Origin of the sequence: Anaerotruncus sp. G3(2012) (genome assembly GCF_000403395.2) — a bacterium.
Taxonomy (GTDB): domain Bacteria; phylum Bacillota; class Clostridia; order Oscillospirales; family Ruminococcaceae; genus Anaerotruncus.
Genome location: NZ_KE159679.1, coordinates 93,263 through 149,488, shown reverse-complemented (window position 1 = coordinate 149,488; position 56,226 = coordinate 93,263). Strand labels below are relative to the sequence as shown.

The following is a 56,226-nucleotide window of genomic DNA, read 5'->3' as shown; positions in this document are numbered from 1 at the left end:
TGGCGGGCAATGGACGAAAGACTGGCAGGGACCAAGAAAAAGACCTCCTTCTTTAATCTACACGAACAAGGCTTTCCCAGATCGGTGAAAAAGCCTCGTTCGTATCCAATAGCAATATCTATATTTATTGAGATAGATGTTGTTTTAGCGTTTATTTGTAGATGGTTCCCCAAACAACTTTATCCCGCCCGGTGCCGTCGCTGAAGTAGATCTGCCAGGGAAGAGAACGGGAAAAATCAGAGGTAACAAAAGAGAAGGTTGCAGAAGAAGAGTTTGTAGGGACGGCGGTTGTTCCGACAGTGGAACCGTTCACTTTGAGAGTTGCAAGGTTTGCCCCCTGCGGATTCACGAGAATCTCCACCAACCAACCATCCGCGTTGTGTTTGGAGAAAACGGCCTTGGTTTCGCTGTCAATAGTCACATTGCATAATTGGTCATGCTCAGGATAACCAACGCTGATTGCGTCCATGTAGCGGATTTTCTGTTTGGTATCCGCAGCATACACTCTTACCTGCTTGATGGCGCAGCGTCCCGGATAGCGCGGCTCGATCTGGCTTTCGGAAGCGTCCTCGCCAGCGGGCGCCGCGTTGGGTTCGACCGCCATCGCGGGAACAGCAAAAACAAAAATCATGCTCATGACCAAAATGAAGCGGAACATTTTTTCAGATTTTTCATTTTCTACACTTCCTCATTCTGTTAAAAATTGCTTTGAAAACACCTCTTTCTGCAACTCTGTTTTTATAATAATATATAATATATAATATCCCGATATGGCCGGAATGTCAACATCTTTATCTTGCTTTTTGCGCAATATTTTTGTCAGATATTTTTAAAAATATCCATAATGTTTTATTGACGGTGTAGTGTCAATATGCCGCAAAGTGTGCTATACTGGAAGCCGGCGAAAGGGGGCTTTCAGATGGCAAGACCGATGCTGCGGCGGGAGAATCCGCATCCCGAACAGATGCAGGCGTTCCGGATCTCCTGCGCGGACTGTTACGGCTACTGCTGTACTGCGCTCTGCTTCTTCAAGACTGACGGTTTCCCGATGGACAAGCCTGCGGAGACTCCCTGCCGCAATCTGGAGCCGGACTTCCGGTGCAGGGTGCATGACCAGCTTTCCAGCAGGGGATGGAAAGGCTGCCGGGCATATGACTGTCTGGGGGCGGGGCAGGCTGCGGCGCGGCTCTACAGGAAGGACTGGCGGGAGGCCCCCGGGACAGCCTCTGAACAGTTTACGGTTTTTCTGACCCTCTGCCGCCTGCGTCAGATCGGCTGGCATCTGGTCGAGGCGCTTCAACTGCTCCCAGCCAAGCCGCTTTGGGCGGCGCTGGAGGCGCAGTTGGCGGAGAATCAGCGGCTGGCGGGACAGCCTGCCGGGGCGCTCATTGGGTTGGACCTGTCCGCTCACCAGGCGCAGGTGAATCCGCTGTTAAAACAGGCCGCCGCACTGACCATGCAGGCCGCAGGGGGCGGAAAACGGTGTGCCGACGGGATCGGGAAGCGGTTCAGGGGGGAGCTGAGTGGAATGGACTTCAGCCTTGCGCTGTTGATCGCTGCCAATTTTAGCGGGTGCACCTTTTACGGGATCAATCTGCTCGGGGCGGACCTGCGGGAGGCTGACTTTTCGGATTCCGACCTGCGGGGAGCCTTTTTCCTGACACAGGGCCAGCTCAATGCCGCGAAAGGGAACCGGAATACACGGCTTCCAGAGGGGCTTTCCCACCCGTCCCACTGGGATTGACAGTGAACAGGGGTTGGGAATGGGTGCTTTTTCTCTTGCAAAAAGCACCCTCTTGCCGCCCTTCGGCGGCAATTCACCCGGAAAATGCGCTTCACAGGAGAAAGCGTTCCGCGCTCATCTCGCGCTAAGAGCCCGCCTTCGGCGGGTTGCGCTCGAAACGCTTCGCTGCGGCTCGCAGTGCGGAGCGCGCCGGGGGCTCTGCCCCTCGGCCCCGCCGCCTTTAAAAAGGCGGGCGAAACTTTTTGTTTAGAGAATGGAGGAAAAGGGATGAAGCTGTTATTTTTATCCTATCCAAAATGCACGACCTGCCAGAAAGCCAAGCGCTGGCTGGACGAAAATGGGATTTCCTATGAGGAACGCCACATCAAGGAGCAGAATCCGTCGGCTGAGGAACTGCGGGACTGGCATCGGCAGAGCGGACTGCCGCTCAAACGGTTTTTCAATACGAGCGGCCTGCTCTACAAGGAACAGGGACTGAAGGAAAAGCTTCCGCTTATGGATGAGGCGGAGCAGTATGCCCTGCTTGCCACCAACGGGATGTTGGTCAAGCGTCCGCTGGTGGTCGGGGACGGGCTGGTGCTGGTGGGATTCAAGCCTGCTGAATGGGAGCGGCTGAAAGGGTGAATTGTTGGGTTTATATCCTGCGGTGCGCTGATGGAACCCTCTACACCGGATGGACCTCTGATCTGCAAAAGCGCCTTCGGATGCATAACAGCGGTACAGCTTCCAAGTATACCAGGTCACGCCTGCCCGCAGAGATGGTTTACAGCGAGCCTTGCACAGAGCGCTCGGAGGCGCTCAGGCGGGAAGCGGCGATCAAACGGCTGTCCCGTACGGAAAAGCTCGCACTGATCCGCGGCGCTTTCCGGGGATAAGCGCGCTACTTTCGGTTTTGCTCCCCCCAGATACATAACTGGTCCAGAACCGACATTAGCGATTTCCCTCGATTAGTGAGGGAGTATTCCACCCTGGGCGGGATTTGCGGATACTCTTTGCGCTGAATCAGGTCGTCCGCTTCCAGTTCCTTGAGGTTCATGCTGAGCGTCTTGTCCGAGATGGTTTTCAGATAGCGGCGCAGCTCATTGAAACGCACCGGCTCAAATTCCATCAGGCAATAGAGAATGACCATCTTGTGCTTGCCGCTGATCAGTGACAGCGTATAACTGAATCCGGTATCCTCGAAGTTAGCGTTTGCAATATAGTTTTTAATCATACCAGTTACACTTTCTTTTAAGACAGTACTTGATTTTTTTCGTGCTTGCGTTACAATGATAGCACAGTCGAAAAATACTGTCAATTCTATTGGGAAAGGGGTATTGGTTTATGGGCAGAAACATACTTGTGCTGAATGGCAGTCCCCGCATGAATGGCAATACGGCTGCTCTGGTAGAGCAGTTTACAAAGGGGGCCGAGCAGGCCGGGCACAGGGTTGTCCGTTATGATCTTCAGAGGATGCAGATTCATCCTTGTCTTGGCTGTTGCCAGGGAGGGAAGGACCCGCAGAGCCCATGCGTGCAGAAGGATGACATGCTGAAAATCTATCCTGACTACAGGGAGGCCGATCTGGTGGTACTGGCAAGTCCGCTTTACTACTGGACGGTCAGCGGTCAGCTCAAATGCGCGTTTGACCGGCTGTTCGCAGTCGCCGAGTGCAACGCGGATTACGAGAATCCCAAAAAGGAAAGCGTTCTGCTGATGGCTGCGGAGGGCAGCGGGTTTGAAGAGTCACTGTACTGGTATGATCGCCTGATGGACCATCTCGGCTGGACCGACCGGGGAAAGGTCCTCTGCGGCGGGGTGTTCCACGCGGGGGACATCAGGGGGAATTCCAAGCTGGAGGATGCTTATCAGCTAGGACTCCGTATTTAGAAGCAAACGTTTTACCCGGTTTTTTGCTCCTGCTTAAGAGCCGGCGTTTCACACGACACGCGGGGAGGATGCGCCTTGCGGGTCAGGGGGCAGCGCCTCCTCTCCGCAGGCCCCTCCCCGGTAAGCTGGGAAGGCTGTTCTTTTTTCATTTGCGTATCCACTGTTAAATCTTGTTTTGAGGAATGGAGCTGGAGATTGTGACAATGACACAGATGATCCTGCTGGTCTGCCCGATGATCTTTCTGGCAAGCTTTATCGACAGCATTGCGGGCGGCGGCGGTCTGATTAGTCTGCCGGTCTATATGATGACCGGACTGCCGATTCATACCGCATTTGGCTGCAACAAGTTTTCCGCCAGCATGGGCAGCATCATTTCGGCAGTCCGCTACCAGAAAAGCGGCAAGATCAAGTGGAAACCGGCGACGGTTTCAGCGGTTTTTTCGCTCTGCGGCGCTTCTATCGGCGCACAGATCAATCTGCGGCTCGACCCGCTCTTCCTGAAAAAACTGGTTCTGGTGATCCTGCCGATTGCGGCAGTGGTGGTGCTGTTCGGCAACCATCACCGGCAGAATATGCGTCTGCTGGAAGGGCGCCGGCTCTACCTGGGCTGCGGGATGGCCGGCCTGCTGATCGGCCTCTATGACGGGGTCATCGGCCCCGGGACCGGGACCTTTATGATCCTCGCATACACCTCGTTCATTGGATATGACTATGTAACTGCGAGCGGCAATGCCAAGGTTGCAAACCTTGCTTCCAATCTGGCGAGCCTGATTGTTTATCTGCTGCATGGGAATGTGCTGTTCCTGTTGGCGGTCCCTGCCGGAATCTGCGGTATTCTGGGCGGCTGGATCGGAAGCAGCCTCGCGATCAGCAAAGGGACCAAATTCATTAAGGTGATCGTGGTGCTGGTGCTGATCGGGGTATTCGGCAAGCTGATCTGGGATGTTGTTTCGGCTGCGGGGGTGGTTTAAATGAACATTCAGATTTTTGGGAAGGGCAAATGCTTCGATACCAAAAAGGCGGAGCGATGGTTCAAGGAGCGGCGGATTCCCTATCAAAAGATCGACCTCGGGCGGATCGGGATGAGCAAGGGGGAACTGGAGTCGGTCAAGCGGTCGGTCGGCGGACTGAAGCCGCTGATTGATCCAGAGTCCAAGGATTACGACCGTTCTTTCGTGGCATATCTTGCTTCGGAAGAGAACATCGCGGACAAGCTGCTGGAATATCCGGGACTGCTCAAAACGCCGGTCGTCCGCAACGGCAAACAGGCGACGGTGGGTTACTGTCCCGAAGTCTGGGAGAGTTGGAAATAAGAACCTGTATTCATAATCAGGAGATACCGAATGGGCGGGGGATTTTGTTGCCCTGCAAGGCGGAAAAACGCAGACAATACTTTGTGTATTGCAAGGTTTTTCAGCGCGGCAGGCCGGCAAGAGCCTCGATCAGACGGTGTCGAATGGTTATGCATACGGGTTCTAACAATGCGAGGTGGCAGAGATGACTGAGAAATGGTATTACACCGACCCGTATCTGCGGCGGTTCACCGCGACGGTGACCGGATGTGAACCGGCCGGCACCGGCTGGCGGATCACTCTGGATCGTACAGCATTCTATCCCGAGGGCGGTGGCCAGCCGGGGGACAGCGGGCAGATCGGCGGGGTACGGGTGAGCGATACCCACGAAAAGGGCGGCGAGGTGTTCCATACGGCCGTCGGCCCGCTCGAGCCGGGCAGGAAGGTGGAGGCGGAGATCGACTGGGACCGCCGGTTCTCGCTGATGCAGAACCATAGCGGGGAGCATATCGTGTCCGGGATCATCCACCGGCTGTTCGGGCTGGATAATGTGGGGTTTCATATGGGGAGTGATGCGGTGACGATCGACCTGAGCGGGGAACTCAATGCGGAGCAGCTTGCGCAGGTCGAGCGGGAAGCGAACCATGCGGTCTGGGCGGATCGTGAAATCCAGATTGCATATCCCGGCCCCGAAGCGCTGGCGCGGCTCGACTACCGCAGCAAAAAGGAACTGACCGGTGCGGTGCGGATCGTAACCGTCCCGGGAAGCGATGTCTGCGCCTGCTGCGGCACCCATGTCCGGCGCACAGGGGAGATCGGTGCGATCAAGCTGCTGACCTCCCAGCGCAGCAAGGGGGGCGTGCGGGTGTGGATGCTCTGCGGAGCGCGGGCGCTCGCCGACTATGCCGCGAAAAATACCGATCTCTACGCAATCTCCGGGCTGCTCTCGGCAAAGATTCACGAGACAGTCCCGGCGGTCGAACGGCTGCTCGCTGAAAACGCCCATCTGGAACAACGGGCGGCACAGTTGGAAAAACAGTTATTCGCCATGAAAGCAGAGCGGTTTGCAGAGGGAACCGACCGGGCGGTCGTGTTCGAGGAGGGGCTGGATCATGCGGCGCTGCGGCGGTACTGTCAGGCGCTCTGCGCGCGCGCAGGGCTTGCGGCGGCTTTCTCCCCGGATGGGCAGGGCGGCTGGCGGTATGTGCTGGGCAGCACCAAACGGGACCCGCGCCCGCTCGGGAAGGCATTGAATCAGGCGTTTTCCGGGCGCGGGGGCGGGAACCGGGAGCTGGTGCAGGGGACCATTTTGGGCGGACAGCCCGAGATTGCCGCGTTCTGTGAGACGCTGGGATAAGGGCCGGCCCGTAGGGGGTTCTATGCAAAGGGGAAGCGTCCCCTGCCAGGGATAGGGTACAGGGTCCGGGGGCAAACGCTGAAAAACTGTATACACAACCCCCGTAGGATCGTTTGTGCATACAGTTTTTCATCAGCGTTATTCTACGGTGATGACCGAGACCGGGCATCCCTGCGCCGCACTGGACGCTTCATTTTCCATCTGGGGCGGGACCGGGCTGGCGTGGACCTCGGCGAGTCCGTCGTCCGCCATGCGAAAAACATCCGGGCAGGTTTCTGCGCAAAGTCCGCAGGAGATGCACCCGCTGCGGTCGATACTGGCTTCCATAAGTTGATTCCTCCAAAAACAAGATTTGCCATCGGCAGCTTTAGTATGGGCTGCCAGATGGGATTCTATACCGAAAGGGGTATCCGGATGAAATTGCAGCAGTCCCGTCTTCCCGAGCTGTTTGAGGAGGGCGGATCGTTTGCCGTTGAAGCACAGGCCAGTCTTGACAGTGAAGACAGGCTGGAAAACCGGCGGTTCACAGGGGACTTCCCCGGGACAGATGCGCGCGGCTTGGATCTGCGCGGCTGCCTGTTCGACGGGATACGTCTTGCGGGCGGCAGGTTGGAAAAGGGGTTTTTCATGGATGTGGCCTTTCGCAGGTGCGACCTCTCAAACCTCGACCTTTCCGGCGGGACGTTCCGCAGGGTAACGTTCGAGGATTGCAAGATGGTCGGCGTCCTGCTGCCCGAAAGCTCGCTGACCGATGTCCGGTTTGCCGGCTGCGCTGCCCGCTATATCAACTGTTACGAGGCAGCGGTGCACCGGGTCCAGTTCATCGGATGCGACCTCACCGGAGCGGTCCTGCAGTCGGTCAGCGTTCGGGAGCTGGCCTTCTCCGAAAGCCGTTTGACCGGCGCGGAGCTATTCGGGACTCCGCTCGCCGGGGTCGATTTTACCACCAGTGAGATTGATGGAATTGTCGTCGCTCCCCAGAATCTGCGCGGCGCGGTTGTCACTGCTCCACAGGCCTGCGAACTGGCCCGGCTGCTGGGGGTTATTATCCGATAGCATCATCACAGCTTTGAGCGCCGCAAGCTGCGGGAGCTTCCCGAGAATCTCGCAGAGCAGGTCGGAAAGCGCGCGGAGCTGTGCGGCCTCTTGGGCGGCGGCCTCCCCCAGCCCGCGCTCGAGCGCATCTGCAGAGTGTTCGAGCAGGGGAAGCATCTGCAGCAAGGAGCGGTCGAGCCGGTTGAGCAGCGTCATCGGCTTTTCCCCCCTCTCTGGATCTTTTCCATATAGTCGGCAAGAATCCCGATGAAGATTTCGGGGGTGGGCTTCTGTTCGTAGCAGAGGCCGGAGATCGCTTGAATCCGGTTCTTCCCGTCGTGTTCCCAGCACACCGCGATCACCTTACGCAGGTTTTTCTGGACGCAGACGGTGCTGGTTCCGTGTCGCCGCGCAATCTCCGGATAGAGCAGCTTGGTCACCCGCAGAAGGCGGTCCTCATCCTCCATTGCAAGCTCGACCGCGGTGACCAGAAGGGGGTAGCCGTCGTAGGCTTTGGAGATGTGAAGGATGCGAAGCAGCTCTTTCAGGCTGTAAATGGGTTGCAAAGGCGTTTCCGTCATTGTAATACCTCCATGAGAACCAAGTTTCACTTACAGGTTATTACAAGTTTCGACAAATTTCGGATTAAAAGACCTTTTACGACCTTTTTGAAGATGAGAAAAATTATTAAAAAAACTATATATTTTGTATAAATACTGAATAAAAAAGAAAAAAAGAGACCCTTTGACAACCTTGCAGTGTCATAGGGTCTTTGTTGTATGGTTGTGTTTTCAGGTTTTTACAGGGTTCAGCCGTTCGCCCAACCCGGCCTGTACCAGTGCTTTCCGGCAGGCAGGTGCGATCAGGACTGATGCGGCTACTGCCAATACTGCATTGATTCCGGAGGTGACCATTTTGACCGAACAGGCGGCGACCGCGGCGTCGAACGCGCTGCCCTCGAGCACCAGCTCGGTGACCGCCTTAATCAGATAGAAAGAGGTCGAAAAACCCGAGCCTGCGATGGCAGCAACGAGATTGAGCCGGTTATTCTCGCCGGAATGCTCCCCCCAATGGGCAATCAGGCCGCAGAGAAACGCCATCAGGAAGAACCGTATGAAGGTCCACGGGGCGTCATAGACAAAGACCGGGTTGGTGAGGTCGTAGAGTGCGGAACCGATCCCTGCGGCAAGCCCTCCGCGAAGTCCGCCGAACAGTAAACCTGCGAGCAGACAGAAGATGTTCCCAATCTTAAACATTGTCGGGCCTGCCGGGGTTGGTATCTGGATTTTCAGGAATGCAGTGGTTACAAAAACCATTGCCCCCATCAGCCCAACCACGACAACATCATAGGTGGAAAATTTTGATTTGTGTTCCATAAAGCACCCTCCCTGTTCAATTTTTTAATATCAGTATACTGGATTTCAGATGCCGCAGCAAACCGGATGATGCAGCAGGAAAAGAGGGTTCGGATTGTTATAAAATCATAATTTATTGGCGCTTATTGGCCTGGGATTTATAAAAAATAACGGTTCCGGAGAGGGGCAAACAAAAAGAAAAAGAATCAGCCGTAAAACTGCTGCATTTTACGGCTGAAAAGAAAGGCTATATTGTGCAGAAGGTAGAAAGATCAATCTCCTCCATAGGTCTCGATCAGTTGTTTGAGCTGTTCGATCAGCTTTTGGTTTTTCTCCCGCTCGGCCTCATAGAGCGCTTTGTAATCGTGGCCGTCCGCCGGCGGTTCCAGATGGTTATAGCCGCCCTCCCGGATCAATTTGGGGTAATCCCGATAGGCAACATTGAGGTCGATCAGCCCGGTGACCCCGGGGATCGTTCCCGAGCCGCTGTACTGCCAGATACCCGCTTCTCCGGAGTAGGTGAGCTTGCTCGCGTACTGTGCAACCCAATGGTCGTATTCGGCCAATTCTTTGTCGTATACCTTGGTTTCAAACCAGTCCTTCGAAGCATACATCATCGGGTAGTAACCGGCTTTGCGGATCTCCTGAAGGAACGCGATGCAGATATTGGTGCGCTCCCGGCGGGAGAGTGCGAGAATCTGCGGTTCATACTCCTGATCGAATGAAACCGGAAAGGTCAGCCGGTAAGGCTTGATTGCGTCGAGGCAGGTACGCGCTTCGATCCGCGCCTGATCGGTATTCAGCGCGTGGGAATACCAGTAGACACCGGTATCCAGTCCAGCGGCCTGCGCCTGTACAAGCTGGGGTACGAACGATTTGCTGACATATCCCTCGAATCCCCAGGTCCGCTGTATGCCATAGCCCACCCGGATCATTGCAAAGGTGCGCCCGCTCTGGCTAACCGCCGGAAAATCCACGATCCCGGTTCCGTTTTGATTGTTGGAGCTTGTGTCAATCCCCTGATACATGTGTCTCCATCTCCTCCATACGATCTCCCTCCATCCTACGGCATGGACCGGAAAAAGGTGCGGGAAAACCGGGCTTGCTTTTGGTGCGGAGAGGTGGTATGCTGAAACCCAGAGAGGGGAGATTTTGATGGCAACCGTCCGATATGACGGAGCGGACCTCTACTATGCATCCTGCGGGCAGGGGGAACCGCTTCTGCTCCTGCATGGGAATGGGGAGGACAGCAGTTACTTCTGCGGACAGATACCCAGTCTGAAAAAGCACTACCGGGTTATTGTGATGGATACCCGCGGGCATGGCAGGTCGGGCCGCGGAGAGGGGCAGCTCAATTTTACCCGGTTCGCCCGGGATGCGGCGGCAGTTCTGGATGCCCTCGGGCTGTCCTCCGCGCATGTCCTCGGCTATTCGGACGGCGGCAACACAGCGATCCGTCTCGCACTTGATGCCCCGGAGAGGGTGCGTTCGCTGATCCTCAACGGGGCGAACCTCGATCCGTCCGGGATCAAATGGACGGTACAGACCCCGATCGTGCTCGGCTACGGGCTTTGCAGGCTGATCGGCCTGTGTGACGCCGGCGCACGCGAAAAAGCCGGTATCCTCGGCCTGATGGTGCACCATCCGCACGTGAGACCGTCCGAACTATCGGCAATCCGTGTCCCCACGCTGGTGATCGCCGGGGAACATGATGCGGTGCGGCAGCGCCACACCGAACAGATTGCCGGGTCGATTCCCCATGCAAGGCTGCGGATTATCCCCGGCGGCTCCCATGCGGTCGCAGCCCAAAAGCCCGCCGCATTTAACCGGGAACTGTTGCAGTTTTTGCAGAGCCTGTGAGAACCTGTTCAGATTCCTTTCAGGATTGCGGCAAACAGAGGCGGATTGTTGGGGCGGTTGATAAAGTCGTGCAGCAGGACGGTACAGGTTTTGCTGTCCAGGGTGGGCAGATAGCCGAGCAGGGCGTCCCGCTCTTCGAATCCGCTGTCCCTGCCGTAGTAGATGCAAAGGCTCATCACCCCGTCGGGGGTCAGCAGCCGCAAGCCCGCTTCAATCGCGGGGATGCTCGTTTCCGCATGGGTGAAGATGCTGTGATCCCCGGCGGGGAGCCACCCAAAGTTGAAGGTGATACACCGCACAGTGCCCGGCTGCGCGTACCGCTCCATATTCACATGGCTGTCGAGGTGGACCTGCGCAATCCGGTCGAGGCCGCGTTTCCGGAGCAGGGCATTGGTGCTGTCGACCGCCTCCTGCTGGATATCGAACGCGAGCACCCTGCCGGTTTCACCGGTCAGCCCGGCGAGATAGGCGGTGTCATAGCCGCGTCCGGCGGTTGCGTCGATGCAGAGGTCGCCGGGACGGACATGCTCGGCAAGGAGTCGGTGGGAGAGCGAAAGGGCGTTAAAACGGTCGGTCATATGAAAACTCCTCACAGTTGTTTTGAAAGATACGGGATAGGCATTTATATTGCGGAGGGAAAGCCATGCGTTTTTACGATCAGGTCTATCAGATGGTGCGGCAGATTCCCAAAGGCAGGGTCGCTTCTTATGGGCAGATTGCGCTTTTATGCGGCAACCCGAAGGCGTCTCGTGCGGTTGGGTGGGCGCTGCACCTCAATCCCGAGCCGGGGGTGATCCCCTGCCATCGGGTGGTCAACGCTGCGGGGCGTCTTGCGCCGGGGTTCGCATTCGGCGGGCAGGACGAACAGCGCAGGCTGTTGGAATCTGAGGGGGTTGCTGTCAGCCCGGAAGGGTTCGTAGAAATGAAGCGGTATGCGTGGTATGGGCCGGAAGCGGGCGGGTGATTCCCGGCGCCCCTGCGGGCTTGCGTCGGGGGCGCCGCCCCTCGACCCCGCCACCTTTGAAAAGGTGGACGAAACTTTTGGTTTGATCATGCATCTTTATTGTAGCTGTGATAGCCTGAAAACGCAACCGGAGGCGCAGAAAATATTTTTAGAAATTGAACGAACAGGAGGTCAAAGATGGAACCGATTTTTTACACTGTGAAGCAGATCAACGGGGATTATGCAGTGCTGCTCTCGGACAGCGGCGTGGAGAATACCGTGGCAATGGCGTTGCTCCCGCCCGAAACCGACGAAGGGATGCGGCTGCTGTGGGAAAATTTCACCTATAGCGTCACAGGATAGGGCCAAAAATATAGCGAATCTACGAAAAGTCCGGGAAAGACCGGGCTTTTCCTTGCATTTTCAGTGGATTGTGATAAAATGGAGTAAATATGTCTACATTGGGAGGCGCAGCGATGTCGGAAACGATCCTATCCTTACAGAACATTCATAAAACATTTGGTACGGCCGAGGCCCTCTCCGGCGTGAGCCTTGAGGTGGAACGCGGGGAATTTCTGACCCTGCTCGGCCCGTCCGGATGCGGCAAGACCACCACGCTGCGGATCATCGCGGGGCTGGAAGCCCCGGACAGCGGGCAGGTACTGCTCCAGGGACAGGATGTCACCGGCTGGGAGCCCAACCGCCGCAATGTCAATACCGTGTTCCAGAGCTACGCACTTTTTCCACATATGAACGTGGCCAGGAACATCGGATATGGGCTGCGGCTGAAAAAGACCCCCAAACCGGAGATCGCCCGCCGGGTGGAGGAGATGCTCGCGCTGGTACAGCTTCCGGGCTATGGCGGGCGTCTGCCCAACCAGCTTTCGGGCGGGCAGCGGCAGCGGGTGGCGATCGCGCGGGCGATTGTCAACGATCCGGCGGTGCTCCTGCTCGACGAGCCGCTCGGGGCGCTCGACCTACAGCTCAGGCGGCAGATGCAGACCGAATTGAAGGCGCTCCAGAAGGACCTCGGGATCACCTTTATCTATATCACCCACGACCAGGAGGAGGCGCTCAACATGAGCGACCGGATCGGGATTATGAATGCAGGGAAAATCCTCCAGCTCGGCACGCCGGACGATGTTTATGAGCGTCCGCAGACCCGGTTTGCAGCCGAGTTCATCGGGCAGAGCAACATTCTGCACGCATCGGTAGAACAGGTATGTGCAGACGGGACGATGTTGCTGTCGTTTGCGGGCGGGACGGTCAAAGCAGCCGGGACCGGCCGTCCAGGCGAACGGCTGGTGCTTTCGGTGCGCACCGAACGGGTGCGGTTCGGCGCGGAAAGCCAATATGGGTTTGCCCTGCCCGGGACAGTAAAAGCCCACAGTTATACAGGCGGTATGCTCCGCACCACCCTGCTCCTTCCAGACGGACAGGAGCTGACTGTCAACGGGATGGGCGGCGGACACAGCCGCGCCGATGTGGGGGAGCCGGTGCAGGTCTACTGGAACCCGGCCTGCGCAATCGTGGTGGAACGGGAGGGAACGCCATGAACAAAAGACAGAACCGTTTCCCAGCTGCCGCAGTCCCGTTCCTGCTCTGGACGGTGGTATTTGTTGCGATCCCGCTGATCTATATCCTCTGCATGAGCTTCCTCAAGCGCGCACAGACCTGGGGTGTGGTCGCCGAATTTTCGTTTGACAGCTATGCCCGGATGGTTACCCCGACCTACCTCAAGGTCTACGCCCAAAGCATGTGGCTTGCGGTGCTTACCACCCTGTTCACCCTGCTGATCGGCTATCCGTTTTCCTACTTTGTTTCGCGGCTGTCGGAGCGGCGGCGTTCGCTTGTGCTGCTTCTGGTGGTGGTGCCGTTCTGGACCAACTCGCTTGTCCGGATCTACGGCTGGATGATCCTGCTGCGCAGTCAGGGAGTCATCAACACGCTGCTCATCGCGCTCGGCGTGATCGAAACCCCGCTCAAGCTGCTCTATAATTTCGGTGCAGTGCTCGTGGGGATGATCTATGCGCTGCTCCCGTTTATGATCCTTTCGACCTACAGCGCGATTGAAAAGCTCGATCCATCACTGGTGGAAGCGGCGCGTGACCTCGGTGCAGGCCGGTGGCGGGCGTTCTGGACGGTCACTGTGCCCATGACCCGCGCGGGCATCATGGCGGGATGTGTGCTGGTGTTTATCCCCTCGGTGGGGCTGTTCTTTATCTCCGACCTGCTCGGCGGCGCAAAAACCATGCTGCTCGGCAATCTCATTAAAAATGAGCTGCTCACCGCCCGTGACTGGCCGATGGGCGCCGCCCTTTCGGTGGTGATGATGGCTATGACCCTGCTGGTAATCGGCATCTATCAGAAGTGCTCGGGCGAACGCGGACTGGAGGGGATCCTGTGAAAAAACGCACCTTTCTTCCGGAATGCTATATTCTGTTTGTTCTGCTGCTGCTCTATCTGCCGATCGCAGTGGTGGTGGCCTATTCGTTCAATGACACCAAGCTGTTCCATTGGGCGGGCTTCACCTTCGACTGGTACAGCCGGCTGATGCGAAACCGCAGCATTATCGACGCCTTCTTCAACAGCCTGAAGCTGGCGGCTTTGAGCAGCCTTTCGGCCGCAGTGCTCGGAACGGTCGGGGCGGTTGGGGTCTCGCGGCGGCATTTCCGGGGGCGCGCTTCCCTCGAAAATCTCTCGCTCATCCCGATCATGGTCCCGGAAATCATCCTGGGGATGGCCTATCTCGCATTTTTCTCGTTTCTGCGCCTGCCGATGGGGATGCTCACCCTCACCCTTGCGCACACAACGTTCTGCGTCCCGTACATTTTTGTCAATGTCAAGGCCCGGCTGACCGGTCTGGACCCGTCGATCACCGAGGCTGCGCGTGATCTCGGTGCGGGCGGGTTCCGGGTATTCTTTGACATCACCCTCCCGCTGATTTTACCGTCGGTGCTCTCCGGCACCCTGCTCGCGTTTGCCATGAGCATGGACGACGTTATCATCAGCTTTTTTACGACCGGCGTTCAGACCAATACGCTGCCGCTCCAGGTTTACTCGATGCTGAAAACCGGCGTGACGCCCGAGGTCAACGCGCTTTGCACCGTCATGCTCGGGGCGGTGTTCCTGTTGGTCGCGGCCGGACGGCTGGCGGCATCTGTCCGCCGCAGGTTCAGGGGCGCTGCCCCCGAACCCCCGCATCTGGCCTAAGAACCCGTCTGGCATCTAAGAACCCGTATTCACAACCATTCGACACCGTCTGAGCGGGTCTTTTGCCGGCCTGCCGCGTTGAAAAATCTTGCAATACACAAAGTATTGTCTGCGTTTTTTCGCCTTGCAGGGCAGCAAAATCCCTCGCCCATCCGGCATCCTCTGATTATGAATACAGGTTCTAAAGCTTTACTCAATTTTTCTCGAAAAATTGCAGGGTCGAGGGGCAGAGCCCCCGCCGCCGTGTGCACACGGCGGAACGCTTTATCCTGAGAAGCGTATTTTTTTGGTTCTTTTTTTACAAGAGAAAAAAAGAACATTTTCCATATACCAATCCAACCGAACAAAGTAAAAAAGGAGAGAGCTATGAAACAGATCAAGCGCATTTTTACAGCCCTGCTGGCGGCGTGCACGCTGGCAGCGGCATCGGGTTGCAACGGGGATTCCGCTTCTTCCAGCCAGATCATCGGCGGTGCGGACGGTCCGACCAGCATCGTCCTCACCAATGATCCCAGGCCCGCAGAGGGAGGAGAGGAAAAGGTCCTCAATATCTTCACCTGGGCGACCTACTTCCCGGACGACATCCTCGCGGAATTCACCGAGCAGACCGGCATCAAAATCAATTACAGCAATTTCTCCAGCAATGAGGAGATGCTTATGAAACTCGAGGCAGGCGGTGAATATGACCTTGTCCTTGCCAGCGACTACATCATCGACATCGCCCGCGGAGAGAATCTGCTCGCCCAGCTGGACCAGTCCAAAATCCCCAACTTCGGCAACATCAACCCTGCCTTCCAGGGCAAGTTCTATGACCCGGAAAACCAGTATACCGTCCCATATGCAGCCGGGATTCCGCTGCTGATCTATAATCCCGATATGGTCGATTTCGAGGTCAAGGGCTTTGAGGACCTCTGGAACCCCGCCTTTGCAGATTCGATCGTGGTGATGGACGATGCCCGGAATGTTATCGGCCTGACCCTCAAAACCCTTGGAAAAAGCCTGAACGAAACCGACCCCGCCGTACTCGACCAGGCAAAAGAGAAGCTGTTCTCCCTGAAACCCAATATCCGCGCCCTTGATTACGATTCCCCCTATAACCTCATGCTTTCGGGTGAAACGGCGATCGGTTATATGTTTACCTCCCAGATCATTACCGCCCTCAACGAGAATCCCAACCTCAAGGTGGTATTCCCCGAGGAGGGGCTTGGCTTCGGGATTGATTCCTGCTTTATCCCTGCGCAGGCTCCCCACCCGGACAACGCCCACCAGTTCCTTGACTTTATCCTCGATGGCCAGCGTTCCGCGCATATCACCGACCAGATCTATTACATCAGCTGCAATTCCGCTGCGAGCGAGTACCTGGAAAATCAGGCGCTTGTGATCCCCGATGAGGCGATCGAAGGCGCAGAGTTCATGCAGGATGTAGGCAGTGCAACCCAGACCTATAATGACATCTGGGCTGAATTTAAACTCCAATAAACCAGTTTGAATCCGCGTGGAAAAACAGCCGGACGGTTTTACCGTCCGGCTGTTTGCTGTTTTCCGCCTTTTTTCACCCTTCCAGAGCTTCAGCGGTTTCCGCCCTTTTCGACCAGTTCGTTTTGTTCGTTGAATTCCAGCTCTATCACCGTCGAACGGGTATAGCGGATGATGGTATCCAGCCGCTTGCGCTCGTCCGGCGCGTAGAACACATAGGAGACGCCCTCTTTTTTTGCGCGGCCGGTACGCCCGATTCGGTGGGTATAATACTCGTTCTCAAGCGGGATTTCGTAGTTGACCACTGCATCCACATCGGTGACGTCGATCCCGCGCGCCGCTACATCGGTTGCAACCAGGATGTCGATCCCTTCCCCACGGAATGCAGCCATGATCTTATTCCGTTCGCTCTGCCGCATGTCCCCGTTGAGGCAGTCGGCGTTAAAGCCGCGTTCCCGCAGAAGGCCCGCAAGGCTGGTGGTGCTGTATTTGGTGTTGCAGAAGATCATGACTTTACGGTAGTCGTGAATCTGCAAAATATAGACCAGATCTGCCAGCTTTTGGCGTCCGGTACTCTCAAGCATATACTGGGTGATCTTCGGCTCGCTCTCCTTCACAGGCTCGACCGTCAGTTCGACCGTATCCCGCTGGTAGAGCCAGCCGATGTCCATGACCTCCCGGGAGATCGTTGCCGAAAACATTACCATCTGCTTGTCCTTCGGCAGACGGTCAAGAATCTTGCAGACATCCTTATAGAAGCCCATGTCGAGCATCTCGTCCGCCTCGTCGAGTACAGCAATCCGGGTTTTAGAAAGATTGATCGTTCTGCGGTTGAGGTGGTCAAGCATCCGGCCCGGGGTCGCGACTACGATCTGCGCACCGCGCTTGAGCGCTTTGATCTGCCGGTCGATCGGCTGTCCGCCATAGACCGCCACGACCTTGATCTCCGGCCGGAAAAAGGCGAGCTGCCGCAGCTCTTCGGTGATCTGGGTGCAAAGCTCCCGGGTCGGGCAGAGGATGACCGCCTGCACCTGGTTTGCCTGCGTGTCGATCTTCTCGATGATCGGCACGCCAAATGCGCAGGTCTTGCCGGTCCCGGTGGGCGCCTTGGCAATGATCTCGTGTCCCTCCATCATCACCGGGATCGCTTTTTCCTGTATCTCGGTCATCTCGGTAAATCCCATCCGGTCAATCGCTTTCTGAATCTCTTCTGAAAGATTCAGTTCGCTGTAATTTGCCATTTTCGTTCCCCTCCATCTCGTTAATGTCTATTATACCACACCCCCATTCCCACGTAAAGACAAGGTTGCCGGAATCTGACGGGAAAAAGCATTTTCAGTAGAAGCCACGATTTTTTGTCTGTTTTTTTGCGCAATCAAAAGCCCGTCTCCTTTGTAAGTGAAAAAGCATCCTACAAAATCTATGGAACAGGCTTCCCCTATATTCAACCAAACCCAAAAGAAAAAAGGCCAATACTGTGCCATAGCTGCACAGCATCAGTCTTTTTTCAGTCCTATAAGTAACCATTATTATTTCAATCCACAGGGCGTTGGTCCACGATTCCCTGACAAGATTAGTTTATCGAATCTGGCTCCAAAAGTCAATCCCATGTATGTATCATACAAATTATTTTAATAAAGGTTATTTATAATATATATTGATTCAGCTCTATAAATACTATATAATGTTGGATAGAGAAGTTTCTTTGGAATTTTTGTTTGCGGGAGGTTGATACGGTATGTTCGACTTTAAGGACTTGATGAGCTTTGGATTATTTCTTCTGGCGTTGCTTACTTATATATCCCAAAGCAGTTGAAAAGCCCCCTGCTGATCGCAGGGGGCTTAGAGTATGCTTTAAATGAAGCGTCCAGGGTTGATCTTGATGCCAGGACCCATGGTGGTAGCGACCACACAGGATTTGACATACTGGCCCTTTGCCGCAGCGGGTTTCGCCTTGACGATCGCGCCGAGCAGGGTGTCGAAGTTCTGCTGGAGCTTCTCCACGCCGAACGAGACCTTACCGATCGGGCAGTGGATGATGTTGGTTTTGTCGAGACGGTACTCGATCTTACCGGCTTTCGCCTCCTGAACCGCCTTGGCGACATCCGGGGTGACGGTGCCCGCTTTCGGGTTCGGCATCAGGCCGCGGGGGCCGAGAATTTTACCGAGACGTCCCACAACGCCCATCATATCCGGGGATGCGATCACAACGTCGAACTCCATGAAGCCTTCCTTCTGGATCCGCTCCATCAGGTCCTCCGCGCCGACGATCTCCGCGCCTGCGTCGAGCGCTGCCTGTGCTTTGTCGGCCTTCGCAAAGACCGCTACCCGCACCTTTTTGCCGGTGCCGTTGGGCAGAACGACCGCGCCGCGAACCTGCTGGTCAGCATGACGGGAGTCTACGCCCAGGCGGACATGGACTTCGACCGTCTCGTCGAATTTGGCCTTGCCGGTTTTGGTGCACAGATCAAGCGCTTCGGCGGTGTCGTACAGCTTCAGATGCTCAACAAGCTTTGCGCTTTCGGAATATTTCTTACCGTGTTTCATCTAAATATTTCCTCCTTAGAGTGGTCATTAACGGAATTTTCCTCCCACCCGGGCACTTTAGTCCGCGACTTCAATACCCATGCTGCGGCAGGTACCGGCAATCATGCTGATCGCGGAGTCGATATTGGCCGCGTTCAGGTCGGGCATCTTGGTCTCAGCGATCTTCTGAAGCTGCTCTCTGGTGATCTTGCCCACCTTGGTCTTGTTGGGCACGCCGGAGCCGCTGTTGAGGTTGAGTGCCTTTTTAATCAAAACAGCCGCAGGGGGCGTTTTGGTGATAAAGCTGAAGGAACGGTCGGCATACACAGTGATGACAACCGGGATGATGAGGCCGGCGTCGTTTTTCGTACGCTCGTTGAATTCCTTGGTGAATGCCATGATGTTGACGCCATGCTGACCCAGCGCAGGGCCGACCGGCGGAGCAGGCGTTGCCTTGCCTGCCGGGATCTGTAGTTTGATAAAGCCAACTACCTTTTGAGCCATTGAAAAGCACCTCCAAAATTAGTGGTTCATTCCGGGCGGCGGAACCCGCCGGCCCTCCCACAAGCCGGCTCACGCCGGCCCATATCGCCGGATTTACACCGGCACCCTCTGAAAAGATTTAGTCCAGGGATTCAATCTGGTCAAGCTCCAGCTCGACGGGAACATCCTTGCCCATCATCGAGACGGTCACCCGCACCACCGAGTTCTGAAGGTCGATCTCATCGACCACGCCGATGAAGCCTTCGAGGTAACCGTCCGCCACCCGGACCGAATCGCCGACCGAGAAGTTGACCTCGACGTTGCGGACCTCGACGCCCAGCCGCGCGACCTCTTCTTCGGTCAGCGGGACCGGCTTGCTGCCCGGCCCGACAAAGCCGGTGACGCCGCGGATGTTGCGCACGATATACCAGCTCTCGTCGGTCATAATCATCTTGACCAGCACATAACCGGGGAAAATTTTGCGCTCCACATCGCGCTTTTTGTTGTCCTTGATTTCCGTGACCGTTTCAGTGGGAACCTTTACCTCGCCGATCAGGTCGTGGAACTTGCGGTTTTCAACCGCTTTTTCGATGTTAGTGGCCACCTTATTCTCGTAGCCGGAATAGGTATGCACCACATACCATCTCATCGAATCTGACATGCGCGTACCTCCCACCAGTTCAGATCGGAATTTCGGGACGCCGTCACAGTAGGCTGAGGAAGAATTTAATCAGATAGGAAGTGATGATGTCCAGACCGCCGATAAACACCGCCGAAACCGCCATCACGCCCAGCACGATGCCGGTATTGTTCATGGCGTGCTTTTTGTCCGGCCAGACGATCTTTTTCAGCTCGCCCTTCACGTCCTTGAAAAATTTCTTGCTCTTCGCGATGAATCCGGGTTTTTTCTGCACCGCATTATCTGCCATGATAAGACCCGCCTTTCATCCTTACTTGGTTTCCTTGTGCAGCGTGTGCTTCCGGCAGAACTTGCAGTATTTGTTCATCTCAAGCCTGTCCGGATCGTTTTTCTTGTTTTTCATCTTGTTGTAGTTGCGCTGCTTGCACTCGGTGCAAGCCAGGGTAATTTTCACTCGCATGTTTCGGCACCTCCTGATTTTACCGGAATTTTTTGCCTCCCTCGTAAAGGAAACACTGTGGTTTTGGACATAAAAAAATAACCCTTTTAGAGGTATCCTTATTGTATCACAAACCAGAATGGCTCGTCAAGCAGCAGTTTATGCAGAGTTGTATCAAAAATCCATCCGGTTTTTGGGTAATTTTGCGCATAACCGCCGGATATGGTACCGCTTTTTGCAAAAAGGGCTTGACTTGGAGCGGGCTTAAAGTGTTATGGTATAATCAGGACACAGCGTACTAGTGGTTCCACAGGCTTTGAGAGCCGCCGAAAGGCGGCTCTCAGCGCGGAGCAAAGGCTGGTGAAACGTTTGGAACCTGCTGGGCATCTTTGGAAGAGGGCTTTTTTGCAAGTGAAAAAGACCTCTGGCTTTAATCCAATGAATTCAAGGGGGCAGCGCTCTATGACAATCGCTGAAGTGAGCAAAAAATATGACATCACTGCGGATACGCTGCGGTACTATGAGCGGATCGGACTGATCCCGCCGGTACCACGCAACGGGAGGGGTATCCGGGACTATGATGAAAGGGCCTGTGCCTGGGTAGAATTCATCAAATGTATGAGGGGCGCGGGCTTGCAGATCGACGCGCTGATAGAGTATGTGTCCCTCTTCCAACTGGGGGACGCTTCAACAGCCGCCCGCAAACAAATCCTGATGGACCAGCGGCAGCAGCTCGCTGAACGGATCACGACGATGCAGGAGGTGCTTGACCGCTTGGACTACAAAATTTCGATCTACGGGGAAACCGGCTTTGAAGGTGAAGCCGAACTTCGCTGATATTAGATAAGGGGGCCGCTTTGGGAAGGCGGCTCTCTTTTAATGTGGGCAAATTCCCGCTGCGGCGCAGGAATACCTGTCCCGCCGGGAGCATATGGATAATGCAGCCTGCCGCGATTGCCAGCGGTGCAGAAATGTGGTATAGTCTAGGAAATCAAAATACCCCGAACTGTTTTCTGATGAAGGAGCCTTTTATGAAACATTCCCATCTTTTGAAACCACTTTCCACTCTGCTTGCGGTTCTGTTTTGTCTGCAGCTGTCCTCCTGTACGCCGGCAAAAACGACGGCCGAAGCATTTGACGATTTTGTGGAGGAGCTGCCCACGCAGGTCATAGGCGCAAACAATCTTTCACTGAATGTCCTGTTTGAGAACCCGCAGGACTACGGTTTTCCGACGGCTCTTTACGAGCTGCCCTATTCGGATGAGCAGGATTATCAGGATTCGATCGAATGGGCGGACGCGCTGTTGGAGGTGCTCGGGCAGTTTCCCTATGAAGAGCTGGACAGCCGGCAGCAGCTCACCTATGATGTCATCAAGGATTATTTTACAAGAAATAAAAAATTACAAGAATATTACTATTTGGATAATAAATATCTGGGGAGTTTCCTGGGCTATCAGGCAAACCTGCCGATCCTGCTCGAGAATTTCACTTTTAACCGGAAAAGTGATCTGGACAGCTATTTCAACATCCTCGAAACAGCAGAGGAGACTTTCCTCAAATATGCGGAACTGGAGAAGGTGCGGCTGGAAAACGGGTATGGGATGAGTCAAAAGATGTTGGATCTGGTGATCGCCCAGTGTGAGACTTTTGCCGCAGATGGGGAACCGTTCCTGATCGAGTCGGTCAACAGGCGGATCGACCAGGCGGATTTTCTCTCGGACAAAAAGAAAGCGCAGGCAAAGCAAAAGAACGAAACCCTCCTGAAAAACGACCTGCTCAATGCCTACCGCTCGCTGGGGGACGCGCTTTCGAAGCTGAAAGGCACCGAAGAGATGGCTGGTCTGGCACACTTTGAGGGCGGGAAGGAATATTATGAGGCGCTGGTACAGGCGGCCGTTGGCACTGACCTGACCATTCGGGAGATCAAAGCGCTGCTCTCGGAAGAGATGGACCGCGCGATGCTTCAATATTCCGACATCATTGACGCCAACCCGACGTTCGACTATCTGCTCGCTGAACCATATTACGGCGGCTTTTCCTCCGCGGAGGAGGTCGTGGACTATCTTGCCGAGGCGGTCGCCGCAGATTTTCCGCCGCTTGAGCAGCTCAACTATGAGGTCCGCCAGGTGCCCGACTCGATGAAGGAGAATTTCTCTCCGGCGGCCTATGTCGTGGACACGATCGACAGCCCGCTCTCCTCCCCCCAGATGATCTACCTGAACGGGGCGTTTGACCAGTCGCTCTTCCCCACCCTCATGCATGAGGGATATCCCGGGCATATGTACCAGGGCATCTACTATAAAAGCCTACAGGCGCCGACCATCCGATATATACTCGACTATAGCGGATATTCGGAGGGATGGGCGACCTATGTGGAGGAGTTCGCCCCCTACTATGCCCTGGACCAGAACCCTGCCAATGAGATCATGGCGGGTTCCGGCCGGGTCTCAATGATCTACACCTGCCTTTTTGACATCGGGGTCCACTATGACGGCTGGGACTTTGCGGAATTCTGCAACCGCTTCCAGATCGTTTACGGCGAACAGGACCCGGAACTGCTTGAACAGAACTATCTGTTGTTCCTCGAGTCGCCCGGAAACTATCTTAACTATGATCTGGGGGCGCTCCTGTTCTCCCGCCTGCGGGAACGGGCGGAGGAACAGCTGGGAGAAGCCTTTTCCCCGATAGAATTCCACAAGGTGATCCTCGACACCGGAGCCGCCAGCTTCCCGATCCTTGAGAAGCAGATAGACCGGTATGTGGAGGGAACCCGCGCTTCTGCATCCGCACAGCAGCTTCCGCAGGCGGCGTGATGCAGCCGGGATGGCCAGAGCCAGGAGGGGGGCTTTTTCTCCTGTAAAAAGCCCCCTGCAAAACCCTGCCCAGATTCCCGGCAGGGATAGCAAAATATCCTGATGCTGGCAACTTTTTTTGGCGCGTTTATAAAAAAGATTCTTTTTTGCCTTTTCACCAATCTGACAGGGGTAAAATTGTGCTTATATCCAAAATTAGGGGGATTCTCTAAAAAGAGGTTGACAAATGGGCTTTTTTGCAATATGCTTAGTAACAGAAAGACGTGCTCGTGCACGATGGTTTTGCTTCAGTCGGTTTGACGAAAAAAGGATTTGTTTTTTTAAAATTTTTTTGTGCTCGTGCACGCGTCCGGAGTGGTATCCCACCGCCGGAAGGCGGTCAAAATATGAACCATGTAAAACAGGAGTGAAGGAAATGAAAAAGATTTTAGCAAGTATCCTCGCATCCGCCATGATGCTCTCACTGGCGGCCTGCGGCGGCAGCGCTCCGGCAGAAAGCTCGAGTGCAGCTCCGGCGGCTCCGGCAGCCCCCGCAGCTTCGTCCGAGGCCCCTGCGGGCGGTGATGCAGCACCGGCAGGCGGCGGCAAGGTCGGCGTTTCGATGCCGACCCAGAGCCTCCAGCGCTGGAACCAGGACGGTTCCAACATGAAAGCCGAGCTGGAAGCGGCCGGCTATGAGGTCGACCTCCAGTACGCGGGCGACAACGACATCCCGACCCAGGTTTCCCAGCTCGAGAACATGATCTCGAATGGCTGTGAGGCGCTGGTTGTAGCGGCGATCGACGGTTCTTCGCTGACCGAGGTTCTCAAAGGCGCCAAGGATGCGGGCATCCCGGTCATCTCGTACGACCGCCTCATCATGAACAGCGATGCGATCTCCTACTACGCGACCTTCGATAACTACAAGGTCGGCACCTTCCAGGGCAACTTTATCAAGGATGCGCTGGATCTGGACAACGCGGAAGGCCCGTTCAACATCGAGCTGGTCACCGGCTCCCCGGACGATAACAACGTCAACTTCTTCTTCGGCGGCGCGATGGACGTGCTGAAGCCGTACATGGACAGCGGCAAGCTGGTGGTCCTTTCCGGTCAGACCGAGAAAGCCCAGTGCGCAACCCCGAACTGGTCTGCTGAAGAGTCCCAGAAGCGGATGGAAAACCTCATCACCTCGAACGGCTACGGCCCCGAGGGCACCAAGCTCGACGCAGTCCTCTGCTCGAACGACTCGACCTCCTACGGCGTACAGAACGCGCTGACCGCTGCGGGCTACACCGCGGAGAACATGCCGGTCATCACTGGTCAGGACTGCGACAAGCCGAACGTCAAGAACATCGTCGCCGGCCTGCAGGATATGTCGGTCTTTAAGGATACCCGTACGCTGGCCTCCCAGGTCGTCAAGATGGTGGATGCGGTTATGCAGGGCACCGAGCCGGAGATCAACGACACCGAGACCTATGATAACGGCACCGGTATCATCCCCTCCTACCTCTGCGATCCTGTGATCTGCACTGTCGATAACTACAAAGAACTGCTCATCGACAGCGGTTACTACACCGAGGCGGACGTGGCGTAAATTCTGAAATAGGGCTGACCGTCCCCAAACAAAAACGGACGGTTTGCGGGCGGATAGAGCGGAAGTTCTGTCCGCCCGTTTTGAAACTTGTTTGGCATCTTTAGCAGGGGGCTTTTTCTCTTGCAAAAGCCCCCTCTTGCCGTTTCACGGCAATTCACCCGAAAAATGCGCTTCTCAGGCGGGCGCGCCGCGCGCCCAAGCAGGAATTCCGCCGTGTACGCGCGGCGGCGGGGGCCCTGCCCCTCGGCCCCGCCGCCTTTGAAAAGGCGGGCGAAACTTTTGGTTTTAAGGGAAAGTTAAAAAATTTTTTGAGGAACGCTTTTGATACCAGACAGGGTTCTATCTTGAACCGGATTGAAGGAGGGATTCCATTTGGCAAACACCTTACTCGAAATGAAGAATATCGTGAAGCTCTTCCCCGGTGTACGCGCGCTCGACAACGTCAATTTACAGGTGGAAGAAGGCGAGATCCATGCGCTGGTCGGCGAGAACGGCGCGGGGAAATCCACGCTGATGAACGTCCTGAGCGGCATCTATCCCTATGGCAGCTACGAGGGGGAGATCGTCTACCAGGGGCAGCGGTGCGAGTTCCACAAGATCAAGGACAGCGAGAGCCGCGGCATTGTCATCATCCACCAGGAGCTGGCGCTGGTTCCCTATCTGACGATCGGCGAGAACATGTTCCTCGGCAACGAGCGGGGGAAAAAGGCGCGGATCGACTGGGACGAAACCTACAACAAGGCGGATGAGCTGCTGCGGATGGTTGGGCTGAACGAATCATCGCGCACGCTGATTAAGGACATCGGCGTGGGCAAACAGCAGCTGGTTGAGATCGCAAAGGCGCTCGCCAAGAACGTCAAGCTGCTGATCCTCGACGAGCCTACCGCGTCGCTCAACGAGACCGATTCCCAGAAGCTGCTTGATCTGATGCTGGAGTTCAAGTCGCAGGGTATGACCTGTATCATCATCTCCCACAAGCTGAACGAGGTTTCGTATGTGGCGGACAAGATCACGGTGATCCGCGACGGCTCCACGATTGAAACACTCGTCAAAGGGGTGGACGATTTCAGCGAGGAACGGATCATCAAAGGGATGGTTGGCCGCGAGCTGACCGACCGGTTCCCCAGGCGCGAACCGAAAATTGGGGATGTCAGCATGGAAGTGCGCGACTGGACAGTATTCCATCCGCTCTATGAGGGGCGCAAGGTCTGCGACGGGGTCAATATCAACGTCCGGCGGGGCGAGGTGGTCGGGATCAGCGGCCTGATGGGCGCGGGACGCACCGAGCTTGCCATGAGCATCTTTGGGAAAAGCTACGGCGCAGATATCTCGGGCGCCCTGCTGATGGACGGCGCCGAGGTGCACCTGAACAGCGTACAGGACGCGATCAACCACAAGCTGGCCTATGTCACCGAGGACCGTAAGGGCAACGGGCTGATCCTGAGCACCCCGATCCGTGAGAACACCACGCTCGCCAAGATGGACAAAATCAGCCGCAACAAGGTGCTTGACAAAGACCTCGAAATCCAGGTAGCCAACGAGTACCGCGAGAAATTACATACCAAGTGTGCGAGCATCGAGCAGCCGGTGGGCAACCTCTCGGGCGGCAACCAGCAGAAGGTGCTGCTCGCAAAGTGGATGTTTGCGGACCCGGAAGTGCTGATCCTCGATGAGCCGACCCGCGGCATCGACGTCGGCGCGAAATACGAGATCTACTGCATCATCAACCAGCTGGTCGCGGAAGGGAAATCGGTCGTGATGATCTCTTCCGAGCTTCCGGAGGTCCTGGGCATGTGCGACCGGATTTATGTTATGAATGAAGGCCGGATCGTCGGCGAACTCTCCCGTGAAGAGGCAAGCCAGGAGTCCATTATGTCCTGCATCCTACAATCAAGCAAAGGAGCGGAAGTCAAATGACAAAAACAAAAGAGATTCTCAAGAAGAATACCATGCTCATCGCGCTTGTGGTAATCATGCTGCTGTTCCAGGTGCTGATTTCCGCGGCAGGCAAAGGCTCGCTGTTTGCGCCCGCCAACGTCACCAACCTCATCCTCCAGAACAGCTATGTCGTGATTCTCGCGGTTGGTATGCTGCTCTGCATCCTGACCGGCGGCAACATCGACCTGTCGGTCGGCTCGGTGGTTGCGCTGGTCGGCGCGATTGCGGGCGTCATGATCGTCAACCACAAGATGAACGTCTATCTCACAATCATCACCTGCCTGCTCATGGGCATCCTGATCGGCGCGTGGCAGGGATTCTGGATCGCCTATGTGCGGATCCCGGCGTTTATCGTCACCCTCGCGGGCATGATGCTCTGGCGCGGGCTTGCGCTGATCGTCCTCGACGGCCTGACCATCTCCCCATTCCCGGATGAATACCTGCGCTATTTCAGCAGCTTCCTCCCCGGCTCCGGAGCCGAAAAGAGCCTGGTCTTCGGTGTGACCCTCGCGGTCGGTGCGGTCCTCTGTGCGGTGTATGTGGTCCAGCAGCTCGCCGAACGCAACAAAAAAGCCCGCAAAAACTACGAGCTGGCACCTGCCGGTATGCTCTGGGGACGCCTGGTTCTGATCTGCGCGGTCGCGATGGCGCTTTCGTTCCTGCTCGGCAAGAACAAGGGTATTCCGGTCGTGCTTATCCTGCTCGGGGTGATCGTCCTGGTCTACAGCTACTACACCCAGAACACCGTCCCCGGGCGTTATCTCTACGCGATGGGCGGCAATGAGAAGGCTGCGAAGCTCTCGGGCATCAACACCAACCGTACTCTGTTTTTCGCCTATACCAATATGGGCTTCCTCTCCGCAGTCGCGGCGCTCGTCTGCATCGCGCGGTTCAACTCGGCAGCCCCTTCGGCGGGCACCAACTACGAGCTGGATGCGATCGGCGCCTGCTATATCGGCGGTGCGTCCGCGTACGGCGGCACTGGCACCATCGGCGGTGCGGTCATCGGCGCAATCTTTATGGGCGTCCTGAACAACGGTATGTCGATCCTCGGCATCGACTCCAACTGGCAGAGGGCGGTCAAAGGTCTGGTCCTGCTGGCAGCGGTTGTCTTTGACGTGCTCTCCAAAAAGCGTTCGACCAAAGCATAAGGGGGGACGGTCACATGAACTATCTGATTGGTATTGATCTGGGTACCTCGGGTACCAAAACCGTCCTGTTCGATCAGGATGGGAATGTTGCCGGTTCGGCAACGGTGGAATATCCGCTCTACCAGCCCCAGAACGGCTGGGCGGAGCAGGACCCCGCTGACTGGTGGAATGCGGCGGCGGCCACCATCCGCCGGGTGATGGATGAGAGCGGCGTCGCGCCTGAAGCGGTCAAGGGAGTCGGCCTTTCGGGACAGATGCATGGGCTGGTCATGCTCGATGAGGCGGGCGAGCCGCTGCGCAAAAGCATCATCTGGTGTGACGGGCGCACCTCCCGCGAGTGTGCGGAGATCACCGAACGGGTCGGCAGGCAGCGGCTGATCGAAATCACCGCCAACCCCGCGCTCACCGGGTTCACCGCAGGGAAAATCCTGTGGGTGCGCCGCAACGAGCCGGAGCTGTATGAGAAATGCCGTCATATCCTGCTTCCGAAAGATTATATTCGCTATAAGCTAACTGGCATATTCGCAACCGAGGTTTCGGATGCATCAGGGATGAACCTGCTTGACGTCCCCAACCGCTGCTGGTCGGACGAGATTCTCGACAAACTAGGGATCGACAAATCCCTGCTTGCGAAGATGTACGAGTCCTGCGAGGTCACCGGGCAGGTCACAGCTGAGGCCGCGGCGATCACCGGTCTTTCGGCGGGTACCCCGGTCGTGGGCGGCGCGGGCGATAACGCCGCTGCGGCGGTCGGCACCGGTGTTGTGGAAACCGGCAAGGCGTTCACCACGATCGGCACTTCAGGCGTCGTATTCGCGCATTCGGATAACGTCACAATTGACCCGGAGGGCCGGGTACATACCTTCTGTGCCGCAGTGCCGGGCGCATGGACGGTCATGAGCTGCACCCTTGCGGCAGGGCTGTCGCTTAAATGGCTGCGGGACAACTTTTTCACCGAGGAGATGCAGACTGCGGCGGGCATGGGGGTGGACCCCTACTATCTGATGGATCAACAGGCCGGGCGGATCCCGGTCGGAGCCAACCGTCTGCTTTTCCTGCCCTATCTGATGGGTGAACGGTCCCCGCTGCTCGATGAGAACAGCCGTGGTGTATTTTTCGGGCTGTCAGCGATCCACACCAAGTATGACCTTCTGCGCGCAGTGATGGAGGGTGTCACCTATTCCCAGCGGCAGTGTCTCGACGTCCTGCGCGGGATGGGCGTCGTCTCGACCGAGATGCTCGCCTGTGGCGGCGGCGGAAGCAGCCCGCTCTGGCGGCAGATGCTCGCTGATGTCTACGGCTGCCCGGTCAAGACGGTTGTTTCCAAGGAGGGTCCGGCGCTCGGTGCGGCGATCCTCGCCGGCGTGGGCGCGGGCTTGTACCCCAGTGTGCAGGATGCCTGCCATGCCATGATCCGCACCAACCCTGCCCAGCAGCCCGATCCGGAAGCCTCTGCCCGGTATGAGCCGTTCTACCAGCTTTACCGGTCGCTTTACCCCGCCCTGCGGGAGAGTTTCCACACGCTTGCTGCCCTCTAAAAGCCAAAAGTTTTGTCCATCTTTTCAAAGGCAGAGGGATTGCCAGGCGCATGTTGCTTTGGATTCCAGGCCAAAACAACGCCCGTCGCTTCTCGGGCTTTCAGCCCGGACTGCGAGCCTCAGCGAGCGTCTCGAGGCCAACCGCCGCAGGCGGCTCTTGGGCCGGGATCGCGCTTCACGCGATGCTCGGGCAGGATGCGCCTTGCAGGATAGGGGTCAGCGACCCCTCCCCGCAGGCCCCATCCCGGCAAGCTGGGAGCGGTTTCCTTTTACCCAATCTAGGGGCTGTTTGAAAAATCGAAATAGCCGTCTTTTTCTACAAAAAGCGGCAGCTGCCGCGTCAAAAATGCGCGGAATACAGCAAGTATTCCTGTGCTTTTTTCCTTGCAACCGCTCGCTTTTTACGAACCATCCGTCTATTTCTCTATTTTCAAACAAGCCCTGAAGTTTTAGTCAATTTTTTTCAAAAAATTGCGGGGTCGGGGGCAGAGCCCCCCGCCGCTATCACGAAGGAGGGAACCATCCGATGAAATCCGTATTTGACAAGGAGTTTGCTGTCTATGGCAAGGTGATCGAGGGCTACGACTTTGCGCCCCTGCTCAGGCTGGTTCGTGAGACGAGCGAAAAACCGGCTGATCATACGATTTATGTCCCGAGCGACCCGACGATCGAGGCGCTGCCGGTCTCCCAGCAGGTCGCGGAAAGGGTGTTCGGCGGGATGCCGGTGCAGGTTGGCTACTGCAATGGGCACAACCAGCAACTGAACTGTCTGGAATACCACCGCAACAGCGAACTGAATATCCCGGATGATGACATGGTTTTTCTGGTTGCATCGCTCCAGAAGGTGCAGGACGGCAGGCTGGATACCAGTGAAGTCGAGGCATTTTCCGCCCCGGCGGGAACCGCGGTTCTGCTCTATGAAACCACCCTGCACTATGCGCCGGTAACTATGCCGGGCAAGGAGGGCTTCCGGGTGGCGGTCGTACTGCCGCGCGGCACCAATACTGATATGCCCGCCATCCAGCCGGAAACGCTGGAAGACCGGTTCCTGCGCGCCCGCAATAAATGGCTGATCGCACATCCGGATTCAAACGAAGCGAAGGACGGCGCATTTGTCGGCCTGAGCGGGGAAAATATCACCATCAAGTAAGGAGAGAAGACCCATGAAAAATATCCCTGAAGTCAAGCTTGGTATCATCGCAGTCTCGCGTGACTGCTTCATCGTTTCGCTGTCCGAGCGCCGCCGCAAGGCGATCGTGGACGCCTATACCGCAAAGGGCGGCAGCATCTATGAATGTAAAATTGCGGTGGAAAACGAAAAAGACATGCTGAAAGCGGTCGAGGATGTCAAAGCTGCGGGCTGCAACGCGCTGTTCGTCTATCTGGGCAACTTCGGCCCCGAGACCCCTGAAACCCTGATCGCGAAACAGTTCGGCGGCCCGGTGATGTATGCTGCGGCTGCTGAGGAAACCGGCAAAGACCTCATCAACGGGCGCGGCGACGCCTACTGCGGCGTGCTCAACTGCTCCTACAATCTCGGCCTGCGCAAGCTGAAAGCGGTGATCCCCGAGTACCCGGTCGGCACTGCCGAGGAAATCTGCGGGATGATTACCGATTTCCTGCCGGTTGCACGCACCCTGATTGGGTTGAGCTCGCTCAAGGTCATCACCTTTGGGCCGCGTCCGCAGGATTTCTTTGCCTGCAATGCGCCGATCAAAGCGCTCTATGACCTCGGCATCGAAATTCAGGAAAATTCTGAGCTGGACCTGCTGGTTGCCTACAAAGCGCATAAGGGCGATTCCCGGATTGAAGAGGTGGCCGCGGATATGGCGGCTGAACTAGGCGTACAGGGCAACCAGTATCCCGACCTGCTGCCCCGCATGGCGCAGTTTGAGCTGACCCTGCTCGACTGGGCGGAGGCCAACAAGGGCGCGCGGGACTATGTCGTCTTCGCGGACAAATGCTGGCCCGCGTTCCCGAAGGAGTTCGGCTTTGAGCCGTGTTATGTCAACAGCCGGCTGGCTTCGCGCGGCATCCCGGTTGCCTGTGAGGTGGACATCTATGGTGCGGTCAGCGAGTATATCGGCGCCTGCATCACAGGGGAGCCGGTCACCCTGCTCGATATCAACAACTCGGTTCCGGCTGACCTGTTCAAAGAGGATATCGAGGGCAAATATCCGTACACCCTGCGTGACACCTTCATGGGCTTCCACTGCGGGAACACCCCGTTCTGCCGCCTGAAAGCAGGCGCGGTCAAATACCAGCTGATCCAAAACCGTCTGCTCGAGAACGGCGGCGATCCGGACTTCACCCGCGGCACCCTCGAGGGCGACATCGCGGCAGGCGGCATCACCTTCTTCCGGCTGCACTCGAACGCGGACACTTCGCTTCAGGCGTACATTGCACAGGGCGAGGTTCTGCCGGTGGCAACCCGTTCGTTCGGCGGCATCGGCATCTTCGCGATCCCCGAGATGGGCCGGTTCTACCGCCATGTGCTGATCTCCAAGCGGTATCCGCACCACGGCGCGGTGGCATTTGGGCACGTTGGCAAGGCGCTTTATACCATCTTTGACTATCTCGGTGTGCCGGATATCGCGTTTAATCAGCCGAAAGGGATGCTTTATCGCGACGAAAACCCATTCGCATAAGGCATATTGGCACAAATCTCTGGTAATCCTGTCGAAAAAGGTGTAGAATAGGAATGGGCGGAGCGGCTTTCTGCCGCTCCGCCCATTGTTTCAGGGTGAAAATGGGGAGAGGTGAAGTCCAATGCCGGCCACAATCAAACAGATCGCAGCGGCTGCGGGGGTGTCCCGCGGGACGGTTGACCGGGTGCTGCACAACCGGTCCGGGGTCAAACCCGAAATCGCGGTTCATGTGCGCCAGATCGCCAAAGACCTGGGATATGAGCCAAACCGCGCAGGCAAAATCCTCGCAGCGCGCAAACAGCCGCTCAAGATCGGCTGTTTCCTGCCCGGCATTGGAAATGCCTTTTATGAAGATGTCGTTGCAGGCTTCCGGCAGGCGGAGGCGGAATACGCGGACTTTGGCGTAACTGTCGAGCTGTCGCGGGTTGCGGGGTACGATGTGCAGACCCATATCCAGGCGATCCAAGGCCTGGTGGACGCGGGCTGTCAGGCGCTTTGTGTCTCCACAGTCGATACCCACGAGATCCGCAGCTTTCTCAACCGGCTGATCGAATCCGGGATACCGGTTATCACGGTCAACACTGACCTGACCGGCACCAAACGGCTCTGCTATGTCGGGTCGGATTACCTGCGCGGGGGCAGTGTTGCCGCCGGGCTGCTTACGATGATGAACCCATCCCGGCTTAACCTGCTGATCGTGACCGGCTCCCTCAAGATCAAGGGCCACAACGAGCGGATCCGCGGTTTTTCCCGTACGCTCCGGGAGAAAAAGGTCCCCTACAAGCTGGTGGATGTCTTTGAATCGCTGGACAACGATGAGTACGCCTATCAGCCTACGATGAAGGTGCTGTGTGACCATCCGGACATCAACTGCATCTATATTGTTGCGGCCGGCGGGGCGGGGGTCTGCCGGGCAGTCACCGAACTGGGGCGGCAGAACCGGATTTATGTGCTTTCGTATGACGAGATTGAAACCACCCGGCAGCTTGTCCGGGACGGGGTGATTGACTTTACAATCGGCCAGGAACCGGTGGAACAGGGACGATGCTCCATCCAGCTGATGTTCGATTACTACATGAGCGGGAAACGGGTGGTCCCACAGGACCATATTACCGATACGGTCATTAAGATCAAGGAAAACATTGACTGACCAAAGGAAAAGCGCAGGGATACAACCGTATTCCTGCGCTTTTTTCAGACATTGTTTATGATTCAGAGACATCAGCCGGCCGGTTTCCCGTATGCAGCAGTGCGCGGATTCTAAGCCGGAACAGGATGATGCAGGTCACCGCAGCGATCGTATCCGCAACCGGCTCCGCGATGATAACGCCCCAGACCGGGGATGGCAGCAGCTTGGGCAGGAAGAGGATCAGCGGGATCAGCAGGATCAGCTTGCGCAGCGCGGCAATGAAGATCGAGACTTTCGCCTGCCCCAGCGCGACAAACGCCTGCTGAAACGCGATCTGGAACCCAAAGATCAGGATACCGAGGAAAAATACACGCATGGTCTGGGCGGTCAGGCCGATCAACTCCGGGTTGCTGGTGAACATCCGAACCGGGATGGTGGGAAAAAAGACGGTGAGCGTCCAGACTACCCCGGAGAACAGGACACAGAAAAAGGTGCTGTATCGGATCGCCGAGCGGACGCGGTCATGGTCACCCGAGCCGTAGTTGTAACCAATGATCGGCTGCGCGCCCTGCGCGACCCCCATAGCCGGCATCAGCGCAAACTGCATCACGCTGTTGAGGATGACCATTGCGCCCACATAGAGGTCTCCGCCATAGTAGGCGAGGGAGGAATTGAAGGCCACCTGTACAAGGCTTGTGGTGCTCTGCATGATAAACGGGGACATCCCCAGCCCCAGGACATTGCACGCAATCTTCCACTCAAATTTCATGTTTTTGACCCGCAGGCGCAGGTTGGAGCGGCCCAAGAAAAAGAACGACAGCACCCAGACAGCCGAGACGGTCTGAGAAATGACAGTGGCCCATGCGGCGCCGCGCACCCCCAGGCCGAACCCGAAGATCAGGATTGGGTCGAGGAGGATGTTGAGGGCAGCGCCGATGCAGACGGTGAACATCGCCGTTTTGGCGAACCCCTGCGCCGAGACAAACTGGTTCATCCCCAGCGCAAGCTGTACACTGATCGTGCCGGTCAGATAGATCTGGAGATAGCTCGAGGCGTAGGGCATGGTATCCGGGCTTGCGCCGAAAAGCGGAAGCAGATAGTTCTGGGCAGGCAGCAGCAGGACTGTCAGGACCAGTGCACAGCCGATCAGCATCGAGAAGCAGAACCCCAGTATCCGCTCCGCGCCCTCCCGGTCGCCTTCGCCCAGCTTGATTGACGAAAGCGGTGCACCGCCAAAACCGATCAGGGCGGAAAACGCGGAAACCATCATGATGATCGGGAAGGTGATCCCCACGCCGGTGAGCGCCAATGTGCCGTCCCCGGGCATCTGCCCAATGTACATCCGGTCCACAATGTTGTAAAGTGCGTTGATGATCTGTGCGGCGATCGCAGGCGCCGCAAGCGAAACGATCAGTTTGGGCATCCTTTCATGGGAGAAACGATAGTCCATGTTCTGGTTCATTCTGTTTCCTCTTTTCCAACGGATGTGATTTTTTTAATGTCAGATAATTTGCCGCGATTGGGAGCTGGGCTGGTATTGCGGGCCATCGGGGCAGGAGCAGGCTTTGCCTGCGCATCGTCCTGGCCATCAAACGTGGTATATCAGCTATTATACCACGTTTGATGGCAAATCGCAAAGTGGTTTCCCCATGCCCCCACTTTAAAAAATCATAGAAGGGGCGAACCGGTGCATAAATATAGGGCAGGGGTGGTGCATATGGTATTCGATGCAGGATGCTACGGTCCGGTTGAGGTTGACCAGGTTGTTGACCTCGGGGACAGGGAACGCGGGATCCTCCATCCGGATGGGGTCTATAGCAAGAGGATTTATACACGCTGGAAGAAAAACGGGGCCTGCTCCCAGAGCACCCTGCTGCCGCCGGAAGACCTGTCTCCCGAAGCGCGGGAGCGTGTCCGGCAGGATGTGATCCGCATTGGGGAAGAGCTGCTGAAGAAAAAGGAAAGGGTAAGCTTACCGGATCGTCAGAAAACCTTTTGATTGGATCAAAAAAGCAGGCCGCGAAAAAGTTCGCGGCCTGCTTTTTAAAGTTTTTCAATGACATCTGCGGCGCTGTCCATCCAGTCCCCCTCGAACAGCTCGATCACCCCTTGATCCGCCGACCGGGAAAGTGCGGGGTCAACCGGCAGCTTGGCGAGCACCGGAAGCTGATAGGAGGCGGCGATCTCGTCGATATGGCTTTCACCGAACAGCGCAATCCGTTTGCCGCAGTCCGGGCAGGAGACATAGCTCATATTTTCGACCAGACCAAGGATGGGGATCTGCATCATGTTCGCCATCTTGACCGCTTTTTCCACGATCATCGAAACCAGCTCCTGCGGGGATGCAACCACGACAATCCCATCCACAGGGAGGGTTTGGAAGACAGTGAGCGGTACGTCCCCGGTTCCGGGAGGCATGTCTACAAACAGGTAGTCGACATCCTGCCAGATCACATCGGTCCAGAACTGCTTGACCACCCCTGCGATCACCGGGCCGCGCCAGACAACCGGATCGCTCTCGTTTTCGAGCAGCAGGTTTACCGAGATCATGTCAATGCCGGTTTTGGTTCTGGCCGGCAGGATGCCCTCTTCGGTGCCCATTGCCTTCTCATGGATGCCGAACACCTGCGGGATCGAAGGCCCGGTGACGTCCGCATCCAGAATGCCGACCTTGTGGCCGCGGCGGCGCATCAAAACCGAAAGCATCGAGGTGACCATGGATTTGCCGACGCCGCCCTTGCCGCTCACCACCCCAATGACTTTGCCAATCCGGCTTTGTGGGTGGGGAGGCTCCCGAAAGTCCTCAGGGGCGCTTTTGCGCTCGGAGCAGTCCTGCCCGCAGGTTTCGCAGTTATGGGTACATTCGCTCATTCTACATTGCATCTCCTTATTATTTGCTTGGTGGAATCCCATTGCTTTCAGTATATTGTGTCCGGAGGGAATTGTCAAATGCAGCCAAAAACCCCGGGCGGGATACCAGGTATCCCGCCCGGGGTTTTTGGAAGAGTAAAAAGAAGAGGAGGAGATATGATCTATAAAAAGCCTGTGCAGGCGTTATCGTTTGTCTGTCCCGCCCGCCGGACCGGTGTTCCGCCCATCCGGCAGGCTAACAGTTGTTGTTTATTTTATCTGGTGGTGAGAGATGGTGTCTGCATTCAGTTGGTCATCCGCATTGCCCCTTCCCGTTTGGCATGGCTATATTATAAAAGGCAAATATGAAATCCGTTTGAAGAGAATTTAACATTTAGTATGAAAAAATCTTTCTAAATTATTTCGAAAGGAAGGGTTTTGTCGAATTTGCCTATATCAGCAGATGTTTTTTCGTTAGATTGATGAGGCTGCCTCCACAAAAAAGAACAGAAAAAAAGCAAAAGAAATTGTTGACAAACAGCTGAACGAGTGGTATAACTCTATGGTAACACGAGAGAAGAGCGAAAAAGACGATGTTTTCGCTCTTCTCCTCTTCTTGTTCAGGAAACAACGGCCTTTGGGCCAGAGACTAGGGGCTGTTTGAAAAATCGAAATAGCCGTCTTTTTCTACAAAAAGCGGCAGCTGCCGCGTCAAAAATGCGCGGAATACAGCAAGTATTCCTGTGCTTTTTTCCTTGCAACCGCTCGCTTTTTACGAACCATCCGTCTATTTCTCTATTTTCAAACAAACCCTAGAGAGTGAAGAACGTCTATGGGCGCTCGATACAGAAGTTAGGAGGTTTTGTGATTTGGAATCCTATCGTTACATTTTCGATGTCGCGATTATCCTGCTGGCGACAAAATCGTTTGCGATCCTGACCAAGCGGGTTGATATGCCGCAGGTCGTGGGCGCGCTCATTGCGGGACTGGTTTTGGGGCCGAGCATTCTGGGACTGATCTCCCCCACAGAGTTTCTGTCCCAGATCTCGGAACTGGGGGTTATCGTGCTGATGTTCGGTGCGGGGCTTCAAACCGACATGAAGGAGCTGACCCGGTCGGGCGGCTCTTCCTTCCTGATCGCCCTATGCGGCGTTCTTGTCCCGTTGGCAGGCGGTTTTTTGACTGCCGCAGCCTTTAACAGCGGTCACGAGGTATTCTGGGAAAACATGTTTGTAGGCACCATCCTCACTGCAACCTCGGTTTCGATCAGCGTTGAGACCCTCAAGGAGATGGGCAAGCTCTCCACCCGGTCAGGCAACGCGATCCTTGGAGCCGCACTGATCGACGACATCCTCGGACTGATCCTGCTCACCTTTATTACCAGTGCTTCCGACCAGTCGGTCAGGCTGGGGGTGGTGATGCTCAAGGTTGTGCTGTTCTTTGCCGTGACTGCGGTGCTTGGAAAGTTCCTCCACACCCTGATCCAGAAATGGATGGACTCGGCCTCCTGGAACAGGAAACGGTTCGCGATCATCTCGCTGGCGTTCTGCTTCTTCTATGCCTACATCGCAGAAGAGGTGTTCGGCGTGGCGGACATCATCGGCGCCTTCTTCATCGGGCTGATGATCTCGAACACCACCCGCGCCACCTATGTCAACTCCAAATGCGAGACCCTTTCGTATATGTTCCTCTCCCCTGTCTTTTTCGCGAGCGTGGGCCTGAAAGTGTCGCTCGACTCGATGACCCTGCCCACCGCGCTGCTGACCGTTGTTATCGTGCTGGTAGCGGTATTCAGCAAGATCATCGGATGCGGGCTGAGTGCAAAAATCTGTGGTTATACCAAAGAGGAAGCGCTCCGCATCGGTGTGGGCATGGTCTCCCGTGGTGAGGTGGCCCTGATCGTGGCAAACAAGGGAATCGCCAGCGGGATGATGAATCCGGTTTTTCTGGTGCCAGTGGTGCTTATGGTGGTGGTGACAACGGTCATTACGCCGATCATGCTCCGGGCGGTCTATCCCAAACGCAAGCCCGAAGAGGAAGCAAAAGAACTGGTCCACAGCGACCTGGTCGAGGGTTATCAGGAAATCCGGGATTTCGACCTCGCTTCCCAGACCATCCTCGATATGCACAACGTCCTGCAGGGCAAACGTCCGGACGGCCGTTCCAAATAATCCGTAAAAGCGGCTCTGTGCGGGGATTCCGGCTTTTCATTCTGGAAAAACCGTGTTATACTATAATATTAAGAGCCTGTTCCGCGTCGCCGATCCTGCCGCTCTCCGGATGCCAAAAAGCGGAATCCCTGCTTGCAATTACATAGTCCGCCGCTGAAAGCAGGTATTTGCGTTCAGCGTTTTGGCTGTTCATCAGAGATCAGAGGGGGCTTTTTCCTGGAAAAAGCCCCCTTCTTCAGGACGGGAATCTGGCACAGCCTTAGACAGTAGCAGGGGACAGATTGCTCTTGAGGAAACACGGAGGGAGAAACAACAAGATGTTTGCACGTTATCTAAACGACCTGAAAAAGGAGTTCCGGGGGTACAACCTTTCGACACTGCTCAAAGACCTGCTTGCGGGCCTGACGGTGGCAGCGGTGGCCCTGCCGCTCGCGCTGGCGTTTGGCGTCTCAAGCGGCGCGGATGCCGCCTCCGGGCTGATCACGGCGATCGTTGCGGGGGTCTGCATCAGCCTGTTGGGGGGCGCATTCTATCAGATTTCCGGGCCAACCGGCGCAATGGCTGCGATCCTGATGTCGGTTGTGGCAAACTACCAGATGCAGGGGGTGTTCCTCGCCACACTGATGGCGGGTATCCTGCTGCTGCTTGCGGGGCTCCTGCGGCTGGGGCGCCTGACCACCTTTATTCCCGCGCCGGTCATCACCGGATTCACGTCGGGGATCGCGGTCATCATTGCGCTGGGGCAGGTGGACAACTTTTTCGGCGTGACTTCGCAGGGGGACTCGGCGGTCGCGAAGCTGCTGAGCTACCGAACCCTTGGATTTTCCCCCAACTGGACCGCAGTGGGCATCGGGCTTTTCGTGGTGGTGTTTATGCTGGTTTTCCCGAAAAAATGGAACAGCATGGTGCCGGCCTCGCTGATCGGCATCGTCCTTGCCACAGCCTTTGCGATCCTGCTGGGGCTTGACGTTCCGTCTGTGGGCGAGATTCCCAAAACCCTCTTTCCGGAGAACCGGCTCAGCCTCTCGTCGATCTCGCTTGAGCGGATCAACGGCCTGCTCGGCCCGGCGATCAGCATCGCCCTGCTGGGGATGATCGAAAGCCTGCTCTGCGGTGCGTCGGCAGGAAGGATGACCGGCGTACGGCTGAACAGCAACCAGGAGCTGATCGCGCAGGGGATCGGGAATATGCTCGTCCCATTTTTCGGCGGCATCCCGGCGACCGCCGCAATCGCCCGGACCAGTGTGGCGATCAAATCGGGTGCGAAAACCCGTCTGACCAGCATCTTCCATGCGGTCGGGCTGCTGCTCGCAATGTTTGCGCTCGGCCCGGTCATGTCCCGGATTCCGCTTTCCGCGCTGGCTGGCGTCCTGATGGTGACCGCATGGCGGATGAACGAATGGCATGCGATCCGGTATATCTTCTCCCACCGGTTCAAGGGCGCGATGCTCCAGTTTTTTGTGACGATGGTCGCAACCGTTCTGCTCGATCTCACAATGGCGATTGTAATCGGGATTGCGGCAGGGCTGCTCGTGTTTATCAGCCGGAGCTGTTCGCTTGAGGTGGCGGTGGAAGACGTGGACCTCACCCGGCTCGGCCTGGACAGCGGGGACGGACGCGGAAACAACTGGGCGGTTGTCTATATCACCGGCCCGATGTTCTTCATGACTGCGGATGTGATCGAGCAGAAACTCGAGGAGCTTGCAGAGAAAGAACTGATTATTTTTTCGATGCGTGGGGTGCCCTCGGCGGATATCACCACCACCCAGATGCTGATTGACTATTATCGGGAAGCGACCGGCAAAGGCAAGCGGGTGCTCTTTTCGTCGCTCCAGCCGACGGTACGCCGGAATTTTGAGCGGGCGGGCCTGGTCGAGATCGCCGGAGAGGACGCATTTTATTTCAGCGTCGACCGGGTGCTCAAGACCATGCTTTGAATCCCTGCCCAACGGAGCCGGCCTTTTGGCGTATATGCGAACATGAAATAGTGTTAAAGGGAGCTTTTTCGGCTGAAAAAGCTCCCTTTTCTGTGCGGTTTTATGGTTCTATCCGGAATCCAAGCGGTTCCAGAAACCGGGACGGGGCATTTTTATACTGGTTCAGCCCGTATCGCGCGCAGGAGAGGAACAGTTTCTGTTTCGCGCGGGTGACCGAGACATAGAATACCCGCTTTTCCTCCTCCAGCACCCCATTTTTGACCGCCTGAAAGCTGGGAAACACACCGTCCTGAAGGATCGGCAGGAACACATAGTCAAACTCGCAGCCCTTCGCCTGATGTGCGGTAATCACCGAGACCTTGTTGGCCTTTTTGCTGAGTTTCTCCAGCTCGCTCGCGGAAAGTGCGGTCAGCTCGAGCAGTTCGGAGAGCTGCTGGGCGGCTGGCTGGGCAGGATCGCAAAGCTCGTCCGCGAAGTCCTGGAACAGCACCAGATTGGCGAACTTTTCCGGCTGCTGCTCATACCGCTTTTCGAAGCCGAACGCATCGAGCAGGGCGGAGATCAGAGGGGACGCCCCCTGCTGTGCAATGGGGCGCAGCAGGTCAAGCTGATGGGCGAGCGGCTCAAATCTGGAAAGATACCGCAGATAAAATCCCTGCCGCGCGAGGGTCTGCGGGCGCAGGTGGGACCCGACCAGCGCGACCAATACGTCCGCTGTGGCGAGGATGTCGTCCATCGCGTCGTGGGACGGGGTATGCGCCGTATGCAGCGCAGCGGAGACGGTCCCCAGCTTGTGGTTATCCAGGTCTTTCAGGAACCGGCGGCTGAGGTCAAGGGTATCGTAAAACGGATGGTCAAACGGCCGTTGGATGCCCTGACGGAGCAGGTTCCGGGCTGTGATCGCCATGTCAAACCCGACATTATGCCCGACGATCACGCATCCCTCGGCAAAATCCAGAAACGCATGGAGCGCATCGGCAGGCGGCTCCCCATGTGTGGCGAGCCAGGCGTCCGAAAAGCCGTGTACCTTCTCCGAATCGCCAACCGGCTTTCCCGCGCGCAGGAACCGTTCAAACCGCTCGGCAACCGAACCGTCCGGGGCGAGCCGAATTCCCGCCATCTGGATGATCTCATCCTGAAAGACGTCGGTTCCGGTCGACTCCACGTCGAACACCACCACCCGTCCGGCTTCGAGCGCCTGTAGGAGCGGCGCAAAAAAATCCTGGTGCAGGTGGGTGCGCGGGTCGGTGAAATCGGTCAGGGCGACGCCCATCCCATCCCGGTATCCGGAAACGATCCCTTCGACGGTCGCAGGCCCGATCCCGTGGACCAGCCGCATTGCCACCCGCTTGAGGCTTTCCGCATCCTGGGGATTGGCAAACAGGCTGATGCAGGCGAGCAGGTCTTTGACTTCGGCGGTCTTGAACAGCCGGAACTCGTCGGCGAGCATAAACCGGATCGGTTTTTCCGCGTGCAGGCGGCTGGTTTTCAGCAGATTGCAGACATCTGCGCACGCCTTGTTCGAGCGGGTGATGATCGCGACGCGGGAATAATCGTCCACCGGGAGCTGCGCAATCTCCCGGTAAACCCAGTCGACCTCCTCGGGGATCGTGTCAAACTGGCGGAACACCAGGTCGGTACACGCGGGGGACTGCGGTTCAAACCCGTCCGGATGCCCGCGTCCCATTGCGCGCGCAAGAAAATTCTGCGCGGCGGAAAGGAGCTGGCCGCTGCTCCGGTAGTTGTGGGTAAACGTGATCTCGACCGGATGGCAGTCAGCGCGGAACCGGGCGAGCAGGCGCTCCGGGTCCGAGCCGCGCCATTGGTAGATGGTCTGGTTGAAATCACCGCAGAAGAGGATATTCGCCCGTCCGAACAGCCGGGAGAGCAGCCCGTATTCCGCAAGGCTGACATCCTGCACCTCGTCGACGTGGATGTACCGGTATCGGTCCCGCCAGAGGGCTGCGGTTTCCGGATCGGCGAGCAGAGCGTCCGCACGAAGCAGCAGGTCGGAAAAATCGAGCAGGTTGCTCGCGGTCAGCTTGCGGTTGTACAGCCGCACGATCGACCCGCCATACCGGGCGAGGAACCGCTGGAATTTGGGGTCGGGCTGCCGGCGGGGGTCCACACAGATCTGTTCGACTGCCTCGGGGCGGTGGGAAAACAGCCATGCCGCAGCGTCGACGGAGCTGAGTGACGGGTCGGCGAGCTGGCAGTCCTTGACCAGCCCGATGAACCGCTGCAAAATCTGCACCGGATGGTCTGCAATCTGCCGCCCGACCACTTCGAATACCACTTCGCGGATCGCTTCCTGACAGTCCGCCTGGTCGCAGATTGCGAAATCCCGCCCGATGTCGGTGAGGCGCTGGGGCATACTGCGCAGCAGCCACGCACAAAAACTGTGGATCGTCCGTACGGTGACCTCTTCCGCCGGTTCCCCGGCAATCTGGGCGATCCGCTCGGTCATCTCCTTGCAGGCGCGGTTGGTGAAGGTCAGGCAGAGGATTTCCGCCGGTTCGGCCGCCCCCGAGACCAGCAGGTTTGCGACCCGATGCGCCAGGGTATTGGTCTTGCCGGTACCGGCCCCCGCCAGAAGCAGGAGGTGGTCAGACAGGTTTTCCACAGCGAGCTGCTGTTGTTTGTTGAGGGCGATGGTGGTTGGCATGGCGGAACCTCCTTGGCTTTTGACAGAAATGGGCAGGGCCGTTTTTTATTTGATCTTGGCTGGTCAGTTTCGGGGCAGATTGGAAAGGTAGCGAAAACTGCCGTCCTCCATGGTCTTGACAGTGAGGGTGTAGAAGCCATCTTCCCACGGGACCCCAGAGTAATATTCGTAGCCTTCATAGTCGATCACGAGCCGATCCCCCTCCTGCATCCAGCTGGTAACGCGGAGGCAGAGCGGCCCGCCGCCCCGGCCACCCTCATAAAAGATTGTATTGGTCTCGGGGTCGTAGGCATCGGCATATTTCGGCTCGCTGATCACCATGTCGGCTGTGACGCCCTCGAAATAGCGGGAAAGCGTCTTTACCATAGTCTCTACCGGCCAGTTGCTGCCGAAACGGTCCCATGGCGTATCGTCATTTTCATAGTTATAAAGCTCCTCAAAAAGCCAGATCCAGCTGGCCAGTTCTTCAGGAGATGCCCAAACACGGTTTCCCAGTGCGGTATAATAAATAGGAACAAGATAGGTGTCATACATCTTCTGGCGTTCTTCTGCATTGTTGTAAAGAGCGCGGTTGTTGACCACCTGGATTCCGGAAGCTTCACTGCTGGATTCCATCTCATAAACCAGGAACCCGTATTCATTGAAAGAGATAGAAGTAACCTTGGAACAGCCGCTTTCCGTGAGCGCGTCCCAGTTGTTTTCATAAGCGCCGCTATAAGTGATGGCGCTTTCTGTGGAAATAAAGTGGGCAAGGTAGCAGTCTGGCTCGCCGTTGTGGTCCAACCGGAACGTGTAGATATAAAGGCCGCAATCCATTCCCTCGTCCACGGATTCCATAAAATCCCACACAGGCTGGGGATCGGTGAGCACTTCGTCCTGATAGATAATCACCGAGGGCTGCCCCAACGCCCTCTGGTACAGCGCCGAGGAGGTGAGGCGCTCGTCTGCCAGCTGCGGATAGACGATCTTCGTGGGATTCCTGGCAGAGGCTTGAGAGGAGGAATCCCCGTCATTAGGGATAGATTCCGATGCTTCCAGAGCAGACCTGGAATCCCCTGCGCTTTCAGGAGAAATAGAGGACATTCCCCTTGATGAAGCGTTCAAACCGCTCGTCCTGCTAATGCAGGCGGTTAGCATAAAAATCAGGAGGAAAGCAAGAAACAGAGCTGGAATTCGGCACGACATGGAGTCTCCTCTTTTCTAAAACTTTTTTTGCATTTAAGAACCCGTATTCACAACCATTCGACACCGTCTGAGCGGGTCTTTTGCCGGCCTGCCGCGTTGAAAAATCTTGCAATACACAAAGGATTGTCTGCGTTTTTTCGCCTTGCAGGGCAGCAAAATCCCTCGCCCATCCGGCATCCTCTGATTATGAATACAGGTTCTAAGTTTTACGCGATTTTTTGCTCCGGCCTAGGAGCTGGCGCTTCGCGCCGGTTGACCTATGTACGCCGCTGCGGCGGCAGTCAAAAAATTGCGGGGTCGAGGGGCAGTGAGACAGCGTGAGTTTGGTTCCAGACCAAACTGACAGGCGCAAGGCGCCCTCCTCGGGGCTTTTCGGGCTTTCAGCCTCCGGTAAGCTGGGCGGATTTCTTCTCTTCACAATTTAAAGTTTTACTCAATTTTTTTTAAAAAATTGCGGGGTCGAGGGGCAGCGCCCCCGCCGCCGCGCGTACGCGGCGGAATACCCCATCCTGGGAAGCACATTTTGAGGGTGAATTGGCTCTGATTCGAAGCCGAAGCAAAGAGGGGGCTTTTCACTTGCAAAAAGCCCCCTCTTCTGAATACCCGCTTTTGAGAAGCAATATCAGCGTTCTTCACGGAAATAGTTGTTGCCCAGATTTGCAGGGATGTTGACCCCTCTTGATGCGTGCACCGAGCTGAGGATCAGCACGAGCGCGGTAATCAGGAACGGGAGCATGTCATAAAACGCGACCGGCAGGTCGATGACACTCTTGGGCATGTAATATTTCAGGATGCGCAGCGCGCCGAATACGAACGACCCGAGAATCGCCATCTGCGGCTTCCAGGCGGCAAAGATGACGAGCGCGACCGAAATCCAGCCCAGCCCGCCGACATTGTCGCTGATCCAGACGCCGCCGTTGATAATCATGGAACAGTAAGCGCCGCCGATTCCGCAGATGCCGCCGCCGAGCACAATATTGATGTACTTCCACCGGCTGACCTCGATGCCTGCCGCATCCGCCGCCGCGGGATTTTCGCCGATTGCCTGCACGTTCAGGCCGGTTTTGGTGCGGAAGAGGTAGAAGCCCATCAGGAGCGCGACCGCTACCCCGAGATAAACGAACGGGGTATAGGAGAAGAGCAGTTCCCCGACCACCGGCAGGTCGCTCAGGACGGGGATATGGATACTGCGCATACTCGCGGTGATCCGCTCGGGCAGCTTGAGGGTGCCGTTTGGGGAGCGTTCGAGCATATAAACGCCGATGAAGTTGGAAAGCCCGATCCCGAAGATGGTGAGGGTCAGACCGGTGACGTTCTGGTTTGCCATCAGCGTGACGGTCAGGAACGCATAGATCAAGGCAGAGAGCGCAGCGGCGACGAATGCAGCCACCAGTGCAAGCAGGAAACTGTCGGTAAAATAGCCAACCATAAAGCCCGCACAGGCGCCGATCGACATCATCCCCTCGACGCCGAGGTTGAGGTGCCCCACCTTTTCGCTGATGATCTCGCCCACCGTACCAAAGAGCAGCGGGGTGCCCGCGCCGACAGCGGCGACCAGGAATTTGATGAACAGATCCATTATGCAGCGCCTCCTTTCTTGCGGACGACAAATCCATAGCGGATGAAAAATTCGCAGCCGAGCACAAAGAACAGGATGACCGCCTGGAGGACGTCCGCACAGTCGGTCGAAAGCCCGAAGCTGGACTGCACAACGCTGCTTCCCTTCTCGAGCACCGAGAAGAGGAACGAGACGATCACGATGGTGACCGGATTGAGCCGGGAGAGCCATGCAACGATGATTGCGGTGAACCCCACGCCGCCGGCAACCGCATTGGTCAGGGTGATGTCCGAGCCGGTCGCCTGCACCATGCCGGCGATCCCGCAGACCGCGCCCGAGAGGAACATGGTGCGCAGCACGATCTTTTTGACATCCATGCCCGCATAGCGCGCGGTGTCGCTGCTTTCGCCCACTACGCTGATCTCATAGCCGTGTTTGGTGCTGCGCAGGTAGAAGAGTACCAGCGCGGCCAGCGCCAGCGCGACCACCCAGCCAATCTGTACGCCCAACAGCTTATCCAGCGCGGCGTTCTTGTCAAACCGGGCGATCTTTGGGAACCCCTGCGAGCCGGGGTCTTTCCACGGGCCGTCCCGCAGGAAGTTGACCACATGCAGGGCAATGTAGTTGAGCATCAGGGTGAAGAGGGTTTCGTTGGTGCCCCATTTCACCCGGAACAGGGCGGGGATCAGGCCCCACAGCCCGCCGCCGACAATTCCGGCAAGAAACATGACTGTGACAAGCAGGACGTGGTTCCACGAACTGTGGTAGAGCGCGAAATAGGAAGCGCAGATCGCGCCAGCGATAATCTGCCCCTCTGCGCCGATGTTCCAGAATTTCATCTTGAAGGCGAGGGTGACCCCAAGCGAGGAGATCAGCAGCGGGATCATGACCTTGACCGTCGCCTGTATCGCCATCTTGCTGCGGAACGCGCCCGAAAGGATGGTCCCGTAGATTTCAAACGGGTTGTACCCGATCAGCAGGATGAACACACCGCCCGCAACCAGCGCGAAAACGAGCGCCTCCGCGCGCAGCAGCATGATCTGGCGGGTGGGCTTTTCCGCCCGCTTGACCACCCGCAGCAGCGGTTCCCTGCTCATATATCCGGTTTGCGTGCTCATGAAGCCACCTCCTGAGAGTCAGCGCCTGTCATCAGCAGGCCGATCTGTTCCTTGGTTGCGGTGCGCGCATCCACCACGCCGGTAATCCGCCCGTGGCAGAGCACGAGAATCCGGTCGCTCAGTTCGAGCAGCACGTCGAGGTCCTCCCCGACAAACACCACCGCGACCCCGCGTTTTTTCTGCTCATTGAGCAGGTCGTAAACCACATAGGACGAGTTGATGTCCAGCCCGCGCACCGGGTAGGCGGTGACCAGCACACTCGGATTGGACTCGATCTCCCGGCCGAGCAGCACCTTCTGGACATTGCCGCCCGACATCAGCCGCACCGGGGTATCCACGCCGGGGGTGACGATCTCGAGCTTTTGCACCAGCGATTCGGCGAGCGCGCGGGCGGGTTTGCGGTCGATGCAGACCCCTTTTGAGGTACGGTAGGATTTGAGCAGCATGTTATCAACCATCCCCATCGAGGCGACCAGCCCCATGCCGAGCCGGTCCTCCGGGACAAACCCCATATGGATACCGAGGTCGATGATCTGGGCCGGGGTCTTGCCGACGATATTTTCCCCGTTGAACAGGATCTGGCCGCTCTGCACCGGCACCAGCCCTGCGATTGCCTCACACAGCTCCTTCTGCCCGCTTCCGGCAACACCGGCGACCCCAAGGATTTCCCCGGTGCGCACCTCGGCGGAAATCCCGCCCAGCGCGGGCGCGCCGTCCGGCTTGTTGACAAAGAGCGATTCGATCCGCATGACCGTCGAGACGTTTTCCGGCTCGGGACGGTTGATCCGCAAGCTGACCGGCCGACCGACCATCAGTTCGGTGAGCTTCCTCTGGTCCGATTCGGCGGTGGCCACCGTGTCGATGCTCCGCCCTTTCCAGAGGATGGTGACCCGGTCGCTCAGCTCGAGCACCTCCTGCAATTTATGGGTAATGATGATGATGGCGCATCCCTGCTCCCGCATCCGGCGCAGGATCGCGAACAGTTTTTCGGTCTCCTGCGGGGTAAGCACAGCGGTCGGCTCGTCGAGAATCAAAATCCGGGCGCTGCGGTAGAGCACCTTGAGGATTTCCACCGTCTGCTTCTCACTTACCGACATATCGTAAATTTTCTTGTCCGGGTCGATCTCCAGCCCGACCGACTGGCAGATCCCAAGCACCCGCTCCCGCAGGGCTTTCGGACTCAGGCGCTTTTCCTGTGAACCGAGGACAATGTTATCCATCGCGGAAAAAACATCTACCAGCTTGAAGTGCTGGTGGATCATCCCGATGCCCAGCCGCATCGCGTCGAGCGGGGAGTTGATCGTGACCTCCTGCCCGCCGATCGAGATCGACCCCGAATCGGGGTGGTAGATGCCCGAGAGCATGTTCATCAGGGTGGTTTTGCCCGAGCCGTTCTCCCCGAGCAGGGCGAGGATCTCGCCGTACCGGACGTCCAGGTCGATCTGGTCGTTTGCGACAACGCTTCCAAACCGTTTGGTGATCTTCCGGCATTCGATTGCATATTCCGTAGTTGCGGCCATAATACCTCCCAAAACTTTTGTCTCTATCTGTTTTGCTTTCCTGTGTCCTCCACACCGGGCAACCCGTGTGTCTTGCCCAGTGTGCGGGGCACCTGTCCCGGGGGGGACAGCAGCCGGGACGCCCCCTCCTGCCGCTTCGTGGGATCAAAGATTCCGCCCCCTGCGGGGCGCGGCAAAAGGCTCCGCCTTTTCAAAGGCGGGCGAAACTTTTGGTTCTGTCCTTTTGAAAAAAGGACAGGGATTTTGAAGCTGGTCTTTCTGAAAAAGGGCGGCCTGCCGAACGAGGCCGCCCTTTTCATAGATTCTTATTTTACGGTAACGTTTTTGAAATACCAGTTGATGCCGCCGGTGATGGTGGCGTCGTCCAGTTTCTCGCCCTCAGCGCAGACCACGTTGCCCTGGTTGTCCTCGATCGGGCCGGTGAACACATCCCACTCGCCGCTCATGATCTTCTGCTGAACAGCGTCAATCGCCTCCGCGGTGCCCTCTTCACAGAGGTCGGAGAGCGGGGAATATGCGACCAGCCCGTCAGCCATACCGCCGAAATAGTTCTGGCCGTTCCACTCGCCCGCGATCACCCGCTGGACAGCTGCGGTGTAGTAAGCAGACCAATCCCAAACAGTCGAGGTCAGGACCGCTTTCGGCGCATCCTTGGACATATCCGAGTTGTAGCCAACGCCCCAGACGCCCTTCTCCTCCGCGGCAAGCTGGGGATTGGGGGTGTCGCAGTGCTGGCCGATTACGTCGCAGCCCTCGGCGATCAGCGCTTCCGCAGCCTGTTTTTCACCCTCGGGGTCAAACCAGCTGCCGGTGACCTTGACATAGACCTCTGCGTCCGGGTTGACCGAGTAGACGCCCATTGCGAACGCGTCACAGCCGCCGGTGACCTCCGAGTTCTCGCTGTTCTGCGCGGCAACGTAACCGATCTTGTTGGTCTTGGTCTTGAGGCCGGCGGCGATACCGGTCAGGTAACGTGCCTGGTAGATCCGGCCAAAATAGTTATTGAAGTTTGCGCCGTTGCTCTTATAGCCGGTGCCGTGAGAGAGGATGACCTCCGGGTACTCCTCCGCGATCGCCTCGCAGGTGTCCATATAGCCCCAGCTGGTCGCAAAGATGACCTGGCAGCCTTCCTCGATGCACTCGAGGATCGCGGTTTCGATCGCGCTGGCATCCTGGTCGTTGACATTGTTCTTGCGGATGATCTGCTCCGGCTTGAGGCCGATGTTTTCCTGCATCCCGACGATCCCCTGATCGTGGGTGTAGGTGTAGCCCGAGCCCTCCGCCGGGTCGGTGATGTGGATTACGCCAACCTTGAGGTCCTCAACCGCGATCGCCGGGAGCGGATCGCTGCTTGCGCCGAACCATGCGGAACCCTCCGAGCGCTCGGGAGTTGCGGACGCTACCTCGGACGGGGCAGGCGTGGACTCCGCACTCTGAGACTGGGCGGGCGCCTCCGAACTGGCGGGAGCTGAGCTGGCAGGTGCCGAGCTGGCCGGAGCGCTCGAGCTGCCGCCGCAGCCCGACGCAAATGCCAGCATCGAAACTGCCAGCAGGGACGCCAAAATCCGTTTCATCTGATTCATTTCGTTTTTTCCTCCTGTTTTCAGTCAATCTTCCTAAAACTCTGGAACCTGTATTCATAATCAGGGGATGCCGGATGGGCGAGGGATTTTGCTGCCCTGCGAGGCGAAAAAACGCAGACAATACTTTGTGTATTGCAAGGTTTTTCAACGCGGCAGGCCGGCAAAAGACCCGCTCAGACGGTGTCAAATGGTTGTGAATACGGGTTCTCTATTGCAACCGGCCGAATTGCCGGGTACAAACCATTCAAAGCGGCTGTCTTAGCCGCCGGACCGGATGTTTCGTCCGTTGCTTCAGTGGAAAAACAGCTCGCCGGTTTGGTCGTCCATCCGGTCGATGATGGCAAGCGATTCCACCCGCACGCCGCTCCCGCGGATCAGCCTGCCGCCGTCCTGGAACCCCTTCTCGATCACAATCCCCGCGCCCACCAGTTCGGCGCCCGAATCCTCCACCAGCTTGCACAGCCCCTGGAGCGCGCTGCCCTTGGCGAGGAAATCGTCGATAATCAGCACCCGGTCCTGCGGGCCGAGGAACTTTTTCGAGACAAGGATGTCATACACCCGGCCGTGTGTGAAACTCTCGACCCGGGAGGTGAACACCTCTCCATCAATATTCTTGCTCTGGCTCTTCTTTGCAAAAACGACCGGCACATCGAAATACTGCGCTGCAATGCAGGCGATCCCAATGCCGGACGCTTCGATGGTCAGTATTTTGTTGACGCCGCAGCCGGCAAACCGGCGCTTGAATTCCTTTCCGATCTCGGCAAACAGACGGACGTCCATCTGATGGTTCAGAAAGCTGTCCACCTTGAGGACATTGCCCGCCTTCACAAGCCCGTCTTTGCGGATCCGCTGTTTTAAAAGCTCCATGCCAACCCTCCAAAAGAAAATGGGAAGCTATTCGTTTGAGTGACGCAAAACAACAGCTTCCTACAACTACCGACGTTTTTTTACAAATGGGATACTTCCAGTTTATCGTATCTTCACAATTTGTTCAACAGGTCAAATTGCAAGAAATAAACAGTAAAATTACCCTTGGTTTTATCAATAACGCATATGAAGCCGCCATCTTCCCCCATTTCCCATCGGAAACCAGCGGATTTGCCGGGTAAAAAGGGGATTCTGCCCCTTGCCAACCGGCTGTGCGGCGTGTAAAATAAAGGCTGAAATATTCGCAATAGAATAAGGTGTTCAAAACGAAACGGAGGAGAGCTGTATGAACGATCAGATCAGGCAGATTGCCGGACGTATCCGGGAACTGCGGGAGATTCTGGAGGTGGATGCGGAGGAGCTTGCTGGAAAGGTGAACGTTTCTCCGGAGGTCTACCAGAGCTATGAAAACGCGGAAGCAGACATCCCGATCGGGGTGATCTACGGGGTGGCGGAGGCGCTGGGGGTAGACCCGACCGTCCTGCTGACCGGCGATGCGCCGCGGATGAGCGATTACACGATCGTCCGGGGCGGCAAAGGGGTATCGGTCGAGCGGTACGACGGCTATAAATTCAGCTCGCTTGCGTTCAACTATATCGGGCGGATGTTCGATCCGATGATCGTCGACCTTGAGCCGATGGAAAAAGGTCCCGAGCTGGTGGTACACGGCGGGCAGGAGTTCAACTATGTGATCGAGGGAACGGTCCAGCTTGTGATCGGTGGACGGGAATTCCTGCTCCAAGCGGGGGACAGCGCATTTTTCAATCCAATGACCCCGCATGGACAGCGCGCGGTCGGCGGGCCGGTGCGGTTCCTCACGATCATCAACGAATAGGGGGTGGCGGCAATGGTGGAAAAATTTCTTCCCCGGATGGAGTTCGACTCCTATGAAGATTTCAAGGAAAACTACCGGCTGAATATCCCGGAGGGGTTCAACTTCGCCTATGATGTGATCGACGGTTGGGCGGAGCAGGACCCGGATAAACCTGCGCTCGTCTGGGTGGACGGCGGACACCACGAAAAGCGGCTTTCGTTTGGAGACCTCTCCCGGCTCTCCAGCCAAGCGGCCTGCTTTTACCAGTCGCTCGGCATCCAAAAGGGCGATTTCGTGATGTTGGTGCTCAAGCAGCGGGTCGAAGCCTGGGTCTGTATGCTTGCGCTGCACAGGCTCGGCGCGGTCGTGATCCCGGCGACCTACCAGCTCATGCCCCACGACATCGAATACCGCTGCAACAAGGCGGGCATCCGGATGATTACCTGTGTCGACGAGCCCGAGCTGCTTTACAACATCCAGCAGGTGCGCTCCCAGTGCCCGACGCTGGCGCATGTCGCGGTGGTCGGCGGGGAGATCCCGGACGGGTTCCTCGATTTCCGGCGGGAGGCCGCAAAGTTCGGGTTCTCATTCCCGCGCCCGGCCGGTGAACAGGCCACCCGCAACGATGACCTGATGCTCGGCTATTTCACCTCGGGCACCACCGGGATGCCCAAACTGATCGTCCACAACTTTACCTACCCGCTCGGGCATATCACCACCGCACATTATTGGCATCAGGTGCAGGATGGCGGCCTGCATTTTGTGCAGGCGGACTCCGGCTGGGCCAAGTTCGGCTGGGGGAAAATCTACGGGCAGTGGATCTGCGGGGCGGTGATCGTGGCCTATGATGTGGAAGGGCGGTTCGACCCGCACCATCTGCTCACCACCCTTGAGCGGCTGCGCCCGACCACCTTCTGCGCACCGCCCACCGTTTACCGGTTCCTTATCAAGGAGGACCTGTCTAAATATGACCTCTCCTCCCTCAAGCGGTGCACCATCGCGGGCGAGCCGCTCAACCCCGAGGTGTTTAACCAGTTCAAAAAGGCCACCGGCCTGGAACTGGCCGAAGGGTTTGGACAGTCGGAAACCACCGTCATCATCGCGAATTTCCCATGGTTCCCGCCCAAGCCCGGTTCCACCGGCAAGTTCTCCCCGCTCTACGACCTCGACATCGTAGACGAGGACGGGAATCCCTGTGAAGACGGTATCGTGGGTACCATCGTGGTCAAAAATCTCGACAAATACCGTCCGGCAGGCCTGTTGGTCGAATACCGCGGCGACCCGGACGCCAATGCCGCCGCATTTTACAACAATATGTATTCGACCGGCGACACCGCCTGGCGCGACAGCGAAGGCTATATCTGGTTTGTGGGCCGCAACGACGACGTGATCAAATGCTCCGGCTACCGGATCGGGCCGTTCGAGGTCGAGAGCGCACTGCTGACCCACCCGTCTGTGCTCGAATGCGCGGTCACCGCTGCGCCCGATCCGGTGCGCGGACAGGTGGTCAAGGCAACGGTTGTGCTGGCGCGGGGGTACCAGGCGTCCGATGCGCTCAAAAAGGAGCTGCAAAACCATGTCAAGAAGGAGACTGCACCATATAAATATCCGCGGATCGTCGAGTTTGTGGACGAGCTGCCCAAAACCCTTTCGGGAAAGATCAAGCGGAAGCAGATCCGTCTGGAGGACCAGAAAAGCTGAAATGCCTGGAAATTGACGCGGATTTTTCCGGATAAACCCTTGCATTAGATGCAAACCTGTGGTAAAATGGCTAATAGTAAGAATAGACAATGACGTGAAAGAGTGGGGAACGCCTCACTCTTTCGTTTATGTATGGGGGGATTGGGTTGGCCCAGCCGAAAGGAAAAAAACAGAACACCGCAGCAGTCTGCGAGGCGCTCGCCGCACCGGTGGCGGAACAGATGGGAATCTATTTCTGGGATGTGGTGTTTGAGAAGGAGGGCGCGGGATGGTATCTGCGCTACTACATCGACAAGGACCCCGATGGGATCGACCTCGATACCTGCGAGGCGTTTTCCCGCGCGGTCAGCGATCTGCTCGACGCCGCCGACCCGATCGAACAGAGCTACTGCCTGGAGGTCGGGTCGCCCGGAGTGGAGCGCAGGCTGTCCAAGAGCTGGCACTTTAAAAAGTATATGGGATGTGATGTGCTGGTCCGCCTGATCCGGCCGGTGGACGGGGTCCGTGAGTTCGTGGGCGAGCTGATCGGCTATGACGGTCTGAGCGGGATCATTACGATCGAGCTTGATGAGGACCTGGAGATGGATTTCATGCTGGACGAGACCGCGTTTGTACGGCTTTACGACCAGGCGCTTTGAAAGCCTGTTCTGTTTTTCATGCAGCAAGGCGGCAAGGGGCAATGAAAAGTTTTGTCCACCTTTTTAAAGGTGGCGGATTCCAAAGGCAGAGCCTTTGGCCGCGCTTTGCAGAGCGCGGAACACCTTATCCTGAGAAGCGCCTTTTGGGGTGAATTGCCGCCTGCTGGGCGGCAAGAGGGGCTTTTGCAAGAAAAAAGCCCCTCGGCAAATCTAAAGATAAGCAAAACCGATTTTAATGTGTGAGAATGATTGGGAGGGGTCTGGAAAATGGCTGGAAGAACCAAGTCCAAGGAGAAGGAAAAGGACAACACCGCTGAATTTTTTGAGGCGCTCGCGCTGCTCGAGCAGGAGAAAGGAATCCCTGCGGCGCTGCTCGCCGAGAAGATCGCGACCGCGATCGGCAACGCGATCCGCCGCGACATGGGCGCCTCAGACGACAGCGTCGTCGAGATTGATCCGGTCACCCGGCGGTTCTATGTGGCGATGCGCAAGGAGGTCGTGGACGACATCTTCGACCCGGCGCAGGAAATCCTGCCGGAAGAAGCGGTCAAATACAACAGCGCGGCGGTGATCGGCGATATCGTGGAGGTGCCGCTCGATACCCGCCAGTTCGGGCGGATCGCGGCGCAGACCGCCAAACATGTCATCCGGCAGGGGATACGCGAGGTCGAGCGCGGGCAGCTGTTCGCCGAGTATTCCTCCCGTCAGCACGATATTGTGACCGCCACGGTCATCAAGACCGATCCGAAAAAGGGCAACGTCACCCTTGAGATCGGAAAGAGCGAGGCGGTGCTCCCCAAAAGCGAGCAGGTGCCCGACGAGGTTTTCCCCGACAATGCCCGCATCAAGGTCTATGTAGTGGATGTGGTCAACGGTGAGAAAGGCCCGCGCATCATGATCTCCCGCACCCATCCCGGTCTGGTCAAGCGGCTGTTCGAGATGGAGGTCCCCGAAATCTTTGATGGCACCATTGAAGTGAAGTCGATCTCCCGCGAGGCCGGTTCCCGCACCAAGATTGCGGTCTGGAGCAACGACGAAAACGTCGACCCGGTCGGCGCCTGCATCGGCCCGAAGGGCCAGCGTGTTTCGGCGATCGTCGAGGAGCTGGGCGGCGAAAAGATTGATGTTGTGAAATATTCCAATGATCCCGCCGAGTTTATCGCGGCAGCGCTTTCGCCCGCCGATGTGCTCTCGGTCGAGGTCGACCCGGACGGCGCCAAGTCCTGCAAGGTTACAGTGCCGGACAACCAGCTCTCCCTTGCAATCGGCAACAAGGGGCAGAACGCCCGTCTTGCCGCCAAGCTGACCGGCTGGAAGATCGACATTAAACCCGAATCCGGGTTCTACGGCGAATAAGGGGCGGGGTTATGGTACAGAAGAAGATACCGGTGCGGATGTGCGCTGGATGCGCGGAGCACAGGCCCAAGAAAGAGCTGGTGCGGGTGGTCCGCACCCCGGAAGGTGAGATCCTGCTCGACCTGACCGGCAGGAAATCAGGCCGCGGCGCGTATGTATGCCCCAGCGCCGACTGCCTGAAAAAAGCGCGCAAGGCACGCCGGTTCGAGCGGGCGTTCGGCTGCCAGATTCCCGAGGAGGTCTACGACCGTCTTGAGCAGGAGATGGAGGCTGGGAAGGATGGCTGACCGGCTGATGGGGGCGGTTTCGCTCTGCCGCAAGGCGGGCAGGCTCCGGATGGGTATGGACTTGGTCTGTGAAGAGGTGCAGAAGGGCGGCGTCCGGCTGGTGCTGGTCGCGGATGGGGTTTCCGGGCGTTCGGAACGGAAGGTCCGGGAGGTCTGCGAAGCCGGGAAGGTCCCTGTGCACAGGCTCCCCTGCACCATGGAGGAGCTTTCCCGGGTTACTGGAAAAAAATACGGGATTCTCGCGGTCTGCGATGAGGGGTTTGCCGGGATGATCGGCGGGCTGCTCGGCAGCGAGGCGTAGACCCGATGGATATAGAGGAAACGTGCGTTCCGATTCCGCGGCAGTGAGCCGGTGGTTTGGCGGGACGCCGGCAAACCATCGAACGTGAGGAGGAATTGGATATATGATAGAAAAATACAGGGTGCATGAGGTCGCGAAGGACCTCGGGGTACAGAGCAAGGAGGTCCTTGACCTGCTTGCCGCCAACTTTGAGGGCGAGCGCAAGAGCATGACCGCGCTCGACGAAAAGGAGCTTTCGCTGGTGCTCCACCACTACACCAGTCAGAATCAGGTTGAAAACTTTGACGAATATTTTGCCGCGGGGGAAGCCAAAAAGCAGGCTGCAAAACAGCAGGCGAAGGAGGCGCGCGCCGCCGCGCAGCAGCCAAAACCGCAGCCGCAGCAGGCGAAGGAACAACAGCCGGCGCAGCCGCAGCAGGCTTCCCAGCCAAGAGCCCAGCAGCGGCAGGACAACCGGCAGGCAGGCCAGCAGAACCGCGGGAACCAGCAGCGGCAGGGCCAGCAGCAGGGTGGACAGCGCCAGCAGGGCGGGCAGCAGAACCGTGGGAACCAGCAGCGGCAGGATAACCGGCAGGGCGGGCAGCAGCAGAACC

General features: G+C 57.1%; 59 protein-coding genes (1 of these 59 running past the window's edge). 35 read left to right on the top strand and 24 right to left on the bottom strand.

The annotated features are described in order from the left end of the window. Window positions 1-35, bottom strand: the 5' portion of a protein-coding gene (locus C814_RS20885; protein ID WP_016317453.1) for a hypothetical protein. Its footprint begins 607 nt before the window's first position; 35 of the gene's 642 nt are visible here — the first part of the coding sequence; it begins with the start codon at window positions 33-35; its stop codon lies beyond the left edge, outside the window. Window positions 36-151: 116 nt separating this feature from the next. After that, entirely contained in the window at window positions 152-658 is a 507-nt protein-coding gene (locus tag C814_RS20880) for a hypothetical protein (RefSeq protein ID WP_016317452.1), read from the bottom strand. 261 nt (window positions 659-919) lie between these two features. Between C814_RS20880 and C814_RS20875 the strand changes: the two genes are divergently transcribed. From C814_RS20875 to C814_RS20865, 3 genes are all read left to right on the top strand, one after another. Continuing rightward, window positions 920-1,744, top strand: a complete 825-nt coding sequence (locus C814_RS20875) for a pentapeptide repeat-containing protein (protein ID WP_016317451.1) — start codon at window positions 920-922, stop codon at window positions 1,742-1,744. A gap of 267 nt (window positions 1,745-2,011) precedes the next feature. Continuing rightward, complete coding sequence (locus C814_RS20870; protein ID WP_016317450.1) at window positions 2,012-2,368, top strand: arsenate reductase family protein; 357 nt, start codon at window positions 2,012-2,014, stop codon at window positions 2,366-2,368. Beyond that, window positions 2,365-2,619: a GIY-YIG nuclease family protein gene (locus tag C814_RS20865; protein ID WP_016317449.1), complete on the top strand. Its 255-nt coding sequence runs from the start codon at window positions 2,365-2,367 to the stop codon at window positions 2,617-2,619. The genes C814_RS20870 and C814_RS20865 overlap by 4 nt, the downstream gene beginning before the upstream one ends. A gap of 5 nt (window positions 2,620-2,624) precedes the next feature. On the opposite strand, the gene C814_RS20860 is transcribed toward C814_RS20865, so the two are convergent. Beyond that, window positions 2,625-2,957, bottom strand: coding sequence for a winged helix-turn-helix transcriptional regulator (locus C814_RS20860; RefSeq protein WP_016317448.1), 333 nt, complete (start codon window positions 2,955-2,957; stop codon window positions 2,625-2,627). 110 nt (window positions 2,958-3,067) lie between these two features. Here C814_RS20860 and C814_RS20855 point away from each other — a divergent pair, with 110 nt between their 5' ends. The 4 genes from C814_RS20855 (at window position 3,068) to C814_RS20840 (ending at window position 6,262) form a co-directional block, all read left to right on the top strand. Beyond that, window positions 3,068-3,613, top strand: a complete 546-nt coding sequence (locus C814_RS20855; RefSeq protein WP_016317447.1) for a flavodoxin family protein — start codon at window positions 3,068-3,070, stop codon at window positions 3,611-3,613. A gap of 203 nt (window positions 3,614-3,816) precedes the next feature. Further along, a complete protein-coding gene (locus C814_RS20850; protein WP_016317446.1) occupies window positions 3,817-4,584 on the top strand; it encodes a sulfite exporter TauE/SafE family protein in 768 nt (255 codons plus the stop codon). After that, window positions 4,585-4,926, top strand: coding sequence for an arsenate reductase family protein (locus C814_RS23990; RefSeq protein ID WP_016317445.1), 342 nt, complete (start codon window positions 4,585-4,587; stop codon window positions 4,924-4,926). A 184-nt stretch (window positions 4,927-5,110) separates the two neighbouring features. After that, window positions 5,111-6,262, top strand: coding sequence for an alanyl-tRNA editing protein (locus tag C814_RS20840; RefSeq protein ID WP_016317444.1), 1,152 nt, complete (start codon window positions 5,111-5,113; stop codon window positions 6,260-6,262). A gap of 138 nt (window positions 6,263-6,400) precedes the next feature. Here C814_RS20840 and C814_RS20835 read toward each other — a convergent pair whose 3' ends face one another. Next, the gene (locus C814_RS20835) at window positions 6,401-6,589 is read right to left on the bottom strand and encodes a ferredoxin (RefSeq protein ID WP_016317443.1); all 189 of its coding nucleotides are present in this window, start codon (window positions 6,587-6,589) and stop codon (window positions 6,401-6,403) included. Between the two features lie 87 nt (window positions 6,590-6,676). Here C814_RS20835 and C814_RS0105800 point away from each other — a divergent pair, with 87 nt between their 5' ends. Beyond that, entirely contained in the window at window positions 6,677-7,318 is a 642-nt protein-coding gene (locus C814_RS0105800) for a pentapeptide repeat-containing protein (RefSeq protein ID WP_196809957.1), read from the top strand. Window positions 7,319-7,509: 191 nt separating this feature from the next. On the opposite strand, the gene C814_RS22680 is transcribed toward C814_RS0105800, so the two are convergent. The 3 genes from C814_RS22680 to C814_RS20825 all read right to left on the bottom strand — a co-directional run bounded on the left by C814_RS22680 (window position 7,510) and on the right by C814_RS20825 (window position 9,680). Further along, window positions 7,510-7,878, bottom strand: coding sequence for a sporulation initiation factor Spo0A C-terminal domain-containing protein (locus tag C814_RS22680; protein WP_016317440.1), 369 nt, complete (start codon window positions 7,876-7,878; stop codon window positions 7,510-7,512). Window positions 7,879-8,088: 210 nt separating this feature from the next. Further along, window positions 8,089-8,673, bottom strand: a complete 585-nt coding sequence (locus tag C814_RS20830; protein WP_016317439.1) for an ECF transporter S component — start codon at window positions 8,671-8,673, stop codon at window positions 8,089-8,091. 251 nt (window positions 8,674-8,924) lie between these two features. Beyond that, a complete protein-coding gene (locus C814_RS20825) occupies window positions 8,925-9,680 on the bottom strand; it encodes a glycoside hydrolase family 25 protein (protein ID WP_016317438.1) in 756 nt (251 codons plus the stop codon). A gap of 127 nt (window positions 9,681-9,807) precedes the next feature. On the opposite strand from C814_RS20825, the gene C814_RS20820 reads away from it, so the two are divergent. Next, window positions 9,808-10,512 (top strand): alpha/beta fold hydrolase, encoded by a 705-nt coding sequence (locus tag C814_RS20820; RefSeq protein WP_016317437.1) that lies wholly within the window; start codon window positions 9,808-9,810, stop codon window positions 10,510-10,512. A gap of 8 nt (window positions 10,513-10,520) precedes the next feature. Here the strand turns inward: C814_RS20820 and C814_RS20815 are convergent, their stop codons facing one another. Then, complete coding sequence (locus C814_RS20815; RefSeq protein ID WP_255345289.1) at window positions 10,521-11,138, bottom strand: tRNA 5-(aminomethyl)-2-thiouridylate-methyltransferase MnmM; 618 nt, start codon at window positions 11,136-11,138, stop codon at window positions 10,521-10,523. Between the two features lie 17 nt (window positions 11,139-11,155). Here C814_RS20815 and C814_RS20810 point away from each other — a divergent pair, with 17 nt between their 5' ends. The 5 genes from C814_RS20810 to C814_RS20795 all read left to right on the top strand — a co-directional run bounded on the left by C814_RS20810 (window position 11,156) and on the right by C814_RS20795 (window position 14,668). Then, complete coding sequence (locus C814_RS20810; RefSeq protein WP_016317435.1) at window positions 11,156-11,476, top strand: MGMT family protein; 321 nt, start codon at window positions 11,156-11,158, stop codon at window positions 11,474-11,476. 177 nt (window positions 11,477-11,653) lie between these two features. After that, entirely contained in the window at window positions 11,654-11,818 is a 165-nt protein-coding gene (locus tag C814_RS24335) for a hypothetical protein (RefSeq protein WP_016317434.1), read from the top strand. A 113-nt stretch (window positions 11,819-11,931) separates the two neighbouring features. Next, window positions 11,932-13,011 (top strand): ABC transporter ATP-binding protein, encoded by a 1,080-nt coding sequence (locus tag C814_RS20805; RefSeq protein WP_016317433.1) that lies wholly within the window; start codon window positions 11,932-11,934, stop codon window positions 13,009-13,011. After that, on the top strand, window positions 13,008-13,862 hold the full coding sequence (locus tag C814_RS20800; protein WP_016317432.1) for an ABC transporter permease: 855 nt from the start codon (window positions 13,008-13,010) through the stop codon (window positions 13,860-13,862). Before C814_RS20805 ends, C814_RS20800 begins: the two co-directional genes overlap by 4 nt. Further along, entirely contained in the window at window positions 13,859-14,668 is an 810-nt protein-coding gene (locus C814_RS20795) for an ABC transporter permease (RefSeq protein ID WP_016317431.1), read from the top strand. Before C814_RS20800 ends, C814_RS20795 begins: the two co-directional genes overlap by 4 nt. A gap of 29 nt (window positions 14,669-14,697) precedes the next feature. Here C814_RS20795 and C814_RS23985 read toward each other — a convergent pair whose 3' ends face one another. Further along, entirely contained in the window at window positions 14,698-15,054 is a 357-nt protein-coding gene (locus C814_RS23985) for a hypothetical protein (protein ID WP_155846452.1), read from the bottom strand. Here C814_RS23985 and C814_RS20790 point away from each other — a divergent pair. Next, window positions 15,035-16,147, top strand: coding sequence for a polyamine ABC transporter substrate-binding protein (locus C814_RS20790; RefSeq protein WP_016317430.1), 1,113 nt, complete (start codon window positions 15,035-15,037; stop codon window positions 16,145-16,147). The two genes, C814_RS23985 and C814_RS20790, sit on opposite strands and share 20 nt — an antisense overlap. An 89-nt stretch (window positions 16,148-16,236) precedes the next feature. Here C814_RS20790 and C814_RS20785 read toward each other — a convergent pair whose 3' ends face one another. From C814_RS20785 to rpmG, 6 genes are all read right to left on the bottom strand, one after another. Then, the gene (locus tag C814_RS20785) at window positions 16,237-17,385 is read right to left on the bottom strand and encodes a DEAD/DEAH box helicase (RefSeq protein WP_016317429.1); all 1,149 of its coding nucleotides are present in this window, start codon (window positions 17,383-17,385) and stop codon (window positions 16,237-16,239) included. Between the two features lie 613 nt (window positions 17,386-17,998). Continuing rightward, on the bottom strand, window positions 17,999-18,691 hold the full coding sequence (gene rplA, locus C814_RS20780; RefSeq protein WP_016317428.1) for a 50S ribosomal protein L1: 693 nt from the start codon (window positions 18,689-18,691) through the stop codon (window positions 17,999-18,001). A gap of 57 nt (window positions 18,692-18,748) precedes the next feature. Then, window positions 18,749-19,174, bottom strand: coding sequence for a 50S ribosomal protein L11 (rplK, locus tag C814_RS20775; RefSeq protein ID WP_016317427.1), 426 nt, complete (start codon window positions 19,172-19,174; stop codon window positions 18,749-18,751). 118 nt (window positions 19,175-19,292) lie between these two features. After that, complete coding sequence (gene nusG, locus C814_RS20770) at window positions 19,293-19,814, bottom strand: transcription termination/antitermination protein NusG (protein WP_016317426.1); 522 nt, start codon at window positions 19,812-19,814, stop codon at window positions 19,293-19,295. A gap of 43 nt (window positions 19,815-19,857) precedes the next feature. Further along, window positions 19,858-20,082, bottom strand: a complete 225-nt coding sequence (gene secE / locus C814_RS20765; protein WP_016317425.1) for a preprotein translocase subunit SecE — start codon at window positions 20,080-20,082, stop codon at window positions 19,858-19,860. Window positions 20,083-20,103: 21 nt separating this feature from the next. Beyond that, a complete protein-coding gene (rpmG, locus tag C814_RS20760) occupies window positions 20,104-20,253 on the bottom strand; it encodes a 50S ribosomal protein L33 (protein WP_016317424.1) in 150 nt (49 codons plus the stop codon). 441 nt (window positions 20,254-20,694) lie between these two features. Between rpmG and C814_RS20755 the strand changes: the two genes are divergently transcribed. The 9 genes from C814_RS20755 (at window position 20,695) to C814_RS20715 (ending at window position 33,043) form a co-directional block, all read left to right on the top strand. Beyond that, window positions 20,695-21,069, top strand: coding sequence for a MerR family transcriptional regulator (locus C814_RS20755; protein WP_016317423.1), 375 nt, complete (start codon window positions 20,695-20,697; stop codon window positions 21,067-21,069). 194 nt (window positions 21,070-21,263) lie between these two features. After that, the gene (locus tag C814_RS20750; RefSeq protein WP_016317422.1) at window positions 21,264-23,045 is read left to right on the top strand and encodes a DUF885 domain-containing protein; all 1,782 of its coding nucleotides are present in this window, start codon (window positions 21,264-21,266) and stop codon (window positions 23,043-23,045) included. 415 nt (window positions 23,046-23,460) lie between these two features. Then, a complete protein-coding gene (gene chvE / locus C814_RS20745) occupies window positions 23,461-24,618 on the top strand; it encodes a multiple monosaccharide ABC transporter substrate-binding protein (RefSeq protein ID WP_016317421.1) in 1,158 nt (385 codons plus the stop codon). Window positions 24,619-25,011: 393 nt separating this feature from the next. Continuing rightward, window positions 25,012-26,535, top strand: coding sequence for a multiple monosaccharide ABC transporter ATP-binding protein (gene mmsA, locus C814_RS20740; protein ID WP_369750579.1), 1,524 nt, complete (start codon window positions 25,012-25,014; stop codon window positions 26,533-26,535). Beyond that, window positions 26,532-27,707: a multiple monosaccharide ABC transporter permease gene (gene mmsB, locus C814_RS20735; protein WP_016317419.1), complete on the top strand. Its 1,176-nt coding sequence runs from the start codon at window positions 26,532-26,534 to the stop codon at window positions 27,705-27,707. Before mmsA ends, mmsB begins: the two co-directional genes overlap by 4 nt. Window positions 27,708-27,721: 14 nt before the next feature. After that, entirely contained in the window at window positions 27,722-29,245 is a 1,524-nt protein-coding gene (gene xylB, locus C814_RS20730; protein ID WP_016317418.1) for a xylulokinase, read from the top strand. Between the two features lie 526 nt (window positions 29,246-29,771). After that, window positions 29,772-30,395, top strand: coding sequence for a DUF4867 family protein (locus C814_RS20725; protein WP_016317417.1), 624 nt, complete (start codon window positions 29,772-29,774; stop codon window positions 30,393-30,395). Between the two features lie 13 nt (window positions 30,396-30,408). Beyond that, window positions 30,409-31,893, top strand: a complete 1,485-nt coding sequence (locus C814_RS20720) for an L-fucose/L-arabinose isomerase family protein (RefSeq protein ID WP_016317416.1) — start codon at window positions 30,409-30,411, stop codon at window positions 31,891-31,893. Between the two features lie 121 nt (window positions 31,894-32,014). Continuing rightward, complete coding sequence (locus tag C814_RS20715) at window positions 32,015-33,043, top strand: LacI family DNA-binding transcriptional regulator (RefSeq protein WP_016317415.1); 1,029 nt, start codon at window positions 32,015-32,017, stop codon at window positions 33,041-33,043. Window positions 33,044-33,098: 55 nt separating this feature from the next. Here the strand turns inward: C814_RS20715 and C814_RS20710 are convergent, their stop codons facing one another. Continuing rightward, window positions 33,099-34,484 (bottom strand): MATE family efflux transporter, encoded by a 1,386-nt coding sequence (locus tag C814_RS20710; protein WP_016317414.1) that lies wholly within the window; start codon window positions 34,482-34,484, stop codon window positions 33,099-33,101. Between the two features lie 225 nt (window positions 34,485-34,709). Between C814_RS20710 and C814_RS20705 the strand changes: the two genes are divergently transcribed. Further along, window positions 34,710-35,021 (top strand): hypothetical protein, encoded by a 312-nt coding sequence (locus C814_RS20705; protein ID WP_155846450.1) that lies wholly within the window; start codon window positions 34,710-34,712, stop codon window positions 35,019-35,021. A 44-nt stretch (window positions 35,022-35,065) separates the two neighbouring features. On the opposite strand, the gene C814_RS20700 is transcribed toward C814_RS20705, so the two are convergent. After that, window positions 35,066-35,893 carry an Mrp/NBP35 family ATP-binding protein gene (locus C814_RS20700; protein WP_016317412.1) on the bottom strand — a complete coding sequence of 276 codons (828 nt, stop codon included), beginning with the start codon at window positions 35,891-35,893 and terminating at the stop codon, window positions 35,066-35,068. An 848-nt stretch (window positions 35,894-36,741) separates the two neighbouring features. On the opposite strand from C814_RS20700, the gene C814_RS20695 reads away from it, so the two are divergent. Both C814_RS20695 and C814_RS20690 read left to right on the top strand, forming a co-directional pair. After that, the gene (locus C814_RS20695; RefSeq protein ID WP_016317410.1) at window positions 36,742-38,043 is read left to right on the top strand and encodes a cation:proton antiporter; all 1,302 of its coding nucleotides are present in this window, start codon (window positions 36,742-36,744) and stop codon (window positions 38,041-38,043) included. 317 nt (window positions 38,044-38,360) lie between these two features. Continuing rightward, window positions 38,361-39,980: a SulP family inorganic anion transporter gene (locus C814_RS20690; protein WP_016317409.1), complete on the top strand. Its 1,620-nt coding sequence runs from the start codon at window positions 38,361-38,363 to the stop codon at window positions 39,978-39,980. A gap of 100 nt (window positions 39,981-40,080) precedes the next feature. On the opposite strand, the gene C814_RS20685 is transcribed toward C814_RS20690, so the two are convergent. From C814_RS20685 to C814_RS20655, 7 genes are all read right to left on the bottom strand, one after another. Further along, window positions 40,081-42,645: a 3'-5' exonuclease gene (locus C814_RS20685; protein ID WP_016317408.1), complete on the bottom strand. Its 2,565-nt coding sequence runs from the start codon at window positions 42,643-42,645 to the stop codon at window positions 40,081-40,083. Between the two features lie 63 nt (window positions 42,646-42,708). After that, complete coding sequence (locus C814_RS20680; protein WP_022788601.1) at window positions 42,709-43,728, bottom strand: hypothetical protein; 1,020 nt, start codon at window positions 43,726-43,728, stop codon at window positions 42,709-42,711. Window positions 43,729-44,452: 724 nt separating this feature from the next. Continuing rightward, window positions 44,453-45,409, bottom strand: coding sequence for an ABC transporter permease (locus C814_RS20675; protein ID WP_016317406.1), 957 nt, complete (start codon window positions 45,407-45,409; stop codon window positions 44,453-44,455). Beyond that, window positions 45,409-46,506 (bottom strand): ABC transporter permease, encoded by a 1,098-nt coding sequence (locus C814_RS20670; protein WP_016317405.1) that lies wholly within the window; start codon window positions 46,504-46,506, stop codon window positions 45,409-45,411. Before C814_RS20670 ends, C814_RS20675 begins: the two co-directional genes overlap by 1 nt. Continuing rightward, complete coding sequence (locus C814_RS20665; protein ID WP_016317404.1) at window positions 46,503-48,026, bottom strand: ABC transporter ATP-binding protein; 1,524 nt, start codon at window positions 48,024-48,026, stop codon at window positions 46,503-46,505. Before C814_RS20665 ends, C814_RS20670 begins: the two co-directional genes overlap by 4 nt. A 305-nt stretch (window positions 48,027-48,331) precedes the next feature. Beyond that, entirely contained in the window at window positions 48,332-49,609 is a 1,278-nt protein-coding gene (locus C814_RS20660) for a BMP family ABC transporter substrate-binding protein (protein ID WP_016317403.1), read from the bottom strand. 291 nt (window positions 49,610-49,900) lie between these two features. Beyond that, window positions 49,901-50,476 (bottom strand): xanthine phosphoribosyltransferase, encoded by a 576-nt coding sequence (locus tag C814_RS20655; RefSeq protein WP_016317402.1) that lies wholly within the window; start codon window positions 50,474-50,476, stop codon window positions 49,901-49,903. A gap of 35 nt (window positions 50,477-50,511) precedes the next feature. Here C814_RS20655 and C814_RS0105780 point away from each other — a divergent pair, with 35 nt between their 5' ends. The 8 genes from C814_RS0105780 to C814_RS24725 all read left to right on the top strand — a co-directional run. After that, the gene (locus tag C814_RS0105780) at window positions 50,512-50,718 is read left to right on the top strand and encodes a hypothetical protein (protein WP_022788599.1); all 207 of its coding nucleotides are present in this window, start codon (window positions 50,512-50,514) and stop codon (window positions 50,716-50,718) included. A 104-nt stretch (window positions 50,719-50,822) separates the two neighbouring features. Next, a complete protein-coding gene (locus C814_RS20650) occupies window positions 50,823-51,371 on the top strand; it encodes a helix-turn-helix domain-containing protein (RefSeq protein ID WP_016317401.1) in 549 nt (182 codons plus the stop codon). Window positions 51,372-51,383: 12 nt separating this feature from the next. Further along, a complete protein-coding gene (locus tag C814_RS20645; RefSeq protein WP_016317400.1) occupies window positions 51,384-53,051 on the top strand; it encodes an AMP-binding protein in 1,668 nt (555 codons plus the stop codon). A gap of 146 nt (window positions 53,052-53,197) precedes the next feature. Beyond that, a complete protein-coding gene (gene rimP, locus C814_RS20640; RefSeq protein WP_022788598.1) occupies window positions 53,198-53,689 on the top strand; it encodes a ribosome maturation factor RimP in 492 nt (163 codons plus the stop codon). A 267-nt stretch (window positions 53,690-53,956) separates the two neighbouring features. Continuing rightward, window positions 53,957-55,045 (top strand): transcription termination factor NusA, encoded by a 1,089-nt coding sequence (gene nusA / locus C814_RS20635; RefSeq protein WP_016317398.1) that lies wholly within the window; start codon window positions 53,957-53,959, stop codon window positions 55,043-55,045. An 11-nt stretch (window positions 55,046-55,056) separates the two neighbouring features. Then, complete coding sequence (gene rnpM / locus C814_RS20630; protein ID WP_016317397.1) at window positions 55,057-55,332, top strand: RNase P modulator RnpM; 276 nt, start codon at window positions 55,057-55,059, stop codon at window positions 55,330-55,332. Further along, window positions 55,325-55,633, top strand: coding sequence for a L7Ae/L30e/S12e/Gadd45 family ribosomal protein (locus tag C814_RS20625; RefSeq protein ID WP_016317396.1), 309 nt, complete (start codon window positions 55,325-55,327; stop codon window positions 55,631-55,633). The genes rnpM and C814_RS20625 overlap by 8 nt, the downstream gene beginning before the upstream one ends. Window positions 55,634-55,736: 103 nt before the next feature. Then, a partial coding sequence (locus C814_RS24725) for a translation initiation factor IF-2 N-terminal domain-containing protein (RefSeq protein WP_016317395.1) occupies window positions 55,737-56,226 on the top strand: 490 nt, incomplete at its 3' end.

Bases quoted from the DNA above. Each gene is read 5' to 3' on its own strand.
- C814_RS20880 (WP_016317452.1), bottom strand. From the start codon at position 658: ATGTTCCGCTTCATTTTGGTCATGAGCATGATTTTTGTTTTTGCTGTT.
- C814_RS20875 (WP_016317451.1), top strand. From the start codon at position 920: ATGGCAAGACCGATGCTGCGGCGGGAGAATCCGCATCCCGAACAGATG.
- C814_RS20870 (WP_016317450.1), top strand. From the start codon at position 2,012: ATGAAGCTGTTATTTTTATCCTATCCAAAATGCACGACCTGCCAGAAA.
- C814_RS20860 (WP_016317448.1), bottom strand. From the start codon at position 2,957: ATGATTAAAAACTATATTGCAAACGCTAACTTCGAGGATACCGGATTC.
- C814_RS20855 (WP_016317447.1), top strand. From the start codon at position 3,068: ATGGGCAGAAACATACTTGTGCTGAATGGCAGTCCCCGCATGAATGGC.
- C814_RS20850 (WP_016317446.1), top strand. From the start codon at position 3,817: ATGACACAGATGATCCTGCTGGTCTGCCCGATGATCTTTCTGGCAAGC.
- C814_RS23990 (WP_016317445.1), top strand. From the start codon at position 4,585: ATGAACATTCAGATTTTTGGGAAGGGCAAATGCTTCGATACCAAAAAG.
- C814_RS20840 (WP_016317444.1), top strand. From the start codon at position 5,111: ATGACTGAGAAATGGTATTACACCGACCCGTATCTGCGGCGGTTCACC.
- C814_RS20835 (WP_016317443.1), bottom strand. From the start codon at position 6,589: ATGGAAGCCAGTATCGACCGCAGCGGGTGCATCTCCTGCGGACTTTGC.
- C814_RS0105800 (WP_196809957.1), top strand. From the start codon at position 6,677: ATGAAATTGCAGCAGTCCCGTCTTCCCGAGCTGTTTGAGGAGGGCGGA.
- C814_RS22680 (WP_016317440.1), bottom strand. From the start codon at position 7,878: ATGACGGAAACGCCTTTGCAACCCATTTACAGCCTGAAAGAGCTGCTT.
- C814_RS20830 (WP_016317439.1), bottom strand. From the start codon at position 8,673: ATGGAACACAAATCAAAATTTTCCACCTATGATGTTGTCGTGGTTGGG.
- C814_RS20825 (WP_016317438.1), bottom strand. From the start codon at position 9,680: ATGTATCAGGGGATTGACACAAGCTCCAACAATCAAAACGGAACCGGG.
- C814_RS20820 (WP_016317437.1), top strand. From the start codon at position 9,808: ATGGCAACCGTCCGATATGACGGAGCGGACCTCTACTATGCATCCTGC.
- C814_RS20810 (WP_016317435.1), top strand. From the start codon at position 11,156: ATGCGTTTTTACGATCAGGTCTATCAGATGGTGCGGCAGATTCCCAAA.
- C814_RS24335 (WP_016317434.1), top strand. From the start codon at position 11,654: ATGGAACCGATTTTTTACACTGTGAAGCAGATCAACGGGGATTATGCA.
- C814_RS20805 (WP_016317433.1), top strand. From the start codon at position 11,932: ATGTCGGAAACGATCCTATCCTTACAGAACATTCATAAAACATTTGGT.
- C814_RS20800 (WP_016317432.1), top strand. From the start codon at position 13,008: ATGAACAAAAGACAGAACCGTTTCCCAGCTGCCGCAGTCCCGTTCCTG.
- C814_RS20790 (WP_016317430.1), top strand. From the start codon at position 15,035: ATGAAACAGATCAAGCGCATTTTTACAGCCCTGCTGGCGGCGTGCACG.
- C814_RS23985 (WP_155846452.1), bottom strand. From the start codon at position 15,054: ATGCGCTTGATCTGTTTCATAGCTCTCTCCTTTTTTACTTTGTTCGGT.
- C814_RS20785 (WP_016317429.1), bottom strand. From the start codon at position 17,385: ATGGCAAATTACAGCGAACTGAATCTTTCAGAAGAGATTCAGAAAGCG.
- rplA (WP_016317428.1), bottom strand. From the start codon at position 18,691: ATGAAACACGGTAAGAAATATTCCGAAAGCGCAAAGCTTGTTGAGCAT.
- rplK (WP_016317427.1), bottom strand. From the start codon at position 19,174: ATGGCTCAAAAGGTAGTTGGCTTTATCAAACTACAGATCCCGGCAGGC.
- nusG (WP_016317426.1), bottom strand. From the start codon at position 19,814: ATGTCAGATTCGATGAGATGGTATGTGGTGCATACCTATTCCGGCTAC.
- secE (WP_016317425.1), bottom strand. From the start codon at position 20,082: ATGGCAGATAATGCGGTGCAGAAAAAACCCGGATTCATCGCGAAGAGC.
- rpmG (WP_016317424.1), bottom strand. From the start codon at position 20,253: ATGCGAGTGAAAATTACCCTGGCTTGCACCGAGTGCAAGCAGCGCAAC.
- C814_RS20755 (WP_016317423.1), top strand. From the start codon at position 20,695: ATGACAATCGCTGAAGTGAGCAAAAAATATGACATCACTGCGGATACG.
- C814_RS20750 (WP_016317422.1), top strand. From the start codon at position 21,264: ATGAAACATTCCCATCTTTTGAAACCACTTTCCACTCTGCTTGCGGTT.
- chvE (WP_016317421.1), top strand. From the start codon at position 23,461: ATGAAAAAGATTTTAGCAAGTATCCTCGCATCCGCCATGATGCTCTCA.
- mmsA (WP_369750579.1), top strand. From the start codon at position 25,012: ATGAAGAATATCGTGAAGCTCTTCCCCGGTGTACGCGCGCTCGACAAC.
- mmsB (WP_016317419.1), top strand. From the start codon at position 26,532: ATGACAAAAACAAAAGAGATTCTCAAGAAGAATACCATGCTCATCGCG.
- xylB (WP_016317418.1), top strand. From the start codon at position 27,722: ATGAACTATCTGATTGGTATTGATCTGGGTACCTCGGGTACCAAAACC.
- C814_RS20725 (WP_016317417.1), top strand. From the start codon at position 29,772: ATGAAATCCGTATTTGACAAGGAGTTTGCTGTCTATGGCAAGGTGATC.
- C814_RS20720 (WP_016317416.1), top strand. From the start codon at position 30,409: ATGAAAAATATCCCTGAAGTCAAGCTTGGTATCATCGCAGTCTCGCGT.
- C814_RS20715 (WP_016317415.1), top strand. From the start codon at position 32,015: ATGCCGGCCACAATCAAACAGATCGCAGCGGCTGCGGGGGTGTCCCGC.
- C814_RS20710 (WP_016317414.1), bottom strand. From the start codon at position 34,484: ATGAACCAGAACATGGACTATCGTTTCTCCCATGAAAGGATGCCCAAA.
- C814_RS20700 (WP_016317412.1), bottom strand. From the start codon at position 35,893: ATGAGCGAATGTACCCATAACTGCGAAACCTGCGGGCAGGACTGCTCC.
- C814_RS20690 (WP_016317409.1), top strand. From the start codon at position 38,361: ATGTTTGCACGTTATCTAAACGACCTGAAAAAGGAGTTCCGGGGGTAC.
- C814_RS20685 (WP_016317408.1), bottom strand. From the start codon at position 42,645: ATGCCAACCACCATCGCCCTCAACAAACAACAGCAGCTCGCTGTGGAA.
- C814_RS20680 (WP_022788601.1), bottom strand. From the start codon at position 43,728: ATGTCCTCTATTTCTCCTGAAAGCGCAGGGGATTCCAGGTCTGCTCTG.
- C814_RS20675 (WP_016317406.1), bottom strand. From the start codon at position 45,409: ATGGATCTGTTCATCAAATTCCTGGTCGCCGCTGTCGGCGCGGGCACC.
- C814_RS20670 (WP_016317405.1), bottom strand. From the start codon at position 46,506: ATGAGCACGCAAACCGGATATATGAGCAGGGAACCGCTGCTGCGGGTG.
- C814_RS20665 (WP_016317404.1), bottom strand. From the start codon at position 48,026: ATGGCCGCAACTACGGAATATGCAATCGAATGCCGGAAGATCACCAAA.
- C814_RS20660 (WP_016317403.1), bottom strand. From the start codon at position 49,609: ATGAATCAGATGAAACGGATTTTGGCGTCCCTGCTGGCAGTTTCGATG.
- C814_RS20655 (WP_016317402.1), bottom strand. From the start codon at position 50,476: ATGGAGCTTTTAAAACAGCGGATCCGCAAAGACGGGCTTGTGAAGGCG.
- C814_RS20650 (WP_016317401.1), top strand. From the start codon at position 50,823: ATGAACGATCAGATCAGGCAGATTGCCGGACGTATCCGGGAACTGCGG.
- C814_RS20645 (WP_016317400.1), top strand. From the start codon at position 51,384: ATGGTGGAAAAATTTCTTCCCCGGATGGAGTTCGACTCCTATGAAGAT.
- nusA (WP_016317398.1), top strand. From the start codon at position 53,957: ATGGCTGGAAGAACCAAGTCCAAGGAGAAGGAAAAGGACAACACCGCT.
- rnpM (WP_016317397.1), top strand. From the start codon at position 55,057: ATGGTACAGAAGAAGATACCGGTGCGGATGTGCGCTGGATGCGCGGAG.
- C814_RS20625 (WP_016317396.1), top strand. From the start codon at position 55,325: ATGGCTGACCGGCTGATGGGGGCGGTTTCGCTCTGCCGCAAGGCGGGC.